This is a genomic window from Flavobacterium fluviale (genome assembly GCF_003312915.1).
Lineage (GTDB): Bacteria > Bacteroidota > Bacteroidia > Flavobacteriales > Flavobacteriaceae > Flavobacterium > Flavobacterium fluviale.
In genome coordinates, this window is record NZ_CP030261.1 from 634,385 (window position 1) to 692,055 (window position 57,671).

Annotated in this window: 48 protein-coding genes (2 of these 48 running past the window's edge); 18 read left to right on the top strand and 30 right to left on the bottom strand. The window is 33.7% G+C overall.

Annotated elements, in window-relative coordinates:
• Positions 1-504 carry the end of a D-TA family PLP-dependent enzyme gene (locus HYN86_RS03065; RefSeq protein ID WP_113676714.1) on the top strand. The gene continues 588 nt to the left of window position 1, outside the view, so the window shows 504 of its 1,092 coding nt (coding positions 589-1,092); the start codon falls outside the window, past its left edge; it ends in the stop codon at positions 502-504.
• A gap of 12 nt (positions 505-516) precedes the next feature.
• Positions 517-1,587 (top strand): dipeptidase, encoded by a 1,071-nt coding sequence (locus HYN86_RS03070; RefSeq protein WP_113676715.1) that lies wholly within the window; start codon positions 517-519, stop codon positions 1,585-1,587.
• Here the strand turns inward: HYN86_RS03070 and HYN86_RS03075 are convergent.
• A complete protein-coding gene (locus tag HYN86_RS03075; protein ID WP_113676716.1) occupies positions 1,584-2,360 on the bottom strand; it encodes a DeoR/GlpR family DNA-binding transcription regulator in 777 nt (258 codons plus the stop codon). The two genes, HYN86_RS03070 and HYN86_RS03075, sit on opposite strands and share 4 nt — an antisense overlap.
• 158 nt (positions 2,361-2,518) lie before the next feature.
• On the opposite strand from HYN86_RS03075, the gene HYN86_RS03080 reads away from it, so the two are divergent.
• Positions 2,519-4,810 carry a family 20 glycosylhydrolase gene (locus HYN86_RS03080; protein ID WP_113676717.1) on the top strand — a complete coding sequence of 764 codons (2,292 nt, stop codon included), beginning with the start codon at positions 2,519-2,521 and terminating at the stop codon, positions 4,808-4,810.
• Positions 4,811-4,886: 76 nt separating this feature from the next.
• Here the strand turns inward: HYN86_RS03080 and HYN86_RS03085 are convergent, their stop codons facing one another.
• From HYN86_RS03085 to HYN86_RS03100, 4 genes are all read right to left on the bottom strand, one after another.
• Positions 4,887-7,319, bottom strand: coding sequence for a hypothetical protein (locus HYN86_RS03085; RefSeq protein WP_113676718.1), 2,433 nt, complete (start codon positions 7,317-7,319; stop codon positions 4,887-4,889).
• A 306-nt stretch (positions 7,320-7,625) separates the two neighbouring features.
• On the bottom strand, positions 7,626-8,372 hold the full coding sequence (locus HYN86_RS03090) for a succinate dehydrogenase/fumarate reductase iron-sulfur subunit (RefSeq protein ID WP_113676719.1): 747 nt from the start codon (positions 8,370-8,372) through the stop codon (positions 7,626-7,628).
• Between the two features lie 52 nt (positions 8,373-8,424).
• Positions 8,425-10,425, bottom strand: a complete 2,001-nt coding sequence (locus tag HYN86_RS03095) for a fumarate reductase/succinate dehydrogenase flavoprotein subunit (RefSeq protein ID WP_113676720.1) — start codon at positions 10,423-10,425, stop codon at positions 8,425-8,427.
• An 11-nt stretch (positions 10,426-10,436) separates the two neighbouring features.
• Entirely contained in the window at positions 10,437-11,102 is a 666-nt protein-coding gene (locus HYN86_RS03100; RefSeq protein WP_113676721.1) for a succinate dehydrogenase cytochrome b subunit, read from the bottom strand.
• Positions 11,103-11,458: 356 nt separating this feature from the next.
• Between HYN86_RS03100 and HYN86_RS03105 the strand changes: the two genes are divergently transcribed.
• A complete protein-coding gene (locus HYN86_RS03105; RefSeq protein ID WP_113676722.1) occupies positions 11,459-12,820 on the top strand; it encodes a hydroxymethylglutaryl-CoA synthase family protein in 1,362 nt (453 codons plus the stop codon).
• Between the two features lie 547 nt (positions 12,821-13,367).
• On the opposite strand, the gene HYN86_RS03115 is transcribed toward HYN86_RS03105, so the two are convergent.
• From HYN86_RS03115 to HYN86_RS03145, 7 genes are all read right to left on the bottom strand, one after another.
• Positions 13,368-13,739 carry a hypothetical protein gene (locus HYN86_RS03115; protein ID WP_113676724.1) on the bottom strand — a complete coding sequence of 124 codons (372 nt, stop codon included), beginning with the start codon at positions 13,737-13,739 and terminating at the stop codon, positions 13,368-13,370.
• Between the two features lie 38 nt (positions 13,740-13,777).
• Positions 13,778-14,338 (bottom strand): hypothetical protein, encoded by a 561-nt coding sequence (locus HYN86_RS03120; protein WP_113676725.1) that lies wholly within the window; start codon positions 14,336-14,338, stop codon positions 13,778-13,780.
• 19 nt (positions 14,339-14,357) lie between these two features.
• Positions 14,358-14,798: a GNAT family N-acetyltransferase gene (locus tag HYN86_RS03125; RefSeq protein ID WP_113676726.1), complete on the bottom strand. Its 441-nt coding sequence runs from the start codon at positions 14,796-14,798 to the stop codon at positions 14,358-14,360.
• A gap of 4 nt (positions 14,799-14,802) precedes the next feature.
• Entirely contained in the window at positions 14,803-15,180 is a 378-nt protein-coding gene (locus HYN86_RS03130; protein WP_113676727.1) for a nuclear transport factor 2 family protein, read from the bottom strand.
• Between the two features lie 33 nt (positions 15,181-15,213).
• Positions 15,214-15,807 carry a hypothetical protein gene (locus tag HYN86_RS03135; protein ID WP_113676728.1) on the bottom strand — a complete coding sequence of 198 codons (594 nt, stop codon included), beginning with the start codon at positions 15,805-15,807 and terminating at the stop codon, positions 15,214-15,216.
• Positions 15,804-17,144: a polymer-forming cytoskeletal protein gene (locus tag HYN86_RS03140; RefSeq protein ID WP_113679834.1), complete on the bottom strand. Its 1,341-nt coding sequence runs from the start codon at positions 17,142-17,144 to the stop codon at positions 15,804-15,806. Before HYN86_RS03140 ends, HYN86_RS03135 begins: the two co-directional genes overlap by 4 nt.
• Positions 17,145-17,452: 308 nt before the next feature.
• Positions 17,453-18,796, bottom strand: coding sequence for a bactofilin family protein (locus HYN86_RS03145; protein ID WP_113676729.1), 1,344 nt, complete (start codon positions 18,794-18,796; stop codon positions 17,453-17,455).
• 708 nt (positions 18,797-19,504) lie between these two features.
• Here HYN86_RS03145 and HYN86_RS03155 point away from each other — a divergent pair.
• The gene (locus HYN86_RS03155; RefSeq protein ID WP_113676730.1) at positions 19,505-20,797 is read left to right on the top strand and encodes an aminopeptidase P family protein; all 1,293 of its coding nucleotides are present in this window, start codon (positions 19,505-19,507) and stop codon (positions 20,795-20,797) included.
• 191 nt (positions 20,798-20,988) lie between these two features.
• Complete coding sequence (locus tag HYN86_RS03160; RefSeq protein WP_113676731.1) at positions 20,989-21,765, top strand: alpha/beta fold hydrolase; 777 nt, start codon at positions 20,989-20,991, stop codon at positions 21,763-21,765.
• A gap of 83 nt (positions 21,766-21,848) precedes the next feature.
• Here the strand turns inward: HYN86_RS03160 and HYN86_RS03165 are convergent, their stop codons facing one another.
• Positions 21,849-22,223: a hypothetical protein gene (locus HYN86_RS03165; protein ID WP_113676732.1), complete on the bottom strand. Its 375-nt coding sequence runs from the start codon at positions 22,221-22,223 to the stop codon at positions 21,849-21,851.
• Between the two features lie 22 nt (positions 22,224-22,245).
• A complete protein-coding gene (locus tag HYN86_RS03170) occupies positions 22,246-22,566 on the bottom strand; it encodes a roadblock/LC7 domain-containing protein (RefSeq protein WP_095928511.1) in 321 nt (106 codons plus the stop codon).
• Positions 22,567-22,854: 288 nt separating this feature from the next.
• On the opposite strand from HYN86_RS03170, the gene HYN86_RS20935 reads away from it, so the two are divergent.
• On the top strand, positions 22,855-22,998 hold the full coding sequence (locus tag HYN86_RS20935; protein WP_162789269.1) for a hypothetical protein: 144 nt from the start codon (positions 22,855-22,857) through the stop codon (positions 22,996-22,998).
• Positions 22,999-23,004: 6 nt separating this feature from the next.
• Here the strand turns inward: HYN86_RS20935 and HYN86_RS03175 are convergent, their stop codons facing one another.
• From HYN86_RS03175 to HYN86_RS03205, 7 genes are all read right to left on the bottom strand, one after another.
• Positions 23,005-23,679: an ATP-binding cassette domain-containing protein gene (locus HYN86_RS03175; protein ID WP_113676733.1), complete on the bottom strand. Its 675-nt coding sequence runs from the start codon at positions 23,677-23,679 to the stop codon at positions 23,005-23,007.
• Between the two features lie 297 nt (positions 23,680-23,976).
• Positions 23,977-26,739: a PD-(D/E)XK nuclease family protein gene (locus tag HYN86_RS03180; protein ID WP_113676734.1), complete on the bottom strand. Its 2,763-nt coding sequence runs from the start codon at positions 26,737-26,739 to the stop codon at positions 23,977-23,979.
• Positions 26,740-26,802: 63 nt separating this feature from the next.
• Positions 26,803-28,284 (bottom strand): OmpA family protein, encoded by a 1,482-nt coding sequence (locus HYN86_RS03185; protein ID WP_113676735.1) that lies wholly within the window; start codon positions 28,282-28,284, stop codon positions 26,803-26,805.
• 113 nt (positions 28,285-28,397) lie between these two features.
• A complete protein-coding gene (gene kbl, locus HYN86_RS03190; RefSeq protein WP_113676736.1) occupies positions 28,398-29,591 on the bottom strand; it encodes a glycine C-acetyltransferase in 1,194 nt (397 codons plus the stop codon).
• Between the two features lie 82 nt (positions 29,592-29,673).
• Positions 29,674-32,832, bottom strand: a complete 3,159-nt coding sequence (locus HYN86_RS03195; RefSeq protein WP_113679835.1) for a UvrD-helicase domain-containing protein — start codon at positions 32,830-32,832, stop codon at positions 29,674-29,676.
• A gap of 143 nt (positions 32,833-32,975) precedes the next feature.
• Positions 32,976-33,572: a lipoprotein signal peptidase gene (locus tag HYN86_RS03200; protein WP_113676737.1), complete on the bottom strand. Its 597-nt coding sequence runs from the start codon at positions 33,570-33,572 to the stop codon at positions 32,976-32,978.
• A gap of 120 nt (positions 33,573-33,692) precedes the next feature.
• A complete protein-coding gene (locus HYN86_RS03205) occupies positions 33,693-33,908 on the bottom strand; it encodes a hypothetical protein (protein WP_113676738.1) in 216 nt (71 codons plus the stop codon).
• A gap of 181 nt (positions 33,909-34,089) precedes the next feature.
• Between HYN86_RS03205 and HYN86_RS03210 the strand changes: the two genes are divergently transcribed.
• A complete protein-coding gene (locus tag HYN86_RS03210; RefSeq protein ID WP_113676739.1) occupies positions 34,090-34,446 on the top strand; it encodes a roadblock/LC7 domain-containing protein in 357 nt (118 codons plus the stop codon).
• 33 nt (positions 34,447-34,479) lie between these two features.
• Positions 34,480-34,860 carry a hypothetical protein gene (locus HYN86_RS03215; RefSeq protein WP_113676740.1) on the top strand — a complete coding sequence of 127 codons (381 nt, stop codon included), beginning with the start codon at positions 34,480-34,482 and terminating at the stop codon, positions 34,858-34,860.
• A gap of 239 nt (positions 34,861-35,099) precedes the next feature.
• Here HYN86_RS03215 and HYN86_RS03220 read toward each other — a convergent pair whose 3' ends face one another.
• From HYN86_RS03220 to gdhA, 5 genes are all read right to left on the bottom strand, one after another.
• On the bottom strand, positions 35,100-35,480 hold the full coding sequence (locus tag HYN86_RS03220) for a TraR/DksA family transcriptional regulator (protein WP_057115206.1): 381 nt from the start codon (positions 35,478-35,480) through the stop codon (positions 35,100-35,102).
• A gap of 11 nt (positions 35,481-35,491) precedes the next feature.
• A complete protein-coding gene (gene ileS, locus HYN86_RS03225; protein ID WP_113676741.1) occupies positions 35,492-38,893 on the bottom strand; it encodes an isoleucine--tRNA ligase in 3,402 nt (1,133 codons plus the stop codon).
• 130 nt (positions 38,894-39,023) lie between these two features.
• Entirely contained in the window at positions 39,024-39,737 is a 714-nt protein-coding gene (gene recO, locus HYN86_RS03230) for a DNA repair protein RecO (RefSeq protein WP_113676742.1), read from the bottom strand.
• Positions 39,738-39,823: 86 nt separating this feature from the next.
• A complete protein-coding gene (porZ, locus tag HYN86_RS03235) occupies positions 39,824-42,106 on the bottom strand; it encodes a type IX secretion system anionic LPS delivery protein PorZ (RefSeq protein ID WP_113676743.1) in 2,283 nt (760 codons plus the stop codon).
• Positions 42,107-42,231: 125 nt separating this feature from the next.
• Positions 42,232-43,575: an NADP-specific glutamate dehydrogenase gene (gdhA, locus tag HYN86_RS03240; RefSeq protein ID WP_113676744.1), complete on the bottom strand. Its 1,344-nt coding sequence runs from the start codon at positions 43,573-43,575 to the stop codon at positions 42,232-42,234.
• 323 nt (positions 43,576-43,898) lie between these two features.
• Between gdhA and HYN86_RS03245 the strand changes: the two genes are divergently transcribed.
• On the top strand, positions 43,899-44,693 hold the full coding sequence (locus tag HYN86_RS03245) for a THC0290_0291 family protein (RefSeq protein ID WP_113676745.1): 795 nt from the start codon (positions 43,899-43,901) through the stop codon (positions 44,691-44,693).
• Between the two features lie 88 nt (positions 44,694-44,781).
• Here the strand turns inward: HYN86_RS03245 and HYN86_RS03250 are convergent, their stop codons facing one another.
• Positions 44,782-45,960, bottom strand: a complete 1,179-nt coding sequence (locus tag HYN86_RS03250; RefSeq protein WP_394336087.1) for a cystathionine gamma-synthase — start codon at positions 45,958-45,960, stop codon at positions 44,782-44,784.
• A 68-nt stretch (positions 45,961-46,028) separates the two neighbouring features.
• On the opposite strand from HYN86_RS03250, the gene HYN86_RS03255 reads away from it, so the two are divergent.
• Entirely contained in the window at positions 46,029-46,772 is a 744-nt protein-coding gene (locus HYN86_RS03255) for a DUF3298 and DUF4163 domain-containing protein (RefSeq protein WP_113676747.1), read from the top strand.
• A gap of 127 nt (positions 46,773-46,899) precedes the next feature.
• Here the strand turns inward: HYN86_RS03255 and HYN86_RS03260 are convergent, their stop codons facing one another.
• The 3 genes from HYN86_RS03260 to HYN86_RS03270 form a co-directional block, all read right to left on the bottom strand.
• Positions 46,900-48,045, bottom strand: a complete 1,146-nt coding sequence (locus HYN86_RS03260; RefSeq protein ID WP_113676748.1) for an ATP-binding protein — start codon at positions 48,043-48,045, stop codon at positions 46,900-46,902.
• A 108-nt stretch (positions 48,046-48,153) separates the two neighbouring features.
• Positions 48,154-48,909 carry an SDR family NAD(P)-dependent oxidoreductase gene (locus tag HYN86_RS03265; protein WP_113676749.1) on the bottom strand — a complete coding sequence of 252 codons (756 nt, stop codon included), beginning with the start codon at positions 48,907-48,909 and terminating at the stop codon, positions 48,154-48,156.
• Positions 48,910-49,100: 191 nt separating this feature from the next.
• Entirely contained in the window at positions 49,101-49,976 is an 876-nt protein-coding gene (locus tag HYN86_RS03270; protein ID WP_113676750.1) for an aldo/keto reductase, read from the bottom strand.
• Positions 49,977-50,189: 213 nt separating this feature from the next.
• On the opposite strand from HYN86_RS03270, the gene HYN86_RS03275 reads away from it, so the two are divergent.
• From HYN86_RS03275 to HYN86_RS03305, 7 genes are all read left to right on the top strand, one after another.
• Positions 50,190-51,194, top strand: coding sequence for an AAA family ATPase (locus tag HYN86_RS03275; protein WP_017497457.1), 1,005 nt, complete (start codon positions 50,190-50,192; stop codon positions 51,192-51,194).
• Between the two features lie 80 nt (positions 51,195-51,274).
• Entirely contained in the window at positions 51,275-52,138 is an 864-nt protein-coding gene (locus HYN86_RS03280) for a DUF58 domain-containing protein (protein WP_113676751.1), read from the top strand.
• Between the two features lie 64 nt (positions 52,139-52,202).
• Entirely contained in the window at positions 52,203-53,837 is a 1,635-nt protein-coding gene (locus HYN86_RS03285) for a hypothetical protein (RefSeq protein ID WP_113676752.1), read from the top strand.
• Positions 53,837-54,838: a vWA domain-containing protein gene (locus HYN86_RS03290; RefSeq protein ID WP_113676753.1), complete on the top strand. Its 1,002-nt coding sequence runs from the start codon at positions 53,837-53,839 to the stop codon at positions 54,836-54,838. The genes HYN86_RS03285 and HYN86_RS03290 overlap by 1 nt, the downstream gene beginning before the upstream one ends.
• 173 nt (positions 54,839-55,011) lie before the next feature.
• The gene (locus HYN86_RS03295; protein ID WP_113679836.1) at positions 55,012-56,046 is read left to right on the top strand and encodes a vWA domain-containing protein; all 1,035 of its coding nucleotides are present in this window, start codon (positions 55,012-55,014) and stop codon (positions 56,044-56,046) included.
• Between the two features lie 39 nt (positions 56,047-56,085).
• The gene (locus tag HYN86_RS03300; protein WP_113679837.1) at positions 56,086-56,853 is read left to right on the top strand and encodes a tetratricopeptide repeat protein; all 768 of its coding nucleotides are present in this window, start codon (positions 56,086-56,088) and stop codon (positions 56,851-56,853) included.
• 104 nt (positions 56,854-56,957) lie between these two features.
• Positions 56,958-57,671: the 5' portion of a BatD family protein gene (locus tag HYN86_RS03305; protein WP_113676754.1), read on the top strand. The gene runs 1,032 nt beyond the window's last position; the window shows 714 of its 1,746 coding nt (coding positions 1-714); it begins with the start codon at positions 56,958-56,960; the stop codon falls past the right edge of the window.

Consider the following 57,671-nt stretch of genomic DNA (forward strand, 5'->3'; position numbering starts at 1 on the left):
TCTTTTGAACAGATTATCAATAAAGCAGAAAACTTTAAAATTGTCGCTGGCGGTTCTAACACTTTTCCGTTTTATGCAGCGCAGGAAAATGTAGAGTGCAGTCCGGGAACTTTTGTTTTTTGGGATTCGAATTATCAAATTCATTTACCTGAACAAGATTTCAAACCTGCGTTAGTAATCGTTGGAACAATAATTTCTAAACCGACTAAAAATACATTTTGCGTAGATATTGGTTATAAAGCCGTTTCATCTGAAAATCCGATTGATAAAAGATTGTCCATTTTAAATGATGAAAACTTGATTCCAACCGCACATTCAGAAGAACATTTGATTCTTGAAAATAAAGGTCAAAACCAATATGAAATTGGCGATATTATTTATGCTGAACCTTATCATGTCTGCCCGACTGTTGCTTTGTACGATAATCTTCAGGCAGTAAACAAAAAACAGCAAATTTATGCGCAATGGCCAGTTGGTGCGCGAGTCCGAAAAAATACTATTTAAATTTTAAATGTTATGTTTATACTAGATGCCCACTTAGATCTCAGCATGAATGCGATGGAATGGAATCGAGATCTGAGAAACGATGTTCCGACTTTACGAAACTTAGAAAAAGGAATGACCGACAAACCAGATCGCGAACGTGCAACGGTTTCTTTTCCTGATCTCAGAAGAGGTAATATCGGAATTGTGGTCGCCACTCAAATTGCAAGATTTGTAAAACCTGATAGTATTATTCCAGGATGGAATTCTCCAGAACAAGCTTGGTCGCAAACGCAAGGTCAGCTTGCATGGTATAAAAGCATGGAAGAAGCTGGGCAAATGACACAGATTACAGATAAAAAATCGCTTTTAAATCATTTTAATTTATGGAATAACGGAACTCCAAATGATAATAAACCGATTGGATATATTTTGAGTTTGGAAGGAGCAGATTCTATAATCGATATTTCTTATTTAGAAAAAGCCTATAATTACGGATTGAGAGTTGTTGGCCCCGCACATTATGGTCCAGGCCGATATGCAAACGGAACTGATGCAACTGGAAAAATGAATCAAAATGGCATCGAATTATTGAAAGAAATGGAGCGTTTAAATATTATTCTCGATGCAACGCATTTGTGCGACGATGCTTTTTGGCAAGCCTTGGATCATTTTAATGGTGCGGTTTGGGCAAGTCACAACAATTGCAGAGCTTTGGTTGATCATAATAGGCAATACAGTGATGAAATGATCAAAGCTTTAATTTCAAAACGAGCAGTTATTGGCGGCGCTTTAGATGCTTGGATGATGGTTCCAAATTGGGAAAGAGGAATTTCTGATCCAAAAAAAATGAATTGCAGCTTAGAAACTGCTTTCAAACACATGGATCACATTTGCCAGCTTGCGGGAAATACAAATCATATCGGAATTGGTTCTGATTTGGATGGCGCTTTTGGAACAGAACAATGTCCGTATGATTTAGACACGATTGCTGATTTACAAAAACTGGTTTTAATTTTTAAAAATCACGGTTATTCCGATGAAGATTTAAAGAAAATTTTTCATCAAAATTGGATTGATTTTTTAGTAAAACATTGGGATTAGATCACAATAAGACTCGGAACGGCGCTTTTGTATTTCTGTAATTTTTCGTGATTGGGTTCTTCTTCGGTAATTACATAATTCAGTTCAGATAAATTAGCAATTTTCATTTTAAGAACTGTATTTAATTTTTCTGTAATAGTCAAAACTGCCGTTTTTTTAGAAGCTTGAATCATTGCTTTTTTTACCTGAACGGTTTCCCAATCAGAATCTGAATAACCGCCGTCTACGTCTAAAGCATTTGTTCCTAAAACCAAAAGATCTGCTTTTATATTGGCCAATTGATGAAAAGCTTCTCCGCTCACACACATCTGACTGTAAGAGGAAATGCTTCCGCCAATCATAATTGTTTTAATATTGGGTTTGTCTAAAAGCTGAACCGCTGTTAAAGCCGTAATCGTAAAAACAGTTAAATTAAGATCGTTTGGAATTAATCGGATGAATTCACGAATGGTAGTTCCTCCATCAACAATTAAAACCATTCCGTCATGAAGAAGTCCAACTGCTTTTTGAGCAATAACCTGTTTGGCTTCGACTGCATAAGTCTGGTTCGATGAAGAATAGTGATATCCTTTGGTCATGGCGCCACCTTTAACTTTAATTAAAAGTGCGTCAGCGTCAAGTTCATTAATATCACGGCGAACAGTATCTTCGGAAACACCAAGTTTAGCAGAAAGAGTTTCAAAACTCACACGTGTGTGCAAATTGATCTCTTTTAGAATATGATTTTTACGTTCTTCTTTACTGTAATTTAAAACTTCATTTTCAGTGCTCATGCCGATTGTTTTTTTCTAATTACAAAAATAAACATTTCATTAAATAATTCATCGAAACCAAAAGCCGTATTGACAATAAAAATTTTCAATAAATTAGTTTTAAAAGCATTTCGATGTATTTCAGACTGTTTTTAATCAAAATCTAAAGTTTTTCTACTATGAAAAAATTCCTTTTTTTATTTTTTGCTCTTTCTTTTTTAAATGGAAAAGCACAAAACTCCCAACAAAACATTTCTATTATTCCTGCTCCAAATTTGTACAAATTAACTGGAGACAGCATTTGGATAAATGGAAAAGTTCAAGTTAATTTTAAAAACAAAAATTATAGTGAAAAGGAATTAAAATCGGCTAAAATTTTAGAATCAGCATTGAATGCAAAAGCCAATTCGAAAAAATCGAATCTAAAAATTGAATTTGATTCCAGCAAAAATCTTTCGTCAAAAGAAGGATATAAAATTGAAATTACTTCGAATAAAATTACAATTACGGGTCAAGAAGAAGGACTTTTTTATGCCGTTCAATCTTTATTGCAGCTTCTTCCAAACAAAATTTCAAAAGAAATCAAACTTCCTTGTCTAATTATTGAAGATCAACCCCGATATTCTTACCGAGGCCTGCATTTAGACGTCTGCCGTCATTTTTTCTCTGTTGCTGTCATAAAAGATTTTATCAGACAAATGTCTAGCTATAAATTAAATAATTTTCATTGGCATTTAACTGACGATCAGGGATGGAGAATAGAAATAAAAAAATATCCAAAACTAACCGACATAGGTACAAAAAGAGCTCAGACTTTAGTTGGAAATAAATTCGAAAGAACTCCTTTTTTCTTTGACGGAAATCCATACGGAGGATTTTACACTCAGGAAGAAATTAAAGATGTTGTCAAATTTGCCCAAGAAAATTACGTAAATGTTATTCCAGAAATCGAAATGCCAGGACATGCTTCGGCGGCGGTTACAGCTTATCCAAATTTGGCTTGTTTCCCTGATCGCAATTATAAGGTTGTAGAATCTTGGGGCATTTTTGAAGATGTTTTCTGCGCAGGAAAAGAGGAAACTTTTACATTCTTAGAAGATGTTTTAACTGAAGTTATGGCATTATTTCCAAGTAAAAACATTCATGTTGGCGGAGATGAATGTCCAAAAACAAGATGGAAAATTTGTCCAAATTGTCAAAAACGAATCAAAGATTTAGGTTTAAAAGACGAGCATGAACTGCAAAGTTATTTCATTAAAAGAATTGAAAAATTCCTGAATGCTAATGGAAGACAGATTTTTGGCTGGGATGAAATTCTCGAAGGAGGATTGGCTCCAAACGCGGCGGTGATGTCTTGGAGAGGAGAATCTGGCGGAATTCATGCCGCAAAACTGAAACATCCTGTTGTGATGACTCCAGAAGGCACGGTTTATTTTGATTACAATCAAGGTTATTCACCAAACGAACCTCTTACAGTGGGAAGATTGAGTACTTTAGAAAAAGTATACAACTACAACCCAACTCCGGTTGACAGTTTAACGGTTGAAGAACAAAAATATATTATTGGAGTTCAGGCAAATCTTTGGTCAGAATATTTAACCAGTCCTGCGAAATTAAACTACATGCTTTACCCTAGAATTTTCGCTTTGGCTGAAATAGCATGGACAGAAACTCCAAATAAAAATTACAGTCATTTTATTCAAAATCAACTTCCGCATCATTTAGAAAAACTAGAATTAGAAAATCGATTATATAAAGTTCCGACGCCATTTGGCGCAGAAGAAACAGCTTTAATTGCATCAAAATATATTTTAGATTTAAAACCAACTATAAAAAACGGAAAGATCTTTTATACAATTGACGGTTATAATCCTGATGAAACGGCAGAATTGTATCAAAATCCAGTGACGATAAATATTCCAAAAGGAGAATATCGAATCATCAAAACGATTCAAATCAGCGAAAGCGGCAAAAGAAGTTCTATTAATAAAATCATAGTTCGAAATCCAGATTTGAAATCAGCCTTGGCCATTCAGCCTAAGAAAAATGGATTGCAATATGAATATTATACAGGAACATTTAAACAAGTGCTGGATTTGGAACTTTCAAAACCTGCAGCGACAGGAATTTTTGAAGGCAAAATCAGCGTTGAAAAATGGAAAACAAAATTAGAACGTTATATCGGCTTAAAATTTAACGGATACATGTTTATACCTGAAACTGGAAACTATACTTTTTCGACCCTTTCAGACGACGGATCAAAGCTTTTTATAGACAATGAATTAATTGTTGATAATGACGGCATTCATTGGGCAAATGAAGCTTACGGAGTGGTTAAACTAGAAAAAGGTTTTCATAAAATCAACATCAGTTATTTTGACTTAACCGGCGGTACAATTTTAAATTGTTTTATTCAAAAAGAAGGGAAAAACAAAGAAGAAATTACAGCATCGCAGTTATTTTATGAATAAATAAAAAACACTTAATTAACTAAAAAAGGAAAGGCTGTTATTATTAACAGCCTTTCCTTTTTTATATAGAACAGAATTATCTTCTACCTCTGAAACCACCGCCCCTAAAACCGCCGCCACCAAATTGGCCTCCGTTATTTCTAAAATTGCTGTTGTTTCTAAAGTTTTGGAAATTTTGATTTCTCACTTCACCCTCCGATCTGGAATTTTCAAAATGATCCAGATCTCTTGTTACATTTTGTTTACCCGCTTCACCTAACGGTTTCTCTGGTCTGCCCAATGTCTGATCGGCTTTTGGAAAATTATCTGCACGATCGCCAAGACGATTGTTCTCTCCTAAAGATTTATTAGCCAATCCCGGTTCTCTATCTTTTTTCGGTAAATTATTGAGATCTGGTTTATCAGCTTTACGCTGCGATCCGCCGAGAGTTCCGGCTTGAGTCCAGCCTCCATTTCCATTATTATAATGACTCCAATTGCCATTTTGGTCTCTTTTATAAATATGTCCGTCATGTCCTGCGTACATATTATTATTAGTATGAATAGTTGTTCCGCCGCCTCTTCTATGCGTGATAACACCTTTATTTCCACCAGAAGTTTCATACCCAACCGCGGTGCCTCGTCTTGTAGTGACATGTCCAGTTTGAACCCAATCACGTCCGTTTGTCGCAGCCGAATGACCCCATTGCGCATAAGCATTATGTCCCTGAATAGTTTGCCCGTAATTTCCTGTCCACGGATTATAAGTATTGGCCGCTGTCCTGCCTCCATACCAGCCTTGCACGCTTGCCGAACGCCCGTACCTGCCAGTGGCCGGATTATACCAAGCAGATGTTCCAGCAGCACCGTAAGGTCCGTAAACCCTTCTTCCGGCTGCCCAGCCACCTGTCCACGGATTATAAACGGCTCCCGCTCCATAGGTACATGGCCATGGTCGATAAATTGGATACAATCCTCCGTAGTAATAATAAGGCGGGTAGTAATATCCTGTACCATAAGTTAAAATTGCACCAACAGTTGCTCCTATTATAAAGGCTCCAAAATAACCTGCAGTTGTATTACTTTCTACAGTTGTATCGGTCACATTGGTTTGTGTAACATATGTTACATTATAAACAGGCGAAGTTGGCGGAATGGTATAAATTTCTTTAGGAACAGAATTTGTCACTTTCCAAGGTCCGTTTGGACTTGTAGACATAAACCAAACAGCTTGAAAACACAAATAATACATATCACCTACTCTTATGACTTTTTCCTGCGTATTGCTGGCATACTGCATTTTTGTCCCTTCGATTGGTTTAAATTGAGGCGTACCATCATAAACCACTTTTGCTTTTGCTTCTGCATCTGCTTTGTTTACAATTGCAGTTGTGGGTACCTGCGCTAACATTACGGCATCTTTTGCTTCCTGAGTTCCAGGAACAGAAGCCAAAACACTCGCTCTTGGAGAATCTTTTGGAATTTTGGCAAAATCTTCAGGAAGATTATTCCCTGCATAACTCCATGGTCCGTCCAAGCTCTTAGAACCAAACCATCTGCCTGATAAAAGCACATAATATTGCCCCTGCGCTTCATTGGCAAAAACATCATTTTCAGTATTATCAATATATAATAATTGGGTGCCTGGTATTTTTTCAAATTTTGGAGGACCGTTTACCAAGATTAATTCAGCAGGTACTTTGCTAAAGAAAACATTCGGCACAGTACCTGATTCCGGAGGCGGAATCATTTTTTTAACTTCGTCGAAATTTTGTCCCGACGGCAGATTTTTCAAGCCATCTGGAAGTTTTGTTGCTTTTGTCCATTTACCATCAAGTTTCTTAGAGCTCAGCCAAATATTCTCTGCAAGTAAATAATAATCACTTGTACTTTTATCAAAAAACAAATCCCAATTTGTATTTACCACATACTGAATCTCTGATTTTTCTACAGGAACCAAAACAGGTTCCCCCTGAACAATTAGCAATATTGCTGGACTTGAGCTGTAAAAAATTGGAGGCGGATTATTTTGCGCAGCAATTCCTTTCGCAGGACTTGTTGTTTTATCTAAATCAGCTAAAATACGATCCACAGAAACGGGATCACCTCCTTTCGGAAGTGTTTCTTTAAACAGCTTTTCCATTTCGGGAATCTTTTTTTCATCCAAAGCTGGAAAACGAACATCGGTCACTTTAATATCTTTCAAGAAAACACTTCGGCTGTCTTTATCTACTAAAGTTGACGCCTGTAAAGATGCAACGCCTAAAACTTGCTTTCCATCTTTGGGAGTTAATGAAAAGGCTAATCTTGCTTTAATTTCCTTGTGATCATCCCAGCTGTCAACCTGAGGCTGATAATAAACGAGTTTTGTCCCATTATTTGTTGTCTCTCGCGGCCAGCCATTATCAGCAATATCTGTAGAATCCTTTTGATCAGCCACAGCCATTTTTTGATCATCGACATCTTTCTCTTTTTTACAAGATAAAAGAATGTAGGTGAAGCAGGTAATTAGTATTAAAATCTTTTTCATAAATATTAGAATTAGATTACTTTATTATTGAAACTTTATCTTTTTTATTTCTCAAAACAACAAGTGGAAAAAAGTAAACCTTTTCCACTGTAAATCTGTTGGTTAAAATTAGACTTTGACTTATAAAAAATCAAAAATTGAGAATGCTAGTTGGTTTCAAATTATAAAATGCTACAAAAAAAACTGCACCATGATAAAAATTACTACTCTAAAATACTTGACCGAAAAAAGATTGACATTTAAATAGATCACAAAAAAAACGCATTCAAAATGAATGCGTTTTTTACTATAGTAATTGGATTTTTATTATCCTTTCAAACTTGCTGCTAAATACTCACGGTTCATACGTGCGATATTTTCAAGAGAAATTCCTTTTGGACATTCGATTTCACAAGCTCCTGTGTTAGTACAGTTACCAAAACCTTCGTGATCCATTTGGTGAACCATGTTTAAAACACGGTCAACTGCTTCAACTTTACCTTGTGGCAATAGTGCATATTGAGAAACTTTCGCAGCAACGAATAACATAGCCGATGAGTTTTTACAAGTTGCAACACATGCTCCACAACCAATACATGCTGCAGCATCGAATGATTTGTCTGCATCGTCTTTGTTAACCGGAATTGTATTTGCATCAATTGTATTTCCTGAAGTGTTTACCGAGATAAATCCTCCTGCGTGTTGAATTCTGTCAAAAGAACTTCTATCAACAACTAAATCTTTAATTACAGGGAAAGCTTTTGCTCTAAATGGCTCGATAAAAATTGTATCTCCATCTTTAAACATACGCATGTGTAATTGACAAGTTGTAACACCTCTGTCTGGTCCATGTGCTTCTCCATTAATGAATAATGAACACATTCCGCAGATTCCTTCACGACAATCGTGGTCAAATGCTACAGGCTCTTCTCCTCTATTGATCAATTGTTCGTTAAGAACATCAAGCATTTCAAGGAAAGACATATCTGGTTCGATTCCGTCGATTGGGTATTCAACGATTCCCCCTTTATCTTGGGCGTTTTTTTGACGCCATATTTTTAATGTAAGTTTCATTTTGTATAAGTATTAAGTATTAAGAAATAAGTATCAAGACTTTTTTCAAATACTATTTATAGCTTCTTTGAACTAATTTAATGTTTTCGTAATTAAGAGGTTCTTTGTGTAATACGGCGTCACTTGGTTTTCCTTTGTATTCCCAAGCGGCAACGTATGCAAAGTTTTCGTCGTCACGAAGTGCTTCTCCTTCTTCTGTTTGGTATTCCTCACGGAAATGACCTCCACAAGATTCGTTACGGTGTAAAGCATCTTTCGCGAACAATTCTCCTAATTCTAGGAAATCGGCAACACGAGTCGCTTTTTCTAATTCCTGATTAAATTCGTTAGCGCTTCCAGGAACTTTTACATCTCTATAAAACTCTTCACGTAAAGCAGCAATTTCTTCGATAGCTTCAGTTAAACCTTTAGCATTACGAGCCATACCTACTTTATCCCACATGATTTTTCCAAGTTTTTTATGGAAATAATCTACAGAATGTTTTCCGTTATTATTGATAAATCTGTCGATTTGATCTTTTACATTTTTCTCAGCTTCAACAAATTCTGGTAAGTCTGTAGAAATTTCTCCCATTTTAATATCTGGAGCTAAATAATCTCCGATAGTATATGGCAATACGAAATATCCATCAGCTAATCCCTGCATCAAAGCAGAAGCTCCAAGTCTGTTTGCTCCGTGGTCAGAGAAGTTAGACTCTCCAATTGAGAAACATCCAGGAATTGTAGTCATTAAGTTGTAATCAACCCAAGTTCCACCCATTGTGTAGTGAACCGCTGGGTAAATCATCATTGGTGTTACATAAGGATCTTCGTCAACAATTTTCAAGTACATTTGGAATAAGTTTCCGTATTTACTTTTTACAATTGCAGTTCCTAATTTAGTAACTAAAGCTGCATCATTAGCATCTAAACCTTTTACGTAAGCTTCTTCCGTTCCGTAACGTTTGATCGCTGCTGCGAAATCTAAGTAAACTGCTTCTCCAGTTTTGTTAACTCCAAAACCAGCATCACATCTTTCTTTAGCGGCACGAGACGCAACGTCACGAGGTACAAGGTTACCAAATGCAGGATATCTTCTTTCTAAGAAATAATCTCTCTCAGATTCAGATAAATCAGTCGCTTTTTTTCTTCCTTCACGAATTGCCTGAGCATCTTCTAATTTTGCAGGAACCCAAATACGACCGTCATTACGTAACGATTCAGACATCAAAGTCAATTTTGACTGGTGATCTCCAGAAACCGGGATACATGTTGGGTGAATTTGCGTGTAGCAAGGATTTGCGAAAAACGCTCCTTTTTTATGAATTTTCCAAGCTGCTGTTGCGTTACTTCCCATAGCATTTGTTGAAAGGAAAAATACGTTTCCGTATCCTCCAGAACCAATTACTACTGCGTGAGCAGAATGTCTTTCTATTTCTCCAGTGATTAAGTTACGAGCGATAATACCTCTCGCTTTTCCGTCAACAATTACTAAATCCAGCATTTCGTGACGATTGTACATTTTAATTTTTCCACGACCAATCTGACGGTTCATTGCAGAATAAGCTCCTAACAATAATTGCTGTCCAGTTTGTCCTTGTGCATAAAATGTACGAGAAACCAAAGTTCCTCCAAAAGAACGGTTATCTAAAAGTCCGCCATATTCACGAGCCAATGGCACCCCTTGAGCCACACACTGGTCAATAATATTAGCAGAAACTTCAGCCAAACGGTGAACGTTTGCCTCACGTGCACGGTAGTCACCTCCTTTTACAGTATCGTAGAACAATCTGTAAACCGAGTCACCATCACCTTTATAATTTTTTGCTGCGTTGATACCCCCTTGTGCTGCAATAGAGTGCGCACGACGTGGTGAATCTTGGAAGCAAAATGCTTTTACGTTATATCCTAACTCCGCTAGAGTAGCCGCAGCAGAACCTCCAGCCAAACCTGTACCAACTACGATAATATCTAAATTACGTTTGTTAGCAGGGTTTACTAAATTAATATGATCTTTATAATTTGTCCATTTGTCCGCTATAGGACCATTTGGAATTTTTGAATCTAATGCCATTATAATTGATATTAATTATTGAAATGATGAAATAATGCGATAATTACGAAAGCGGCAGGAACAACAACTGCGAACCAGTAACCTACTTTTGCTAAAAATCTTGAATATTTGTTGTGCATCCCCATTGATTGAAGAGAAGATGCGAACCCGTGCCATAAGTGGAATCCTAAAAGGACAAAAGACACGCAGTATAATCCTGTACGGATTGGATCGTGAAATTTATGAACTAACTCCCCATAATACCTTGTAGCGTTTGGTACTTCTCCTGCTATATATTTATAGTTAACTTCAGGAAACCAAAAATCATAAAAATGCAATCCTAAGAATGCCAAGATAACCAATCCAGAAATAATCATATTTCTAGAACTCCAAGAAGCATTTGCCGCTCCGTTGTATTTTGCATACGCAATTGGTCTTGCTGCGCTGTTTTGAGCTGTTAGAACAAATCCCATAACGAAATGGAAAATTACCCCGAAAGCCAAAACTGGCTGCATTACATATTGTATCAGCGGATTGTATCCCATAAAGTGAGAAGCTTCGTTAAAAACATCTTCACTAAGAATAGAAATAAAATTTAAGGAAACATGCAGCGCTAAAAACGTGATTAAGAATATTCCCGAAAGAGCCATAGCCACTTTCTTTAAGATGGAAGCATTCAACTGTGCAGATTGTGCCATAAGTGTTTAAGTAGTTTGTTTTAAAAAATTAAGCAAAAATAACTCAATTACAAAAGAACTACAACCATTTCGCTGTTATTTATAATGATTTTAAAATAGCATCGTTCTACGTATTTTTACGTATAAAAAATATACTGCTAAAAAATAATTCACTATAACAATTCTCAAATCACTGCTTTCTAAGCAATATGGAGAAAATTCAACTCTAAGTAGATTATCGAAAATTATCATATTGTTATTTTATTCAAAGTTTTGATTTGTTTTCTTTAAAAGTTTCACTCCGCATAAATTTTGTCTGAGTAAAAAATTGTCATTCCACAACATAGTTTTACCTTTAGCGGCTCAAAAAAATAAGAATGAAAACAGGAATTGATGCTATTTCTTTTGACGTAGCAAACATACATTTACCCATAAAAACTTTGGCCATTGCCAGAAATATTGAACCAGAAAAATTAGAAAAAGGTCTTGGATTACTGAAAATGACTTTCCCAGACGTACATCAGGATGCTGTTGTTTTTGGAGCAAACGCTTTAACTAAACTTATTACCGACAACAAAATTAACTTAAACGAAATAAGCAGAATCTATGTTGGTACCGAAAGCGGTATTGACAGTTCTAAACCAATTGCTTCTTATTTGATTAATTTAATGGAGCAGAAATTTGGCGAAGATTCATTAGCAGAATGCGATGTTGTCGATTTTACTTTTGCCTGTATTGGCGGTGTAGACGCATTACAAAACTGTATTGATTTTGTAAAATTAAACCCAGCTAAAAAAGCCATTGTAGTTACAACTGATTTTGCAAAATATGATTTAAACTCTGGCGGAGAATATACTCAAGGTGCTGGAGCCGTAGCGATGTTAGTAACTGCAAACCCAAGAATTATTGCTTTTGATGACAATTGGGCAACGAGTACAAAAGGTGTTTTTGACTTCTTTAAACCTTACAGAACTATTTCTAAAGAAGAAATTACTCAAAACACCAATAACGATTCTTGGTTTGATAATTTAGAAGCCGAAATCGAAATCCATAAAGACCAGCCCGTTTTTGACGGTCAATATTCTAACCAATGTTATATGGATCGCACGCGAAATGCGTATTTTTCATTCAAAAAATTAAAAAATACAACCGAAACTCTTTATAACACTTGGCATAGTATCGTGATGCACTTGCCGTATTCTTTCCAAGGAAGAAGAATGTTATCTGAAATTTATGCTTTAGACAGCACTGAAAAAATTATTGCTGATGATATTGCTCCTGCAGATTATCAGACAAAAATTAAAGAAGTGGCAAAATCTGATGATTACAGAAGTTTTGTAACTGAGAAATTACAACCCGCAGAATTGGCTTCATCGTTAATTGGAAATCTCTATACCGGTTCTATTTTCATGGGATTGTTGTCGACTTTGGCTCATTTTTACGACACCAATAAAGAAGTCGCCGGAACTAAATTTGGATTCCTGGCTTACGGAAGCGGATCGAAATCTAAAGTTTTTGAAGGAACAATTCAGCCAGAATGGAAATCAGCTTTGGCAAATGTGAAACTTTTTGAAAATTTAGCTGATAGCGTAGAAATTGATTTTAACACTTATGAAAGTCTTCACAAAAAAGAACAAAAACAAAGCATAAGAACTCCAAAACAAGAATGGATTTTAGACAGAATCGAAAAAGAAATTCCTGTTTTAATTGGGGCTCGTTATTATAGATGGGTGGAATAAATTTTTAAATTCCAATTTTTTATCCCGAGACTTCGGGACCAAATTCCAATAGAAAACCGAAGTATTTTACTTCGGCTTTTTTTATTTTATAGATATCGTTTGTCATTTCGACTGAAAGGAGAAATCACACTAGAAACTCTACAAAGATTGGCGATTTTGCATATCGAATCACTAGTGTGATTTCTCCTTTCAGTCGAAATGACAAGATTGAATAAAAAATCTTTGTCAAAGTTTAAAACTTTGACAAAGGTCGAAATAGAAAACATTCTCTAATTATCAAATTGACTAATTTTCTAATTAAAACCTCAATCCTTCTTATGCTGTTCGGTATAATTTTGATTTCCTTTAATTCGGGTATCTTCGGTATGCATTTCGTTTGCCATTCCTAGCATAAAGGCTGTAATTACTATTATAAATTTTCTTTTTATCCAATGAAGAAGTGGTCGCTTAGATTGCTCCAAGCGAGAATTTTTATTTTGTTTATACATTTTGAAAATGATAAATGATTAGACATTATTGTATCATCTGTGCTCAGAAATAAATTTCCTTAAGCGGTGTATAAACTTTTCCCGAAATGTTTTGAAATGATAATTTCATTTATAAAAACAGATTGATTTATAAATGAAATTAGTTTTTGATGAAGCAGATTTTGCAGTTTCTGCAGTTTTTTAATTTGAAAAGTAAAGGCATTTTTTGTTTTAAGAAAATTTAAAACAATTGAGAATCTCGTTTTATTCCAAGAAGCAACTTGTACGAACTTGTATAAACGAGAGCTTTTAAGATTTAATTCTCTTCTTAAAACTACAAATGAAGACTCGTAATATTCTGCCGATTTAGATTGAGAATATAAAGTACCATCGCCCGCAATCACAACAAAAGTCAGAAAGAGTACAATTAAGTATTTTATATGTTTTTTCAATCTTTTAAGTTTTAGATTTTAGAACGAAAATACGATATTTATTCATTCAGCACTTTTGGGGTTTCATTCTTATAGAGAAACAATCCCAATCCTAAAACAAAAACCAGACAGCTCAAAACCATCAAAATTCCATTTTTCAAGGCAAAAAAAGAAATTCCAACAGCGACAGAACCAACAATTACCATTAAAGATTTTAGAGTTTCGGTCTTCATATAAGCAAATGCATGCAAAGCCAAACCAAGAAAAAGCAAAGACGGACCAACGGCCACAAATGGATAAAAAATAAATGGTGAATTACTGATATGCTGGCTTAGCTGTTCTTTTGCAATTTCATTATTTCCGTAACTTGACATAATAAAATCGATTGTGCAAAGTCCGATATGAGCAATAACACCTAAAGTTGTCAGTGCAGAAGCGACAGAATTTATTTTATTTTTAGGAAATACGTCATTAAACGACAACAAAAAACAAGCTCCAATTAAATTAAACCAATGCGCAAAATCTATTGAGTCGCTAAAACTTGGCAAAAGTTTGGAAAAGAATAAATAACTGATTAGAAAAAACACTAATCCGATCAAGCAACGTTTTTTTGTATTCATAGTTTGTTTTCTCAACTTTTTATTGTTTATAAATCGTAAACTTATTATGACTCAAAGTAAAACCTAGATTTTCATAAATCGCAACGTTCTCTATTCGTTTTTTATTTGTTGTGACTTCAATACTTTTTAGATCATTTTGAACAGCAAAATTCTTGATTTCATTGATTAATAAATGTCCGACGCCTTGACCTCGGTATTTTTGATGAATGAAAAACTCCTGAATCTCACCAACCAATCCGCAATGATGGAGAAGATTTTGAGTATGAAAACTAATAAAACCTAAACCTTCATTTTCATTTTCAGCAATTAGATAAAGATTTTTTGGGTTTGAGATATTTTCATTGAAAATTTCTTCGAAAACCTTAAAATCTAAAACTTCATTTTCGAGTTCGCAAATTGCTTTGTAGACGAAGTCGAAGTCGTGATTTTCTACTTTTCTAATGTTTACTTTTAGATTCATAACTCTAACTAATATCAGTCAGTTTTACAATCTTATCGTCCAAGAATTGAAAAATCGATTTTCCCTTCATATTCAATTCCTGACCTGCTTTTAATCCGTTTGGAAAATCTATTGCAAGAACTGCATAATAATCAATATCGATTATTGCTGTAATTTCATCTTGTATTAGTGATGTAATGGTTTGTTTTCTTGCCGAAAAATATTCTTTCCCTTTTTCGGCCTGAGATGTAAATTCTTTTATTCCATTCAAAGTCAGGTTGACTTCGCCATTTTGAATGTTTTCAAAAATAACCGATTCATCAAAATCAGCAATCATTTTATTGATATCAAATTGATTATACCCTTCGATATAATTTTGGATTATTTTTTCTTTGTTGATCATGGTATTTTTTATTAAATGCTTTTAGAAATCAAATTATCTGCTATTGTCTTCCAAATCAATCAGCCACTCAATTCTAATGTATTGAGTACTAAATTTTTTCAAAAAATCACTTCTATCGGTTATTATAGCAGATCCAGTATTTCCAATTTCTTCCTTTACAATTTTTGCTGCGTGTTCCATTCCTTCCCAATCTTGTGCTATCAAATCAAAAATAATGTTATTTGTTTTTGATAACACAGAATATAATGAAATTAGCTTTCTAGGATTTCCTGGCAACCTGTTAACATTTGTTTTTTTATTAATCCAATCAATTTCATAAATCTTATTGACAAATTTACTTTTGGGATTAGCATTTTTCCTTAGATATTCTCCAACCGTGGTAGGAAAAAATCGATATCTAAATTCTGATTCTTTAAAATGTTTTACAAAAGTATGCGGTTTGTTGATAGTAACATTTTGATGTTTTTCTTTTCCAGCAAAAATTGCAATAAGTTTTTCTTCAACATCGCAAGATGCAATATGATTTTCAAGATGAATTAAAACAAAATCACCTTCTCTAACTTCAAAAGGCGGTATAAAATATTTATCTGTTTTTATTCCTTTACTTTCAATTAGTAGCTCTTTCATTTCTCAAGTCTTTCAAATTTATTTTTATATTTCTGAACATACTTAGCCCATTCCTCTTTATGCGTTTCATTATCATAAACAGAAGCTGCATAATCTGCCGTTTCTTGGCTAAAATGATTTCCAAAAATGGTATCCAGATATTCTATTCCAAAGTCGATTGCTTGTTTTAAAACCTCCAATTTATCAATTCCACTTGCTTTACAAGCTTTATCAAGCCATAAGCCTTTTCCAATTTTTACATAATCTTCTAAAAGACTTTTGGTGATAAATTTAGACGGAACATCATTAATATCAGGTTCATGTCTTCCGTTTTTAAAAACTAACAGAATCAATTCTTCAGAATAATATTCCTCTGGAATTAATCTCAACATTGTGCCATTTTCTGCAGCTTTAAAAGAAAGTTCTTTTGTAATAAATTCATCTGGAATAACCTGAATTGCAAAACCATCTTTACTGACTAATCTTTCGCAGAGTTCGTATCTTATTAAATCCTGATCAATAAATGGCAGAGCGTGAAAGGTTTTACTCAATGCCAAATTACAAAGTTCTTCGGTTTTAAATTCCTTCGGAACGAGTTTTAGATTTCTATAATTTTCTGAAACACGATTATGCCAATATTCGTAAGTTTTGACTGGCGGATTATTCTGTTTTAAAACCAATTCGCCTATTGCCAAATCTCTTTCCAATTCTTCAAAAGTTTCAATTAACGGATTATCGAGTAATTTTCGGAGTTCGTTTGACATAATTTCGTCTCCCGTCTCATCATCATATTCGCATTCATTTTTAGGATCAATTTCATCTCGATCATTATAATAAAACAGCTCATTTTTTCTTTCTTCAAATGTTGTATTGTGATCTGTTACAATAAAAACCGGAGCTTCAATTAAACCTGTACAATTAAAACTACCATGATTATAATAAGCCATTACCGCTTCCTTTGCTGTAATTTTCCCTTTTATTTCAACATTAGCACCACCAAGTAAAAGACTTTGACAATTTACATTTCCGTTAATAAAAACATACGGGCCATAATCGCCTTCTGCATTAATAATTGAACCGCCAACAGAAAAGTTTCCATCTATAAAAATGCCTTCAATTCTTATTTCTTCTATCTTTTTAGCTGGGAGATTTAGCAAATTTGCAAGCCATTTTTTCTCTTTCTCTTCATAAAGATCTAAATAAAAATTGCCATCAAAATTTACATCTTCGTCTGCAATGAGAAAAAAATCTTCATTTTCCCAATCTTCAAAATAATCGAATTTTTCATCTTCTGTTAAAAAAGGATATTTTGTTTTGATTTCGGCTATTGTGATTAATTTGAAATTGGAAGTTTGCATTTTATTGATATTAATCGAAGTTGATTTTTTGAATATCAAGATTACACAATTCTAAATTCAAAACCAATTCGATAGTCAGAAAAATTGTATTTTTATTCTTGAAGCTTTTGAAGAAAATAAAAAGCTTTATTAAAAATTAGTTGAAGCAGAAAAATAGAAAGCTGCTCTTTTGGAGAAGTTGCTGAGTGAGAAAAAACAATTTCTATGAATAATATATTTATAAAAAAACCGAAGTTTTTATTGGCTTCGGTTTTTTTGTGATTATTATTGAGTTTTAATGTTTAACTGCATAATCTACTTTACAGATTTTACAAATATTCATTCAACCCAAGTGGTTCAAATTTCTGTCTGTATTTTTGAACATATTTATTCCATTCCTTTTGATCTTTATAAACAGAAAAAGCATATTCAACCGTTTCTTTACTAAAATGATTTCCAAAAATGTTGTCCAAATATTGAATCCCCGAATCGATTACTGTTTTTAAAATTAATAATTTATCTATTTCTTTTATTTCACAGACTTTGTCAAATCGTAAACTTCCTCCAATTTTAATATATTCGACTAATAAATTTTTTGTAATAAATTGAGAATATACATCATTGAGATCCGGTTCATACTTACCATTTTTAAACACTAGCAAAATCATTTCTTCTGACCAAAATCTAATTGGAATACGTTTAAGCAGGAAACCATTCTGCGTCGCTATACAACAAATTTCTTTTGTAACAAATTTATCAGGTATTACGCAAATTGCATTTCCATTTTTTTTGACTAGACTTTCACAAAGCTCTGGTGTAATAAATTCTTTACTAACATAGTGCAATGCATTATAATTAATATTTAACGCCAACTCACACAATTTTTTCGTTTTATATTGAGAAGGAACAAATTTTAAATCTTCGTAGTTAGACAAAACCCTATTGTGCCAATAATCATCATTTTTAGCCGGAGAATTACTTGCCTTTAAAAGCAATTCGCCTTTTGTTAATTCAGAGCTTATTTCTTCAAAAGTTTCAATTAACGGATTATCTAGTAATTTTCGGAGTTCGTTCGACATAATTTCGTCTCCCGTCTCATCATCATATTCGCATTCATTTTTAGGATCAATTTCATCTCGATCATTATAATAAAACAGCTCATTTTTTCTTTCTGCAAATCTTGTATCATGATTGTCAACAATAAAAACAGGAGAATTAATCACCCCTAAACATCGTAAACTACCAAAATGATAATCCGTCATAACAATTTCTTTTGCTACAATATTTCCTTTTATCTTAACATGTCCCCCACCCAACAACATACTTTGGCAATTAACGTTTCCGCCAATAAAAACATATGAACCATATTCTCCATAAACATTAACTATACAGCCACTAACTGAAAAATCTCCACTTACAAAAACGCCTACTATATTTAAACCCTCTACCTTTTTAACCGCAAGTTTTAATGACTTTGCGAGCCATTTTTTTTCTTCGTTTTCATAAAGATCCAAACAAAAATTCCCTTCAAAATAAGCATTTCCGTCAGATACAAGAAAAAAATCTTCATCTCTCCAATCTTCAAAACAATCGAACTTTTCATCTTCAATTAAAAAAGGATATTTAGTTTTTATTTCGGCTATTGTTGCTAATATGAAATTTGAAGTCTGCATTTAATTAGTATTAATCAAAGTTGATTTTTTGAATATCAAGATTACGTAATTCTAAATTCAAAATCAAATAATAGTCAGAAAAGTTGTATTTTTTTATCCTTAAAGCTTTTGAAGAGAATAAAAAACTTTACCAACTGTTAATTCAAGCTAAAAAAGAGAAAGTGGCGTTTTTGGAAAACTTATTGGACAAGAAATAGAAATCTATTTATAAAAGAAAAAACCGAAGTTTTGAAATTTCAAAGCTTCGGTTTTTTTATGCTCATAGTTTTGTCATTCTGATGAGCGAAGACACGAGCGATAGTGAACTAGCGAAGCAATCACACTAGAAATTCCGCAATCAAAATCGCCAATCTTTGTAGAGTTACAAGTGTGATTCTTCGTTCCTCAGAATGACAAACTTTGTGTTTATCAATCTTTGTAGAGTTACTTGCGGAGATTTCTCGTTCCTCGAAATGACAAAATTGGGTAAATACTTTGCGTTGATCCTTCGACTTCGCTCAGGAAGACAAAACAGAACTTAAACTTTGTGTTCTTTCATTGCGTTCTTTGCGAAAAACCTTCGTTTACTTTGCGTTAAAAAAAACTTCACAACTTAGCATCTTCGTGGCAACCCCCTAAAACAAATAAGAAAACTTTAATAATTCAACTATATGTCACTTCTTCAAAAATCACTAATTTTGAAATTCGAAGTTCAAAAACGAAATAATTATGAAATATCATCAAATAAACAGCGCTCTTTTTGTAAAAAACCGCAGAAAATTTACGGCAGAAATGAAACCTAATTCGGTTGCCGTTTTCAACTCTAATGACATTTACCCAATTAGTGCCGACAGTACTTTACCGTTTGCACAACATAGAGATATTTTTTACCTGAGCGGTGTTGATCAGGAAGAAAGCGTTTTGCTTTTGTTTCCAGATGCGCCTTATGAGCACCAAAGAGAAATTCTTTTTTTAAGAGAAACCAACGATCATATTGCAGTTTGGGAAGGTGAAAAACTGACTAAGGAACGTGCTTTTCAGGTTTCTGGAATTAGAACAGTTTATTGGTTACAAGATTTTCATAAGGTTTTGAACGAAATGATGACGTACGCAGATACGATGTACATCAACACCAACGAACATTACCGCGCAACAGTTGAAACTGAAACTCGCGAAGCTCGTTTTGTAAAATGGTGGAAAGAGCGTTACCCTGCGCATAATGTTGCGAAAAGCAACCCAATTTTGCAGCGCATTCGTTCTGTAAAAGAAAGCGAAGAAATCGATTTGATTCAGCACGCCTGCGATATTACAGAAAAAGGTTTCCGCAGATTATTAGGGTTCGTGAAACCAAATGTTACTGAATATGAAATCGAAGCTGAATTAGCACACGAATTTATCCGTAACCGCTCTAAAGGTTTTGCTTATACGCCAATTATTGCTTCTGGAAATAATGCGAATGTTTTACATTACATCGAAAATAATCAGCAATGTAAAGCCGGCGATTTGATCTTACTAGACGTTGCTGCTGAATATGCAAACTATTCAAGCGATATGACGAGAACGATTCCAGTTTCTGGTAAATTTTCTGAAAGACAAAAAGCAGTTTACAATGCCGTTTTGAGAGTTAAAAACGAAGCTACAAAAATGTTGACTCCAGGAACACTTTGGAAACAATATCATATTGAAGTTGGCAAAATTATGACTTCTGAATTACTTGGTTTAGGCTTATTAGACAAAGCTGATGTTCAGAATGAAAATCCAGAATGGCCTGCTTATAAAAAATATTTCATGCACGGAACTTCTCACCACATGGGATTGGACACGCACGATTACGGATTGCTGCACGAGCCAATGAAAGCAAATATGGTCTTTACGGTTGAGCCGGGAATTTATATTCCTGCAGAAAAATTCGGAATTCGTTTGGAGGATAATGTCGTAGTTCAGGAAAAAGGAGAACCTTTTAACTTAATGAGAAACATTCCAGTGGAAGTTGACGAAATCGAAACTTTGATGAATTCTTAAAAGAGAAAAGAAAACAGATTATAGAATAAAGATAGACGGCTTTCAGAAATGAAGGCCGTTTTATTTACTAAGAAGTTTAGTTGATCCAAAACTAAACCGATTAAACATTATTTTTAACTCAAATGAACTTATAATTTCTTAGATGGTTGTACCTTTTTTATCTTTGTACTTTACACTTAAAAAACATTATTTTGGAAAATATTCTTTATAAAAACACTAAGATCTCTTTTACTGATTCAGGAAAGGGAAATACAATAGTTTTTCTTCACGGCTTTCTGGAAAACAAAAAAATGTGGACAGAATATGCTGCCTTTTTTTCAGAAAAATATCGTGTTGTAACCATCGATTTATTAGGTCACGGCGAATCTGATTCTTTGGGTTACGTTCACGAAATGGAAGAAAATGCCCAAGCAGTTAACGAAGTTTTAGAACATTTAAAAATTGAAAAAACTACAATTGTCGGACATTCGATGGGCGGTTATGTCGCTTTGGCTTTCGCCGAATTATATCCGCAGAAAATCCAAAAATTAGTTTTACAGAATTCATCTTCTAAAGAAGATAACGCTGAGAAAAAACTAAATAGAACCCGCGCCATAAAAGCGGTAAAACAGAATTATGTTAGTTTTGTTAGTTTAGCAATCGCTAATTTATTCAGTGAAAACAATAGAACTAGATTGTCTGAAGAAATTGAAAAAGTAAAAGCTGAAGCTTTACAAACTCCTTTACAAGGAATTGTCGCGTCGCTTGAAGGAATGAAAATACGAAAAGACAGAGAATGGCTTTTAAAAGAAAACCGTTTTCCTCTTTTATTAATTTTAGGAAAAAAAGATCCAGTTTTAAATTACGAAGAAAATCTTGCACAGATAGAAGACACCACAGCAGAACTGGTTTCTTTTGAAGATGGACACATGAGCCACATTGAAAATAAGGAAGCTTTGAAAACTGTTTTGATAGATTTCTTCGAATAATTTTAAACTTTACAAAATCAAAAAAGGCCATTTCCAACCGAGGTTGAAATTGCCTTTTTCTCATTTTTGGGGGCAAAATGTTTTTATAACTTTGAAGTAATATCTTTTTTGTATTTAGATAAAGTAGCTCTTGTTAAGCCAAGGTTTGCTTTAGTTGAGTCTACAGCTAAATAGATAAAATATCTTCCGTCTTCAGAAACGTCGATAATATGTATTTGATCTGAAAGCGTAATTAAAATATCATTGATTTTTTGGTCTAATCCTAAAGCTTTAATAGCGTTTAGCTTTGCTTTAACTACTTCTAAATTGTAAGCAGATGCTAATTCTGGATCAAAATCAGGATTTACAGTTAGTGAGCAGTAAGACATTCCTGTTTCAACTTCAGTTACCGAAACAGCAATAAATCCGTTAACATTCTCTTTTAAATCGTTTTGAAAATTTTGTAAAAAATCTGACATGTTTATAAATATTGGTTTTAAATTAATTATTAAAAATAGAGTCCATTTTTCGAAGTAATAGCCCCATTTTACTTAAATCTTTAGAAAGCAACGCGATACAATTATCATCTTGATTTTTGCTTGCAACTACAATTCCGTCATTATTCTTAATCATTACTTGTTTAAGATCTCCGTTGTTAACGTCTTCAGACATTTCGAGGCACATTTTCAAGATCATTCCGATCATCGCAGCAACATTCCCATCGTATTCTAAATTAACCGACTCGTTTAAGATTCCATCAATATTAAAACTCAATCCAGATTCTGCTCCAGTCTCTTCTACTAGTGTTTGTAAATCAATCATATTCTTTTATTTGTCATGTTTTGGAAGCGTCAAAGATATTTCAATATTAACAATTGGGCGATAAACACTTGTTAAAAAAAGAAGAGATATAAACTCCTGAATCACTTTTATTTATCGCCTAATTAATCGTCTTTTTTTGCATAAAATCTTTAAAAAAAATTAACATAAAAAACATATTATATCAAAATCGTAACATTTCATTTGATAAAACTCAATTCTAAAATTAACATTTAGAGATTGTTGTACTACCCCAAAGTTTTTACATAAATTTGCAGAAAATATATTCAAATGAAAACTGTTGACGAATTACGCTTTGACCTAAATGTAAAACTGGAGAAATTTAGAAGATTTCGTATTGAAAACGGAAACATCAATACTACAAACTCTGATGGCAAAACCAAAAAAGGCTTCTTCAAAAAAATATTTAGCTAATAGCTTTTAAAAAATAGCCGAATCTGTGAGATAACCATTCTCTACAAGTTCGGCTTTTTTATTGACTTTATGCAGCTTACCTTCTTTCAACAATAATAATCCCGTTGAAATTTTCATCACATTTTCATATTGATGATCAGTTATAATAATTCCTTTTTCTTGAGAATTTTCTTTAATTAACTGAACTATATTTTCAATCATTATGGGAGACAATCCGCTGAACGGTTCATCTAGAAGTATAAATTTTGACGAATTAAAAAGGACTAATTTTACTTGAAGATATCGCAATTCTCCATATGATAAGTTTTTAATTTTTTGTCTTAAAAGAGGTTTTACGAAATCATCTTTATAAAAAAGATCCCATTTTTGTTTAGCGACTGATAATTCAATTGTCTTTAATACGGATAAATGATTTGGAACAAATTGATCTTGACACATATAACTAATTTCATCGACCAACTCTGAAGAATTATTCTTTGAAACTCCATCGATAAAAACACTTTTATCCGAAGCAGATAAATTACAAGAGACAATTTTTAACAATGTTGACTTACCAGAACCATTATGCCCCAGCAGACCTATTATTTCACCTGTTTCAATTTTCAAATAAATATCTGAAAGTAAAAGTTTACCACTAAACTTTTTTTGAATACCGCTAATTTCTAAGATATGTTTTTTCAATATATTTTTTGAATAAAGATTACTCCAATTCCAAATAGAATAATGAAGAAAATATTCATTAGAAAACTATAAAAGATGAGTTTGTTTTTTGAAATTCCATTATTCGCATAAAATAAATACTCCCTTTTACGATATAGTTCCTTAAATCCAACACTAGATAAAAAACCAATTGTCGCAAGAATAAACAGAAAATAATTAACGCTTCCAAAAAGAACTGCAGGAATAGAAACAACTAAATTTATAATTAAAGTTGTTTTATAAAACTCAAATATGTTCGAGATTTTTCTGATAAGCCGTTTAAATTTTTTCTTCGAATGGAATATTTATATCAAAAATCTCACTTAACAAATTAGCAATTTCATCCAAATAATAATTCAGTATTTCTGATGTCACAACGGCTTTTAATTCTTTATCTTCTTTAAAACCAAAAGGCAGGAAACCAGATTTAAGATTTTTAAACGAAATAATTCCAACTTCAATTGGAAGAGCTCCAGCTTCTTTCTCAAACATAAATGCATATGCCAATACCTGAATAATTTTATCATTTTTAAGCTCCTGTGTCAATCCATTCCATGTTTTCAGGACAACATTCGATTTCTCAACTTTTCCAGTCTTATAATCGATAATTCTAATTTTCCCGTCGCGTCGTTCGATACGGTCCACATTACCTTTTATCAAAATAGGAAAAGGAAGTTTCGGATGAATAAATTCCCGTTCAAAAGTCTGCTCTAGTGCAATAATCTGAATCGCTTCATCATTTTTAATAGATTCTAATTCCATTCTTAAAAAATTAGAAACATTTCGTTTGGCGACCTCAAAAGCCAGAAGATTTCGTCCTTTCTTAATTTCTCCTTCTTTATATACCAGTTTAAACTGCTTAAGAACTTCATCGTCCAATAATTTAAAGCAATCTGAAATATCATTTTCTGAAATAAATTTACCAATAAATGGTTCATAGAGCGCCTTTAAAGTTTCATGAATGATAGTTCCTAAAGTATTCAAAGCTATATTTTCTTCCACTTCTTCGACTTCGCGAATTCTCAAGACTTTCTGAAAATAAAACTCAATTGGATTTCGAATATAACTCGTTAATGCCGATGGTGAAAAACCAGTTGTCGCTATTTCCCTTAAACGCTCCATTACAGATTCCGATTTAGCAACCGAAATAGGCTCGTATGCCGTATTAGGAAGAACTGGATTATAGATATCAAAAGTTACGTTATGATTTCGCTGTTTTTCAACTTCTAACTGCGTAATAAAACGACTTCTTTCGCCAGCATCTAATCCATCGTTTTCCGTATTGTAAATTAGATATATATTTTTTGCTCTTTGTAATAAATGATAAAAATGGTACGTGTAGATCGCATCTTTTTCTTTAAAAGTCGGCAGACCTAATTCTCGTTTTACATCATACGGAATAAATGAATTCTGAGATTTTCCTGCTGGAAATTTCCCTTCATTCATTGATGTTATAATAACCGTTTCAAAATCTAAAACACGACTTTCCAAAACTCCCATAATTTGCAATCCTCTTAACGGTTCGCCCTCAAAAGATACTTCCGCCAAATCTATAATCTGTTTATATATAGCATGAAGCGTATCAATATTATCAATATGGTGATGTTTGGAATAATAATTTATTAGCTTGTTTATGACTTTAAAAACTCCGTAAACAAAAGCTTTTGCAATTTTTTCCTGTTCATTATCATTATTAAAATGTTCTTTTATAACAATTAATAATGCCGAAATATTCTTTAAAACAGCAACAGAACCATTTTCCCATTTTTCGAACAACAGATTAAAAAAGTGAGAAGAAACCGGATGAAGCTCTAAAATTTTATGATGCGTAATAAAAGTATAATTGTTCTCTTTGATAATTTTTACCAACATTTGAGCATTTGCATAAGGCTCAACTAAAGGATGCGTCAAAACATCTAATACATCTTTGTAATAAAACACATAATTGCCGCCTTTACGCGAAAGCGCATTGGTATGCATTTTAAACAACTTGGCCACTAAAATTTGAGATGGATTATTTTTACCAGAATATCCCATTGTAATATTCAAATATCCAACAGAAGAAGGAAGTGAATATAAAACAGGAATCAATAAATTCTCCTCTCCAAGTACAACCGCAACTTTGTCTAAAGATGAGTTAGGATCATTGTTTATTAAATCTTCAATTATACTTCCCGTTAATTTTGCCTGCCCTATTGTTTTAGGAGTTCCAATTATCTGAATATTTTTTGACTGCGAAAAATCATCCACAATCCATTCAAAAATATTGGATTTATAATGCTTCCAACTCTCTTTAAAACGTCTTAAAAAAAGTCCCGCATCATGATATGGATCATTGAGAAAGGTTTGATCTGCATCCCAATAAATTTTGGCCTGATCTAAAGCTAACAAATGCTGTACAATTTTTTCCTCTGCAGCATTGAGAGCATTAAATCCTGCGAAAATAAAAATTCGATTACCAATAGTATTTGAAAAATGATTCAAATTGTTTACCGCTTCTCTATATACCAAACCTTGGTATCCTATAGATTTAAACAACAAATGACTATACAAAGAATCATAATACAAAGGAAGAAGTTTCCAGAAATCAATGTAATTTTCCAGAAGTTTAGTTTTTTGATCCACTTCTAATCCCCACTTTTTTATGTCCTCAATATCTTTCAGATAGGACAAAACATGTGAAGGATCCAAAAGATAACGATCAATTTCATTAAAATCCTGCAGAAGTGTTTTCGCCCAATTTGCAAATAACTCAAACGACTGCTGATTCTTTTTTTCAGTAATCGATAAATAAACCTCGTAAAATTCAAATAAAAGCTCAATTGAATCTATAGAACGTATTGAAGCAACATCTTGTACAAAATCTTCAATACTAGTAATTTCAGGAGCAATTATAGTTTTATCAGTTTCTTTTTTAAGCGCATCAATTAAAAAAACTTTAGCTCTTTTATTAGGAAGAATTATAGTAATTTGAGATAATTTCTCCGCATAATCTTGAATTACGACACCAGCAATTTTTTGAAGAAAAGAATTATTTATCATAGTATAAAAATAAAAAAAGCCATTCAATTAAGAATGGCTTTTCCTTTTTATTTAGAAAGTAAATTAGATTTTACCTTGGTATTTAGAACCAACGTGTCTAATTTCTGTTCTTCTGTTTTGAGCTTTACCTGCAGCAGTTTTGTTACTTGCAACTGGTTGAGAAGATCCAAATCCTTTAGCTTCTAAGTTTTCTGGATTAACTCCTCTTTCAACTAAAGCGTTTAATACCGCGTTAGCTCTATCTTGAGAAAGTTTATCATTGATTTTAGCAGAACCTGTACTATCTGTATGTCCTTCAATAGAGAATTTCGCGTTTGGATAGTTTTTAAGGATTTCTTTAATAGCATCTAATCTAGCTGGAGTTTCTTTGTCACCAGTTTTGAATGTAGCTTTTCCTGAGTTGAAGTAGATTGCTCTAGCTTGAACTTTAAGATCTTCTAATGCAGCAGAAGTTACTTCTGGACATCCTCTGTTACTTGCAGGACCTGGAACTGTAGGACAGTCATCGTCTTTATCAGCAACACCATCTTTGTCAGCATCTAAGAATGGGCAACCACCGTTTTCTTTAGGACCAGCAACTGTAGGACATTTGTCATCTTTATCAGCGATTCCGTCTCCGTCAGTATCAGGACAACCTTTTAAAGCAGCTAAACCAGCAACATCTGGACAAGCATCATCTTTATCAGCAATTCCGTCTCCGTCAGTATCAGGACATCCGTTTAATGCAGCTAAACCAAATACATCTGGACAAGCGTCAGAAGCATCAACGATTCCGTCTCCGTCAGTGTCAGGACATCCGTTGAATTGTTTTAAACCAGCAACATCTGGACAAGCATCATCTTTGTCGTAGATTCCGTCTCCGTCAGTATCTTTACCTCCGAATTTGAAAATCAAACCTGCAGTGTGTTGGAAATGAGATGGAGTATCAATTTCTCCATTGTAATCATTTCTTCCAGGATTATCTCCTGAACCTGCAGCAACAGCCCATTTATATCTTGTAGCAAGCTCAAGACCAATTGCATCTGTAAACCAGAAAGTAATTCCAGCACCTGGATTCACAGTTCCAAAACTATCATCTCCTAAGAAAGTATAACCTCCACCAACAGATAACGAAGGATCGATTACTTTAGATTTAATTAACTCTTGGAAGCTGTATTTGATAGTAGCATCAATTCCGTAGTACATTAAATCCCCTGGATTAGTTACAACATTACCTCTTCCATCATGCCCTGGAGCAGTTGGTCTGAAATAAACAGCTTTATCGATTTTGTTTACAGATCCTTGCAAACCAACAGAGAAACCACTACCTACATATCTATTTACACCAATGTAAGATAGAGATGGAAGAATATTCCAGTTGTCTTTTGCGTCGAATAGTTGAGAAAAGTGTTGGTCAAAGAAACCACTACCAGCTCCAGAACTAGTCCTAGTATCCACAGCATTAACCCCGAAAGAGATCGCCCATGGATTGTTACTGTCTTGCGCGTGAGCATTTAAACCCATCGCCATCAATACAGCAACTAAAAGTTTGTTAAGATGTTTCATACTTAATTTTTTTAATTACAATTTAGTTAATTACAAGCAAAAGTAACACCAAATTTTTTAAATACAAAATGAAATGTTAAAAAAAACCTACAAAAATTTGACCAAAGTGGTAATTATATAACTTTTAACATTTTACCGACAACTGTAAAGGCATTGATAGCTTTATCCAAGTGTTCTTTTTCATGCGCAGCAGACAATTGTACGCGTATTCTCGCCTTTTCTTTTGGCACTACAGGAAAGAAAAATCCAATCACATAAATTCCTTGTTTTAAAAGCTCATTTGCCATAGTCTGCGACAATTTCGCGTCGTATAACATTACTGGAACGATAGCAGAATCTCCATCTATAATATCAAAACCAGCCTTTTTCATACCTTCTTTAAAATAGTTGGTATTCCACTCCAGTTTATCTCTCAGCGTAGTATCTTTTTCTAATAATTCAAATACTTTTATGGAAGCTCCCACAATTGCCGGAGCTAGAGAATTTGAAAATAAATACGGTCTTGATCTTTGTCGTAATAATTCTATGATTTCTTTTTTAGCCGTAGTATAACCGCCCATTGCACCACCCAGGGCTTTTCCAAGAGTTCCTGTAATAATATCAACTCTTCCCATTACTCCTTTTGCTTCAAGTGTTCCTTTTCCAGTTGCACCAATGAAGCCAGCAGCATGGCACTCATCTACCATTACCATAGCGTCATATTTATCTGCTAAATCGCAAATTTTATCTAAAGGCGCAACTAAGCCATCCATAGAAAAAACGCCATCAGTTACTATAAGTTTAAAACGAGCTCCAGCTTCATTGGCTTTAATTAACTGCTGTTCTAAATCTTCCATATTGTTATTTTCATAACGGTAACGCGCTGCTTTACATAAACGAACTCCATCAATAATCGAAGCATGATTTAAACTATCCGAAATAATTGCATCGTTTTCACCAAGCAAAGGCTCAAAAACACCTCCGTTTGCATCGAATGCAGCCGCGTATAAAATAGTATCCTCTGTACCATAAAAATCAGCAATCTTTTTTTCTAAAGTCTTGTGAATATCTTGTGTCCCGCAGATAAAACGAACAGATGACATTCCGAAACCATGAGTATCCATTGCATCTTTGGCAGCCTGCACAACTTCTGGATGAGATGAAAGTCCCAAATAGTTATTAGCACAAAAATTCAAAACTGTTTCTCCTGTTGAAATTTTAATTTCAGCACTTTGAGGAGATGTAATAATTCTCTCCTTTTTAAAAATTCCATTTTCTTCGATTGCCTGCAGCTCGCTTTGCAGATGCTCTTTAATTTTACCGTACATTTTTTATATATTTAAAACGTTAAAAATTAACAACTTAACAAAATTAAAGCTTCGTTATTTCTTTAACATCTGATTAATTTTTTCACAAATTTACCACTTCAATTTCCGAACCGATATACACCAATGCCTTTTTTAACACTTTGTATCCTAAATCTTCAATTGCATCCTGATATTCTTGAATTTGGTTTTGATATTTCGTATTAACTGCGCCAGTTTTATAATCTAAAAGATAGGCTTCTTTATTTTCTAAAAATACAATTCGATCGGGCTTTAAAATTCTTCCTTCTTTTTGAACAATTGTCTGCTCATTCAAGACGGTTTGATTTCCATCAAAACAAATAGACAATTCTGGATGATTTACAATTTCTTTTAAAGTCTGCAATACTTGTTCGACTTGATCAAAAGTAATCAGACCATTTTCGAGTGATTTTGTTACGGCCAGATCAATATCTGATTTATCTTTAACAAAAGCCAAAATCTCATGGACAATATTTCCATACGAAATCGCCTCTTGTTGATGCGTTCCCCACATTAAAGCTTCACGCTGGGCAATTTTAATATTTTTAGGATTTAAAACTTCTTTTACAACTGGAATCGATTTTACTAAATCAACTGTTTTTGTACTTTTTGAAAGTCTTACTTTATCTCCAAATTCATAGTTTAGTTTCCCTTCGTCATAAACACCTTGATTAATTAAAAACTTAATAAAGAATGAGGCCATATTATTTGGATATTCTCCGTCATTTTTTGCTTGCAGCGATTGAGAAATTACATACAATTGTTCTTCAGCACGAGTTAACGCAACATACAAAACATTAATATTATCCAGTAATTCCTCTTGCTTTTTCAAATTGAAAACCGCAGAAGCACTTTCACCAAAGCTCTCCACAACACTACTATTATCAACTAGTGCTTTTGGAACACCAAGATCAATCTCTTCTGTATCGAGCCATAATTTATCTTTTGGTTTCCGATTATAATCTTCATCGGCAAAAGGCATAATTACCACTGGAAATTCCAAACCTTTCGATTTATGAATTGTCATAATACGAACCGCGTTATTTCCTTCCGGCGACGGAATACTAAATTTCTCGGCATTTTTATCCCAGAAAACTAAAAAATCTGCGACTCCAGATTGATTTCTAATATCGCGTTCTAAAACAATATCCAGAAAAAACTGAACATAAGCATTTCCTTCTGAAGGAAGAATAAATTTAGAAATGATAATTTCAACCGCCTCATAAAGAGATTTTTTTCGAACATCTTCAAAAGAAAAAGAAACATCAAAAGTTAAAAGCCATTCCTCAAATTCTTTCTCAGATCTATAACTCATTCCTTTAGCAATAAAATCATGAACGGGCATTGCCAAATCTTTTGTTGAAGCTAAGAAATGAAGAAAATTAGCTTTTGATTCTAAATTTGCACTGTTATTCAAATATCGAAGCAAATGAACTATCAATCGAACTTCTGCCGCATTTTGAATCATCAAGGTTTCTGAAGACAAAAGCGGAATGCCTTGTTCCGTTAAATAATTAGCAACCGCAATTCCCTGATCTCTTTTTCGGGTCAGAATTACAATATCTTTATATTCAAAACCTTGTTTTACCACTTCTTGAATGGTATTCAAAGTCGCTAAGACATACAAATCAGATTTCTCTACAACTTCTTCGTCATCAGCAAAATCATTTTTATCAACGATGGGAAGAAATGAAATATTGACGTAACCTCCGTTTTTCGAATTTACATTCTGGAAACTATGATTTTCGTATAAATCTTTATAATCTTCGTTTGAAAATTCAGCTGAAATCAATTTAAAAAATGCATTATTAAATTCAATGACTTCGCTGTAGCTTCGATAATTGGTATTTAAATGCTTAATTGCCTTATCTGGGTTATTAAACGGATTTACATCTTTACTCAATTCAATAAACTGCTCTGCTTTACCGCCGCGCCAGCGATAAATCGACTGTTTAGGATCGCCCACAATCATCAATGTTCCTTTATTTCCTAAATCGTCTAAACCAGAAAGAGAATTATCAATTAGCGGAATTAAATTTTGCCATTGCATTTCGGAAGTATCTTGAAATTCATCAATAAAGAAATGACGATAGCGTTCTCCTAAGCGTTCATAAATAAATGGCGCAGGCTGATTCTGAATTTCGCGGTGAATAATGGCATTGAATTCTGAAATAGACAAGATATTTTGCTCCGATTGAATCTTAGCCAATTCATTACTTACGGCATTTAGCAGCGAAAGCGGTGTAATATTTTTTAAAAAGGCTTTATAAAAATCTCTTTTCTCAAAGTTTTTATATACCTCCTTCAAAATTTGAAGTAACTCTGGAATAATATTTTCTATTAACGCTCTGTCTTTTGCAGTCTTATTAATCGCAATATCCTCAAACTCATGAAAAGTTTTATTTTTCGGATTGAATTTTCCGTCTCGAATACTTTCTAAATGATTCGGAAAAGTTCCTCTAGAAAATGATTTTGGATCAATTCCATTTTTATCTATTAATTCAATTGCTTTAGAGGCCAGTTCCGCATTTGCAGACCCTAATTCTTTGCAAAGCGCCTGCATTTTTTGTTTAATCTCAACAAATTCTCCAATTGTTTTGTCTTGAAAATGCAGAATCTCATTGCGATTATTTTCATTTAAAACCAATCTCCCAGTATCCAGAATTTCACGCGAAACATCCCAGCTTTTATCATCATCAGTTTTTTCCATTGTAAAATCGATGAGTAATTTGGTCAGCGTTTCATCTTCCCCAGCTTGAGCAATAATTGCATCAACAGCTTCTACCAATAAATTTTCAGTATCCAGTGTCACTTCAAAAGTCATTGGAAGATTTAAGTCATGCGCAAAAGCTCGAATAACTTTATGCGTAAATTTATCAATGGTAGAAATATCAAAAGCTGCATAATTATGAATTAAGTGCTTTATGATTTGCTGCGATTTGGTTTTGATTTTAATAATTGAAAGTCCAGTATCACGCGAAAGATCTTCCATTAAATCGGCTGCCTTTGGCGACGGCTCGTCTTTTGCAAACTCAGACAAACTGCCAACAATACGGCTTTTCATTTCATGAACCGCTTTATTAGTAAATGTTATCGCCAGGATATTTCGATATGCATCATTTTTTGGAGAAGAAAGAATAATTTTGAGATATTCCTTCACCAAAGTATAAGTCTTTCCAGATCCAGCAGAAGCATCATAAATGGAGAAAGACGGACTTTGCATAAGTTTGGTTTTTAGTAATGTAAAAATAGCACAATTAAATATTAAATCCCAATAATGAAAAATTCCAAATTCCAATTTTTGAAGCGCTAATTGCAAACAAATATTGGAATTTGGAATTTTTTATATTGTATTTTTAAAAATAATTAGTGTTTTGGAAAAGCTCTTTTATTAAAAACCAAAAGTATACCTACTCCTGTAGAAATTGCCATATCGGCAACATTAAAAATAGCATTAAAAAAAGCAAAATGTTTCCCGCCGAAAATTGGAAGCCAAGTTGGTAGATTTCCTTCCCAAATAGGGAAATAGAACATATCTACAACCAAACCATGAAACCAAGTTCCATATGGAGCTGGAGAAAAAATCGTTGCTAGATTATGAGTACTGTCATCAAAAATAACTCCGTAAAAAACAGAATCGATAATATTACCTGCTGCACCAGCAAAGATTAGTGCAATAGCAACTATCAAATAAGTCGAATGGCGTTTTTTTATGGCATCTGAAAGCCACCAGCCAATTCCGAAAACTGCAAAAATCCTAAAGACAGTTAAAATTAGTTTTCCGTATTCTCCAGGTATTTTTGTTCCCCAAGCCATCCCTTCATTTTCAATAAAATGAATTCTAAACCAATCAAAAATAACGAATTCTTCTCCAAGAACGAAATTTGTTTTGACATAGATTTTAGAAAGCTGATCAACGATTAAAACTAAAAATATAAGGAAATACGCTTTTCTTAATGACATTTTATGAATTTTTGATGGGCAAAAATAACAATTAAATCAAAAAAAACGCTCCCAATGGAGCGTTAATTCTTTTCGAAGAAACTAAACAAAGTTTATCTGCTAATCTAAACCTAATTAAGTTTACTTTTTTACAGGAGCTTTTGCTGGAGTTTTTGGACTGTCGGAGAAAAAATCAGAAATAGATTTGAATATTCCTTTGCTCTCTTTTCCGGCAGCAAGCTTTTTAGCTTCCCCTTTTTTTAAATCTGCTTTAAACTTGATACGCAGTTTTTCAAAATCTTTCATTCTGCGCTCCACGTCAGAGTTTACATCTTTGAATTTCAATACTTTACTCATAATGTAAGTTTTTTACAGTAAATAATTTAAATTATTAATGATTTGGTATTACAATGATACATAAATTAATTTATATTTGTTAAATAAAATTAACAGTTGTTTAGGATTATTCGCTATTAATTTATAAAAACAAATACCAAAATGAACTGAATTTAACATTCCTCCCAAAATCCTACAAATCATGAATGAAATCACAACTACTCTAAATGACTTTCTTGTCAGTACAAAATCGACTGCTGCATTAATCTTAAACGGAAAAGGAAAATTAATCACTTCCTTAAATTTAGACTATGGAGACAGCATTGCCGCAATGAGTGCCGCAATCTTATCTATGAGCGAAAAATTTTTAATTGATTTAGAAAAAGGCGCCCTAAAACAATTATATTTAAAAAGCTCAGAAGGCGTTATTGTCGGAAACAAAATAAGCGGATCCAATTTTATTGTTGCTTTTTCTAAAGAAGGAAGCAACCTTGCGTTATTAATGCGCTCAACAGAAGAAGTATCTGTTGAATTAAGTAAAAATTCCCTATTGAAATAACATAAATCTATTAACAAACAAACCCACTGAATTATGAGTAATGATTTTTTAAACGTGTTTTTAAATGAAATGAAAACCAACGTAAACGGCTTTATCGCTGTCGCTGTAACCGAAATTGAATCTGGATTAAGTTTTGGAAATTTAACAATCGACCCAAGTTTCGACCCTGAACTTGCGGCGGCTTATAATTTAGAAGTTGTAAAAGCTAAGTTAAACGCGGTAAAAGCTTTAAACCTCAACCAAGACATCGAAGATATTTTGATTACTTTATCGAATCAAATTCACATTATCGATATTTCTCCAAACAAAAAATTTATGATCTACCTAGCTGCAGATGCTTCAAAAGCAAACCTAGGTATGACTAGAGCTATTTTAAGAAAGCACAAAGCTGAAGTTGAAAAAAATCTAGCATAAATTATTACTCTACTTTAGAACTATCTCAAATCGAGATAGTTCTAATTTTCTTCTTGCAGCCCCAAATCGTCCGCCTCTTTTATTCTTACAAAAATAAAGCCTTCTTTTTTAAAAGCAGTCAGCTTAAAAATAATCCATTTCTTTCAAAAGACAAGCCGACACTTACTTAGACTGATTCTAAAAGATTAAACAAAAAAACGCCCCTAAAAGGAGCGCTTATTTTTTTATTTCGGTGAATTTTATCTTTGCAAGTTTTTAGCTTCGATACTCATTGTTGCATGAGGAACGATTTTAAGCCTTTCTTTGCTAATTAGTTTACCTGTTACTTTACAGATACCGTAAGTTTTGTTTTCTACACGGAAAAGCGCGTTTTTTAAATCACGGATAAACTTCTCTTGTCTAATAGCCAACTGAGAGTTTGCCTCTTTAGACATTGTTTCACTTCCTTCTTCAAAAGCTTTGAAAGTTGGAGATGTATCGTCTGTTCCGTTATTTAAGTCGTTCATATAAGCACTCTTAATTAAATCAAGATCTGCTTGCGCTTTTTGTATTTTTGCTTGAATTATCTCTTTGAACTCCGCCAAATCAGCGTCAGAGTATCTTGTAATTTCATCTATCATGGTATTTATAATTATTTTGAAATTAATATCATTGTTTTAATATCATCAAACTCAATTTCTGTGCCGTTTTCTAAAGCGTCTACAAAAACCAAGTCGTCTGTTAATGTTTCAGACTTAATATAACCTTCATTTTTTGAAACGGCTTCTTCTAAATTACCGTCTCTTTTTATTTGCACTTTAATCTTATCAGTAACTTCAAATCCTGAATCTTTACGGATATTCTGAATTCTGTTTACTAATTCTCTCGCGATACCTTCATTTTTTAATTCTTCAGATATGGTTATGTCAAGCGCAACTGTAATTCCGTTTGAATTAGCAACCAGCCATCCTTCAATATCCTGCGATGTTATTTCGACGTCTTCTAATGATAAAGTTACATTATTTCCAGAAATAACAATATCCAGCGTTCCCTGCTTGTCTAATTGGTTAATTTGATCGGCAGAAAAACCTTGTATTTCCTTAGAAATCAAGCCCATATCCTTTCCGAAACGTGGCCCAAGAGCTTTAAAATTTGGCTTAATCTGCTTCACTAAAATACCAGAAGCATCGTCTAAAAGTTCGATTTCTTTCACGTTTACCTCAGCTTTTACTAAGTCAGAAATTGCCTCGATTTCAGCACGCTGATTCTCGTCAAGCACTGGAATCATTACCTTTTGCAGAGGCTGGCGTACTTTTATCATCTCTTTTTTACGTAGTGATAACACCAAAGATGAGATGGTTTGCGCCTTCTGCATTTTGCTTTCCAACGTTTTATTAACAAAGTTTTCGACAAATTTTGGGAATTCAGCCAAGTGAACACTAGCAAAATCCTCAGTTCCCGTCGAAGCTGTTAAATCTCTGTACAATTTATCCATGAAAAAAGGAGCTACAGGAGCGCTTAATTTGCTGATTGTTAACAAGCAAGTATAAAGCGTTTGGTAAGCTGCAATTTTATCTTTAGCGTATTCTCCTTTCCAGAAACGACGACGGCATAAACGAACGTACCAGTTACTTAAGTTTTCCTGAACGAAATCAGAAATTGCTCTTGTAGCTTTTGTCGGCTCGTAATCTTCATAACATTCATCAACAAATTTGATTAAGGTATGCAATTCAGAAATAATCCACTGATCGATTTCCGGTCTTTCGTTTAACGGAATTTCCGCTTCAGCGTATTTAAAACCATCGATATTCGCATATAACGAAAAGAATGAATAGGTGTTGTATAATGTTCCAAAGAATTTACGACGAACCTCAGCAATTCCTTCAAGGTCAAACTTTAAGTTATCCCAAGGATTGGCATTCATAATCATGTACCAGCGTGTGGCATCAGGACCAAATTCTTCGATGGTTTTAAATGGGTCTATAGTATTTCCTTTACTCTTAGACATTTTGATTCCATTTTTATCTAAAACCAAACCATTTGAAACAACGTTTTTATAAGCTACTTTATCAAAAACCAAAGTTCCGATAGCATGTAACGTATAAAACCATCCACGAGTCTGATCTACTCCTTCTGCGATAAAATTCGCCGGAAAATCTTTATTCTCGTCAATTTTGTCTTTATTTTCAAAAGGATAATGCCATTGTGCATAAGGCATCGCTCCAGAATCGAACCAAACATCAATTAAATCGCTTTCGCGTTTCATTGGCTGGCCAGAAGCCGAAACCAAAGTAATTTGATCGACTACATTTTTGTGCAGATCGATTAAATCATAATTTGATTCAGACATGTTTCCAATTTCGAAACCTTTAAATGGGTTTTCTTTTTGAAAACCAGCTTCGATAGATTTCTCAATCGCATTGTACAATTCTTCAACAGAACCGATAATAACTTCTTCTTTTTTATCTTCTGTTCTCCAGATTGGCAACGGAATTCCCCAATATCTAGAACGAGATAAGTTCCAGTCGTTGGCATTTTTCAACCAATTTCCAAAACGTCCTTCACCAGTAGATTTAGGTTTCCAGTTGATAGTTTCGTTCAGGTCGAACATTCTATCTTTTACATCGGTTACTTTAATGAACCAAGAATCTAGTGGATAATATAATAACGGCTCATCTGTTCTCCAGCTGTGCGGATAACTGTGCACGTATTTTTCAACTTTAAAAGCTTTATTTTCTTCTTTTAATCGAATAGCGATTTCAACATCGACAGATTTCTCTGGAGCTTGTCCTGCATCGTAATATTCGTTCTTAACGTATTTACCAGCTAAGTCTCCTAAGTGTGAAGTGAATTTTCCTTGTAAATCTACTAACGGAACTGCATTTCCTTCTTCATCCAAAACCAACATTGGCGGTACTTCTGGTTTTGCTTCTTTTGCTACTTTAGCATCATCTGCACCAAAAGTCGGAGCCGTATGTACAATTCCTGTCCCGTCTTCTGTAGTAACGAAATCTCCAGAAATTACTCTAAATGCGTTTTCAGCATTTTGATATGGCAATACGTAAGGTAATAGTTGCTCATAACGGATTTCTACTAAATCTGCACCTTTTGCTTCGGTTAAGATTTTATATGGAAGTTTTTTATCTCCAGCTTTTACATTATCAAAATCAGCATCATCTTCACTTAAGAAAAATCCTTTACCGAATTGTTTCCCAACTAAGTTCTTAGCCAAAATAACATTGATTGGCTCAAAAGTATATTGATTGAAAGTTTTTACTAAAACGTAATCAATTTTTGGTCCAACGGTTAAAGCTGTATTTGATGGCAATGTCCAAGGAGTTGTCGTCCAAGCTAAAATGTGAACATCTCCAAAACCTTGTAAAAAGCTTGGCAATGTTTCTGGTAAAGTTTTGAATTGCGCTACAATCGTAGTATCTGTAACATCTCTGTAAGCTCCCGGCTGATTTACTTCGTGAGAAGATAATCCTGTTCCTGCTTTTGGAGAATACGGCTGAATTGTGTATCCTTTGTACAACAAACCTTTATCGTAGATTTGTTTCAAAAGCCACCAAACAGATTCCATGTATTTTGGTTTATAAGTAACATAGGGATCTTCCATATCTACCCAATAACCCATTTTTTCGGTCAAGTCATTCCATACGTCGGTATAACGCATAACGGTTTTTTTACACGCTTCGTTATATTCTTCGATAGAAATCGTTTTACCAATATCTTCTTTTGTAATCCCAAGTTCTTTTTCGGTACCCAATTCTACAGGTAAACCGTGAGTATCCCATCCGGCTTTTCTTTTTACCTGAAAACCTTTTTGAGTTTTATATCTGCAAAAAATATCTTTAATTGCACGCGCCATCACGTGGTGAATTCCTGGTAATCCGTTTGCTGAAGGCGGACCTTCAAAAAACACGAAAGGCTCAGCACCTTCGCGAGTTGTTACACTCTTTTCAAATATATTTTCTTTCTTCCAAAAATCAAGAACTTCTGACGCTGCAGCTGGCAAGTCAAGTCCTTTGTATTCAGTAAATTTTGTACTCATTTTATCCTTTTCTTAAACGAGGTGCGAAAGTAAGGAATTTTGAGGAAAATAGATAAAAGATGACAGAAAAAAGACTAATATCTGGAAATTTATGATGGATTTTTCAACAAATATTGGTCTTTTGAATGATTTAAGAGAAAACTTCTTTTAAAATCTCTAAAGATTTAGGTTTTTTAAATCCGTCTAAGTGCAGACTATAATAATCAATTAAAACTTTCAGCAGTATTTGTCTCTCTGTAACATTAAAGACTTTTTGATCATTATCGAATTTCAAATCGAGTAGTTTTTTAAACAAATTGGTTTCATGTTCAGACAGTACATTTCCTTTTTGAAAAAGGGTAAAAACTCCTTCATTCATTTCAAAAAAAGGCAGATCGATTTCTGAAACATCAGGATAAAAACCGAGGTATTTTGTAATTTCTAAAAGCATTATTAAATGAAAATTAGAAATTTCATCATGATGATCCAGCCATGTGAGCGCAGTTTCTAAAAAAACAAAAAGAGGTTCGTTTTTTTCTTCTTCCTGAATAGAGTAATGAAGCATTTCTGAAAGAAACATTACCATTGTACTTTTTACAATATCAGTATGAATACTATGAAAAGGAACGGCAGTTTTTATTTCTTTAAAACTCTCTAAAGTTCCTTTATTTTTATGAACGGCTTCAATTTCTAAAATAGAGAATGGCTGAAAGTAAGCAATCTTCTGACTTGCTTTTCTGCTCGAAAAAGCATCGCGCACAAAATAAGATTTCAGTCCGCTGGAAAGTGTAAAGCATTTCACTATCAAGCTTTTTTCCTGAAATTTTAAAGACGAAATTACTATGGCTTTGGTTTTGACGAGCAAAATTTTTGTTTTTTAGTTTTTTTTGTTTCAAGTTTCAAGTTTCAAGTTACACAACTCAGACTGAAAACTGGGACTGAGACTGAATATTATCGAATAATCATAACTTTCTTAACCTTCGTTTCACTGCCGTCTTGTGCTGATATAAAAACCATATAAACGCCAGAAGCTACTTTATATTTACCAAAAGCAGTTGTATCCCACTCTATTGTTCCTCCCGAAGATGTTATTTCAAAAACTAAATTTCCTTCTATATCTGTGATTTTAACATTGGCTTTATCTATTAAACCAGCTACTTTCACAGTTCCGGAGTACGCAGGACGAACTGGATTTGGATAAACGTAAACATTATTCAAATTGTCGTTAGCTCCGGTTGCAATTCCGTTAAAAGAAACCATGCCTTTATTGGTCGCAATAAAAACTTCTCCAGTTTTACTATTGATTTTAATGTCGTTTACATAATTACTCGGGAGCGGAGAATTATTTATTGTAAATTGATATTTGGTTTCCTGCCCGTTTGGAGAAACCATAAATACTCCAGAATCTGCCGTTCCTATCCATTTATTATTGGCTCCATCAACTGCTATAGAAGTAATAAACTGCTCATAAAGCAATTCTTGTGCTAAATCATCTTCCTCAATAATAATCGGATTTGCTTTTAACTGATTTTCGGATTGAAAATTCCCAACGTTCGATAAAACTCTTAGTCCTTTTGTAGTTCCAATCCAAAGCTGGTTTTTTGTATCTATGGCTATACTTCTAACATCCGCAATTGGCAGATTTCCAACATCGGTACCAAAAGTCATCTTTTTAAATGTATTTGTAGTTTCATTAAAACCAACTACTCCATCTCTATTCGTTCCTAGCCATTTTACATTATTTCGATCGACAGCTATACTTGAATAACTAATATTTTCAGCATTATCAAAAATTGATGTCATTGGATAACTCCCCCATTGGCCGTTTGTTTTTAAAACTTTCAAACCATTTTTGATTCGGCTGTTAGTGATCCAAAGATTTCCAGATTTATCAAAAGCATTTGCATTGATACGAACATCAATATAATTTGGTCCTTCTGTTGTAATAGATTCTAATCCGCTGTTTTCTTCATTATACAAGAAAATAGGAATATCATTTTCAACCTTTAACAACCCAGAAAAGAAAGAACTGGCATAAACTTGTTTTTCATTATTTGGATTAACAATAATTCGGCTAATTGATTTCGCATCAAAAACCTCCGAATACGGAATATTTAACCAGCCTGAAGCATTAAATCTGCTAATTCCATAGCTGTCTAAAGGATACGGATTATATGAAGTATCGTAATCTCCGTAAACCGCCCACAAAACGTTTGGAGTTGCATCTATACCAAAAATATTGTTTCGCAAAGGACCTGCAGGTGTTGTATTTTCAAAAGTTCCCGCACTATTAAGTGTAGAAACAAATAATCCTTTTTCTTTTGTTCCAATGAAAATCTGTTCTCCAACTGCGGTTGCGCAGCTAAAATTTAAAGTATTTTCTAAAACCTGAGTATTCGTAATCTGTCGGTTTAAAACCAATTGATTATTATACACATAAACTGTATTTCCAGTTGTAACAAACAAATTATGATTTTTTGACCTCACATCAACTGCAGCTTGAGGCAATTGGGAGAAACCTACAAATGTGTTTGAATTAAATCGATGGATAAAACCAGAATCATTTACTGCAACAAGTTCTGTATCTAGAGTTTCTACGCCAGACCAGCTTCCAGAATTCACAATTGTCCATTGGTTAAAATCTATTAAATTCGGATTTGTACTATCTGCACGTCGAATGCCGCTTGAAGTTGCGGCGTAAATAAATCCGTTAAAAACAGCAGTTTGCCTCACACTAATTTCGACTCCATTATCGCCAATAAAATAAGTATCGCCAAACTGAAAAGTACTTAAATTAAACTGCACAATTCCGAAATCGCAAGAAACATAAATCAAACCATTGTGTTCCATAAAATGGTTGACTTTTTTCAAATTTGCCGGCAGCTGTTTATTAATTATATCTACGATTTTTAATATGCTTCCGTCAGTTTCGTTGATTAAAATCAGTAAGCCGTTTTCATAGCCGACTATTGTTTTTTTGAATGTTTCACTGTAATAAACCGCAGAAATAGTCTGACCAGATAATCCGTCAACTGTAGTTGTTGTTTTCAAAATATTTGTTGTGGTATTTTTTGAAAACAATGCATTTTCCGAAGCAGCAAAAACAGCTGTTGAAGATTCTGAAAGATCTTTTATTTCATTAAACGAAAAATATCCCAGCCAAGACGATTTATTCTGTGCCTGACAAAACTGAATTAGTACTAAAAATAAAACGCAGAAAGCTATTTTCTTCATCATCATAATGTATTCGGATAGACAAATATACTACAAACGAGATTATTTAATTTTTGGCAGAATAAAAAATGCCTCCGAATATCTTTAAAAGACAATCGAAGGCATTTTAACATTGCAATTAAATTTTAAACTACACCTTGTGCAAGCATAGCATCAGCAACTTTTACGAATCCAGCAATGTTTGCTCCTTTTACGTAGTTTACATAACCGTCTTCTTCTGCACCGTATTTTTTACATTGATTGTGAATTCCAACCATGATATCTTTCAAACGCAAATCAACTTCTTCACTAGTCCAGTTTAAACGGATAGAGTTTTGAGTCATTTCTAATCCAGACGCAGCAACACCACCAGCATTCGCCGCTTTTCCTGGAGCAAATAATACTTTGTTATCTAAGAAAAGTTTAATTGCTTCTAATGTAGAAGGCATATTCGCAGCTTCCGTTACACATAAAACACCATTATCAATTAACTTTTGAGCATCATCTCCGTTTAACTCATTTTGTGTAGCACATGGAATTGCGATATCTACTTTTACTTCCCAAGGGCTTTTTCCTTTATGGAAAACAGCGTTTGGATATTTCTCTAAATATCTCTCTGCTCTATTGTCTCCAGTTGCTCTCATTTCAAGCATATGGTCAATTTTTTCTCCAGAGATTCCTTCTTCATCATAAATATAACCATCAGGGCCAGAAATAGTAACTACCTTCCCTCCTAATTCATTTACTTTTAAAGCTACTCCCCAAGCTACATTTCCGAATCCAGAAATCGCAACTTTCTTACCTTTAATTTCGTGGCCAATTGTACGTAACATTTGGTCTGTGAAGTAAACTACTCCATATCCAGTTGCTTCTGGTCTGATTAATGAACCGCCGTAAGCCAAACCTTTTCCAGTTAAAACTCCCGTAAATTCATTTCTAATTCTTTTATATTGTCCAAATAAGTAACCAATTTCTCTTGCTCCCACACCAATATCTCCAGCAGGAACGTCAAGATCTGGACCAATATGACGGCATAATTCTGTCATGAATGACTGGCAGAAACGCATAATTTCACCATCAGATTTTCCTTCTGGATCAAAGTCAGAACCTCCTTTTCCACCTCCCATAGGAAGCGTAGTCAAACTATTTTTGAATACTTGTTCGAAAGCCAAAAATTTCAAAACAGATAAGTTTACAGAATGATGAAATCTAATTCCTCCTTTATAAGGTCCAATTGCAGAGTTCATTTGAATTCTGAAACCTCTATTCACAATAATTTCACCTTTATCATCTACCCAAGGAACTCTAAAAATAATAGAACGTTCAGGCTCTGCAATTCTTAGAAGTATATTCTTACCATCATATTTTTTACGCTCAGATATAAAGGGAATTACAGTTTCTGCAAATTCTCTAACTGCTTGAAGAAATTCTGGTTCGTTTGGATTTTTTGACTCCACTAGAGCCATAAATTCATTTATTTTTTGTTCCATCTTTGAAATAAATTTTCAGATAATTTAGATTTAATTTTTCAGTTTTCCCACCAAAATTACAGTTTAAGAAAACGTTTTCGTTTTAACACACAAAGATATATCAAATTCTGATTCGAAGTTATATTTTTCACTTTTTTGAATCGATTTGTGTTTTTTTCAAGCATTCCAAATAAACTCATTTTACATGTAGGTGTTTACATGCAAATTACCTTTTAAAAGTTAGTAAATTAAGTATTTTGATAGTTATTTTTCAATAGACTGCTTTAATATTTTGAATCGATTAGGTTTTTTATATATTTGCCGAGATTTGTAAGCCCTACGAAATGTCTAAACACCTATTTATCACATTATTTGCCTTCTTTGGTATATCAACCGCGGCATCAGCACAATCAGACTTAGCCCAAGAGATTGGATTCTTTGCTGGACCAGTTACTTTACAGTCCGATTTTGGAGAAAGAAGCAACTTCGAAACCAACGTTGGAAACTCAGGTTTTGGTATCGGAATTATGCACTTTATCAACTTTTCTGCTGCTAATAACAGAGAAAGTTTTTTTACAGAACATTTTAAAGTGCGCTCTGAACTTGCTTTCAGCAGAACTAATTTGAAACATTACGGTCAGTGGGTGGAAAGAAAGCCTGACGGACTATTTGCTCAGCAGCTTAAAAATATGCACGCAAGTTCTACTACTTTAGGCCTTGGAGCACAATTAGAATTTTCTCCTTTTATGAAAATTCATGATTTCGAAAATACAATTGGTAGTTTCAGTCCGTATGGTAGTGTAGGTTTTCAAGTAAGCTATTATTCTACAAAAGTAGGTTCGCGTTTAGGAGACATTACTCTTCCAACTGTAACACCAGGAAAATATTTAGCGCCGTCTGATGGACGTGCACATGGATTTTCTACTGAAAGCGGTGTAGTATTATCTGCAACAGCAGCAGTTGGAGTACATTATAAATTAACTACAATGAGTGATTTAATGTTTGAGACTCGTTTTCAAATGTATAACTCAGATTGGATTGATGGATTAAATCCAAACAAAGACATTTACACTGAAAACAAATCTAACGACTGGCAGGTTTGGTTTAACTTCGGATATATTTATTACTTAGAATTCTAACAGAATTTTAATTCTCAAAATATAAAAAAATCCCAAATTCCAAAATAATTACAATTGGAATTTGGGATTTTTTATTTGGAATTTCTCTCTAAGATAAAGCTTGTTCTAAATCTGCAATTAAATCTTCTGCATCTTCAATACCAACACTTAATCGAACTAAATCATCCGTAATTCCTACTTCTGCTCTTTTATCAGCCGGAATTGATGCGTGTGTCATTAAAGCTGGATGATTGGCTAGAGATTCAACTCCTCCAAGAGATTCTGCCAAAGTGAATACTTTCAATTTCTCTAAAAATGAAATTGAATCTTCTTTTTTTCCTGATTTAAAATCAAAGGAAACCATTCCGCCAAATGCTTTCATTTGCTTTTTAGCAATTTCGTGAAAAGGATGACTTTTTAAACCTGGATAATAAACCGTTTTTATCTTAGGATGATTACTTAAATATTCAACTACTTTTTCACCATTTTCGCAATGTCTTTGTACTCTTAAAGCCAAAGTTTTGATTCCTCTTAAAACTAAAAAACTATCCATTGGTCCAAGTGTCGCGCCAGTTGCAAATTGCTGAAAATGCAATTGTTCACCAAGTTCTTTGTCTTTTACAATTAAAGCTCCTGCAATCACATCAGAATGTCCTCCTAAATATTTTGTTGCCGAATGCATAACAATATCTGCTCCCAAATCTAATGGTTTTTGCAAGTAAGGTGTTGCAAAAGTATTGTCAACCGCAAGAAGAATTTTCTTTTCTTGAGTAATTTTTGCTATTTCTTGAATATCAGCCAATTTCATCAATGGATTTGTCGGCGTTTCTACCCAGATCAATTTTGTGTTTTCGTTGATTAAACTTTTGAATTTTTCGATATTAGTCATATCCACAAAATGAAATTTAATGCCCGAATCTTTATAAATTCGAGAGAACATTCTATAAGTTCCACCATATAAATCATCCATTGCAATAATTTCGTCACCAGCCTTAAAAGATCTTAAAACGCAGTCTGTCGCTGCAAGACCAGACGAAAATGCTAATCCGCGAGTTCCGTTTTCGATACTTGCCAAAGCTTCTTCCAATGCAGTACGCGTAGGATTTGATGCTCTGCTGTATTCGTAATCTGCCAAAGGTTTTCCTGGACTTGTCTGGATAAAAGTAGATGTTTGATATACTGGCGGCATAACTGCTCCGGTAGATGGATCATGATGCTGTCCACCATGTATGACTTTTGTATTAAATTTCATATATTTATAAGTTTTAGATCTATAATTGTTGTACAAATTTACCGCTTAATTTATTTTATCGCGACACAACTTAGTACCTTTGTGCATAATTAACACTTTTTGATATGAAAAATTACATATTTATAATCTTTTTGTGTTTGATTTTTACAAGTTGCAAAAAAGAGCTTTCATTTGAAAATGAAACGTTTGAAGAAAAATCTACTATTCCGTGCAAGAATGAATGTCCGGAAATCACAATAGAAGTTCCAGTTGCCAAAAATATTAAAGTAATATCAGACAGCATAAATAAGAAAGTCTTCTCTGTAATAAAGGAGATTGTTTTTTTTGGCGAAGATTCAACAAAAGTCAATGACTACCAATCATTGTCCAAGTCTTTTATCGCATCGTATGAAGAAATGCGCGAAAAATTCCCAAACGATACTTTTGGCTGGGAAGCGAAAATTATTGGCAATGTCGAATTTCAATCTGATTCGATTTTAAATCTTAAAGTTGATCATTACACCTTTACCGGAGGCGCTCATGGTTATCAAGGTTATCGTTCGCTACTATTTAATGCAAAGACCGGCAAAGCAATTTTAAACAATCAATTATTTAAAAACGAAAAAGATTTTAAGGCTTTCGCCGAAAAAGCATTTCGAGCAAAATACAAAATACCAGCCGAAGCGAATATTAATGCAACAGGTTTAATGTTTGAAAATGATAAATTTCAGCTGCCGCAAAATATATTTTATACTTCAGAAGGTCTGCTTTTATATTACAACTCATACGAAGCCGCTTCATATGCAGATGGTCCAAAAGAAATTTTATTTTCTTATAATGAAGTCAATAAGTATTTGAATTTTCATTAAATATTTTAGATTAAATAAATTCATTATCTACACAATCTTTGTAGATATACTGGATGTAGACGCACTGCAGTGCGTCTCTACAGAAAACCTCAGAACCTAAGCATCTTAGTACCTTAGAACCTTTTCCCTACTGAACATCATACTTCATCTTACGCAAAACCCTCAAAGCTTCTTTAAAAGAAGAATAAACATTTTTATAAGGTTTTAAAAGCAATTTAGCATCGATAAGTTTTTGCCTTGCATCTTCAAAACCATTCAAATAACAAATCATAAAAGTAGAAGGCAGATTTTCGAGATCTTTCATTTCGCGGTCAGATAACGCAATCTCTTTTTGAAGTTTTGCCAGCAGAGCCATATTTGAATTATAAATATGATACAACATTTTGCGGTTGAATTCTGGCGGTTGAAAAAGCATTTGACGGTCTATTTTATAATATCCGTTATCAAAAAAATGAATAGTCTGCTCTTCCAGCGGATAATAACTCGTTTTATCATTCAATCCAAGCGGCACATATTCTGTAATGGTAAAACTATCGTCATCAAAAAAGATAGTGACTACATCCTGAGCCGAATAAAAAAGTTTAATTTGTTCATTAATTAATTCGATATCAACTCTTGATAAATACGTTTTATCACGTAATTTTTTGGGAACGCCAGCCCAGCATATTACAAACAATTCTTTAAAAACATGATATTTCGGCGACATGTCTTTATGCCTGAAATTCATAAAATCAATAACACCGTCTAAAGTATACTGAATGCTGTTTCGAGAACTATTTTCAATTCCGATTACGGTTTCTGTATTCTGATAGCTTTTTTCAACTTCTTCCCCATTATCCAGTGGAATCGAATTACTGCCGCGCCTTATAAAAACACTATTAGCAAGAATGGTATGGATTCCTTTTTTAAAATAAGAGACTTTGCTTTTGGGTTTTATAGTAACCAGACCAATCACTTTATCTTTTGGAAGATTTGGAAAAGGAACATTTTCGTATTGAATCTTAGGCGGGTTTTCTAAAAAAGCATTTACAAGGTTTTGAATTCTGCTGTCGTCAAAAAAGTCATCGCCGACAATTTCATTATCCTGATCTTCTACTCCAACAACGATATAAGAATTATTATTGGGATTTGAGTTTGATAATGCGCAAATATGCTTTAGAAACTTGCCTTTTCCTTCTCTGGAATGTAGGTTCAATTGCCTTTTTTTATCATAAAAACTGCTCTCATCATTGTGAGCTAGCAAATTCTTTATCAAAAGGCGTTTATTGATCATTATTCCCGATTATTAGACTGACTTAGATTTTTAGACTTCTTAGATTGATTTTCAGATTTCTAATTTAAACTAAAGATCTGATTTTCTAAGAAGTCTAATCATCTAGTTTTAAATATTCTTTTTAACAATCGTCGAAGACGCCTGCGCAGTGCTCATCACAACCAAATCCGCAATGTTTACATGATAAGGTCTTGAAACTACAAAGTGAATAATATCTGCAATATCTTCAGCCTGAAGCGGATCAAATCCCTTATAGACATTTGATGCTCTTTTGACATCTCCCTTAAAACGAACTTCACTGAATTCTGTTGCAACCATTCCCGGATGAATTCCTCCAACTCTAATTCCAAACGGATTCAAATCAATTCGCATTCCGGCAGTAATAGCGTCAACGGCATGTTTTGAGCCGCAATATACATTTCCGTTTGGATAAACTTCTTTGGCTGCGGTCGAACCAATATTAATAATATGTCCCGATTGTCTCTCGACCATTTGCGGAATTATCGCTTTTGAAACATACAAAAGTCCTTTTACATTAATATCAATCATGGCGTCCCAATCGTCTAAATCTCCATTTTGAATAGGATCCAAACCGTGGGCATTTCCAGCATTATTAATTAAAACGTCAATCGTAGAAAAATCGTTTGGCAAAGCACCTATTTTTTCTAAAACTTCCTCTTTATTACGAACATCAAATGCTAAAGAATGCACTTCTGTAAAAGCCGAAAGTTCTTTTTGAAGTTCTTCCAAACGGTCTTTACGTCTTCCGCAAAGCACCACTTTATAGTTGTTTTTTGCTAAAATCTGAGCGGCTGCTTTTCCTATTCCACTCGTAGCACCAGTAATTAAAACTGTTTTTTTCATTTTAAATATTTTGTTTTAACACATAGAGGCATAGGCATATTGTACTTTGAAAGGCATTTCATTTTCATAATTATGTGTATGTGAAATGCTAAGTTCTCTTTTCCAAAGCAATCATAAATCTATGTTTCTATGTGTTTATTTTTTTCTATTCAGATAAAACTGAATACTGTCACTGCGACTAAAAACTAAAATTAAGGCACATCGTCACCCATACTTTCTGTCCAGATCGCGAACCAATCTTCTGTATCCATATTCAATTCTATTGCTTTTGATAAAGATTGAATTCTCGCAACGTTAACAGTACCTGCAATTGGAATTATTTTTGCCGGATGTTTTAAAATCCATGATAACAAAAGTGTATCAGCACCTAAATGATATTTTTCTAATAAATTCGAAAATAGTTTTTTCAAACGACGAGTCTGCTTAGTATCTTCTCTAAAAACAGTTCCAAGCGGATTCCATGACAACGGACGAATTCCGTGTGTTTGCATATAATCTAGACTTCCGTCAAGCATTGGTTCATAATGCGTTGCCGAAAATTGTACCTGATTGTAACTTACTTCTGTTTTCTGACGAATTAATTCGGTTTGAGAACTGGTAAAATTCGAAAGTCCGAAATCAATAATTTTTCCTTCTCCTTTTAATTTTTCAACCGCTTCAGCGATTTCATCTGCCTGCATTAACGGACTTGGCCTATGTAATAAAAAAACATCAACATAATCTGTTTTCAGTTTTTTCAAAGATCCTTCAACCGACTTAATAATATAGTCTTTCGAATAATCGTAATGTTTGATTTTGTTTTCTGGGCGTTTTTCAGCGATCATCTGAATGCCGCACTTGGTAATCAATTGTAATTTTTCACGATCAATTTTACTGGCGTGAAAGGCTTTTCCAAAATCGGCTTCGGTCGTGTACGAACCGTAAATATCCGCGTGATCAAAAGTCGTAATTTTGTTTTCGATACTCACTTGTATCATGTTTTCCATTTCTTTGGTTGTAAGGTTTTTATCCCAAACTCCCCAATTCATAGTGCCTGAAATTATAGGCGATAAGACCGTTTTGCTCATAATAGTTATGCATTATTTTTGGTAATAAATATGCTTTATAAAAACATATTCATCAAAGTTCTTAAAAATATAAAAATAGATTCACAATTAGTCCTTAAAATTAGGTCATTGGTCGAAGTTTTAACCATTCTTTAACATCTTACTTCTTAAAAAATATTCAATTTGCACTCTCAAAAAACAGGCGTACAAATCAAGGTTTTTAAAAATATTTATATGGAAGAAAATACAACGACTTTAGACATTAGAGCGATAAATGAAAAAATTGAAAGAGAAAGTGCTTTTATAGACCTTCTTACAATGGAAATGAACAAAGTTATTGTGGGCCAGAAACATATGGTCGAGCGTTTATTAATCGGATTGCTTGGACAAGGACATATTTTACTGGAAGGAGTTCCAGGTCTTGCAAAAACTTTAGCCATAAATACATTATCACAAGCGGTTCAAGGTTCTTTCAGCCGTATCCAGTTTACGCCGGATTTATTACCTGCCGATGTTATCGGAACCATGATTTATAATATTAAAGCAAACGAATTCTCTATTAAAAAGGGACCTATTTTTGCCAATTTCGTACTTGCCGATGAGATTAACCGTGCGCCAGCAAAGGTTCAGTCAGCTTTATTAGAGGCGATGCAGGAAAAACAAGTTACTATTGGCGACACGACTTTTAAATTAGATCGTCCGTTTTTAGTACTTGCAACACAAAACCCAGTTGAGCAGGAAGGAACTTATCAGCTTCCAGAAGCACAAGTTGACCGTTTCATGTTGAAAACAGTTATTGACTACCCAAAAATTGATGAAGAGCGTTTTGTAATTCGTCAAAACCTAAAAGGATCTTACGAAAAAGTAAATCCGGTAGTTTCTGTTGAACAGATTTTACGTGCGCAAGAAGCAGTTCGTGAAGTTTATATGGACGAAAAAATTGAAAAATACATCCTAGATATTATTTTCGCAACGCGTTACCCTGAAAAATATAAATTAGCTGACTTAAAACCGCTTATTAGTTTTGGAGCTTCTCCTCGTGGAAGTATCAACTTGGCTAATGCTGCAAAATGTTACGCTTTTATCAAACGCCGCGGATATGTAATTCCAGAAGACGTTCGTGCTGTTGTTCACGATGTCTTACGTCACAGAGTTGGAATCACTTACGAAGCAGAAGCAGAAAATATAACTTCTGTAGACATTATCAACAAAATCGTTAACGAGATTGAAGTACCTTAAAAATTTGTTTCAAGTTTCAGGTTTCAAGTTGTTGCAAGACTAACTTGAAACTTCTAAACTTTAAACTTTAAACAAATAAAATGGATACAAAAGAGCTTTTAAAAAAAGTACGGAAAATAGAAATCAAGACCAAAAGACTGAGTAATCATATCTTTTCGGGAGAATACCACTCTTCATTTAAAGGACGAGGAATGACGTTTAGCGAGGTGCGTCAATACCAATACGGAGATGATATTCGTAACATCGATTGGAATGTGACCGCACGCTATAATGAAGCTCACGTTAAAGTATTTGAAGAAGAACGCGAATTGACCATGGTTTTAATGGTTGACATTTCGGGTTCGGAATCTTTTGGTTCTAAAAATCAATTTAAAAAAGACATCGTCACCGAAATTGCGGCAACGATGGCTTTTTCGGCTACACAGAATAATGACAAAATTGGTTTAATATTATTTTCTGACACTGTAGAACTATATATTCCACCAAAAAAAGGACGTTCGCACGTGCTTCGCATCATTCGCGAATTGATTGAATTTGAACCAAAAAGCAATAAAACAGACATTGCACAGGCTCTAAAGTTTTTATCTGGAACTCAAAAGAAGAAAGCCATTATTTTCATGATTTCAGATTTTATGTCTGATTCTTACGAGCATACTTTAAAAATTGCTTCCAAAAAACATGACATTACGGGCGTTCGAGTTTACGATATCCGCGAAGAAAGAATTCCAAATTTAGGAATGGTGCCAATGCTGGATGCTGAAACAGGAAAAATACAATTGGTTGATACAAGTTCGAAAGCAGTTCGTTTGAATTACGAGAAGCACTATCAGGAGAAACTAAATTATTTTAAAGATACATTCCGTAAATCTGGAGCAGGAATTGTCAACACCAGAGTAGACGAAAATTACGTTACTAAACTATTAGGCTATTTCAAATCACGATAAAAATCTGGCAATTTTGATTAACAAATCAAAAATCGTTAATCTAAAATCAACAATCGTTAATCAAATGAAATTTAAACTTTTTATATATTTATTGTTCTTTTCTACTATGATTTTTGCCCAGCAGAAACCAGTAGAAACAAGCATTGATACCACAAAAAACAAAATTGGTGCAGAGTTTAAACTGACACTTAAAACTGTTGTAAACTCAAAATCAAAAGTTGAATTTCCGAAACTTAAAAATATTGGTGCTTTAGAAGTAATTCAGTCTTATCCAGTTGATACTGTTAAGAAAGATGACACTTACGAGTTAATCAAAAAATATGGTTTAACGCAGTTTGATTCTGGTCGTTATACAATTCCAAGCATCAAAATTTTAATTGATAAAAAACCTTTCTTTACAGATTCTATTAAAGTTGAAGTTGCCAATGTAAAAGTCGATACTTTACAGCAGAAAATGTACGACATCAAAGATATTTCTGCTGTAGATGAAGGAATAGGAAATTGGTGGATTTACGTTTTAATTGTTCTAGTAATTATCGGAATTGGGGCTTTTGTTTATTGGTACGTTAAAAAACGCCAGCTGAAAAAAATTGAAGAGGAAGTTTATAAAACACCTATCGAAAAAGCGACAAGTTTATTAAACAACTTAGAGAAAAAAGAACTTGTTCAAAAAGGAGAAATCAAAGAATATTATAGTGAATTAACAGATATCGCCAGAAATTATATCGAGGAAGCAATTCATATTCCAGCAATGGAAAGCACAACTTCTGAATTGATTCAGGCAATTAGAGCAGCATCAACCCAAAAGAAAATGACGCTGACGCCGGAAACGGTTGAGAATTTAGAACGTGTTTTACGTCAAGCCGATTTGGTAAAATTTGCCAAATCTAAACCACTTGATTTTGAAATTACAGAAGATAGAAACAAAATTCAGAAAGTAATTTTAACGCTTGACAATGCAATCCCGACAGAAGTTCCAGAAGACATTGAAGATCAATTATTGAATGAAGCGCAAAGACAAAAACAAATTCAGGCACAGCTTCGTAAAAAACGAAATGCCAGAATTGGTTATGCAGTTGCTGCTGTTGTGTTTTTATTATTCGCAACTACAACTTACTTTGTGGTTACAAAAGGTTTCACTTACGTGAAAGACAATTTAATTGGTCATCCTTCTAAAGAATTATTAGAAGGCGAATGGGTAAAAAGCGCTTACGGAAATCCTGCGGTTCTTATTGAAACTCCAAAGGTTTTAAAGAGAATGGATACTGAAAAAGTACTTCCAAAGGAAACTATGGCATTAATTAAAGAAATGCAGCTTTTTGTATACGGAAGTATGATCGATAATTTCTATATCACCGTTTCTACTGCCAAGTTTAAACAGCCAACTGATATAGATTTGGCAAAAGCTCTCGAAGGATCTTTAAAAGTAATGGAAGCTCAAGGAGCGCAAAATATTATTGTAAAACAAGAAGATTTCCAAACAAATGAAGGTATTCAGGGAGTTAAAGGTTACGGGACAATGTCTATCCTAAATCCGGCAACTAAAACAAGTACAAAAGCATATTATGAATTGTTACTTTTCAAACAAGATCAAGGTTTACAGCAAATTATGATTTTACATGAAGAAGGTGATACATATGCTAATGAAATCACAACCCGAGTATTAAATTCTGTTGAACTTCAAAGAGCAAGCAACTAATGAGTAAGATCACTTTTTTAAATCCAGAATTTCTTTGGTTGTTTCTTTTAATTCCGATTGCTATAATTTGGTTTTTATTGAAACGCAACCAGCAGTTGGCTACTTTAAAAATGAGCTCGACAGCAGGTTTTCAAAACAACGAATCTTTATTGGTCAAATTGAGACCATGTTTATATGTTTTTAGAGTTTTAGCTTTAAGCTCATTAATCATTGCATTGGCACGACCAAGAACTGTAGACATCAGTAATCAAACCAAAACGACTAAAGGAATTGATATTGTAATGGCAATTGACGTTTCTGGATCTATGCTGGCAAAAGATTTAAAACCAAATCGTATGGAAGCTTTGAAAAGAGTTGCTGCAGATTTCGTTGAAGAAAGACCAAACGACAGAATAGGATTGGTTTTATATGCTTCTGAAGCTTATACTAAAACACCAGTTACAAGCGATAAAGCTATTATTCTTGAAGCCATAAAAGGCATTAAATACGATACGGTTTTACAAGACGGAACTGGAATTGGAATGGGATTAGCAACTGCTGTAAACCGTTTAAAAGACAGTAAAGCAAAGAGCCGTGTAATTATTTTACTTACCGATGGTGTTAATAATGCTGGATTTATCGAGCCGGAAACTGCTGCCGACATTGCCAAACAATACGGAATAAAAGTATATACAATTGGTCTTGGTACAAACGGAATGGCAGAATCTCCATACGCTTATGCACCAAACGGAGGTTTCTTATTCAAAATGCAAAAAGTTGAAATCGACGAAAGACTAATGAAAAGTATTGCCCGAAAAACAGATGGAACATACTTTAGAGCAACAAGCAACGATAAATTAGCTGAGATTTATAAGTCAATCAATAAATTGGAAACAACAGAAATTCAGGAATTGAAGTTCTACGATTATGACGAAAAATACAGGGTTTTTGTTTTATTTGCCGGATTGTTATTATTGCTGGAAGTGGGATTAAGAAATACGGTTTACAGAAGCTTTATTTAATTTTTTCAAGATCAAAAAATTCCAAATTTTAAAATTCCAAATTCCAAGTTGAAATTGAGAATCTAAAATTGGAGATTTAATAAAAGAAGCAAAAGTTAAAATTTGAAAAATTGAAATTTAAATAACTCCAAAGTTTGGAATTTGGATTTTCAGTATTGGAATTTAAAAAATTTATGGAATTAGACGAAAAAAAATATTTATATCTCTTATTATTACTCCCAATTGTGGTGTGTATTTTCCTTTTCAATATGTATTGGAAAAGAAGAAAACAACGCGAATTTGGTGACTTGGAAATGGTAAAAAGATTGAGTCCAGAGAAATCAGTTTTTAAACCTGTTTTAAAAATAGTGGTGATTCTTTTGGCGCTAACCTGCCTAATCATTGGTTTGGTAAACCCGAAGATTGGAACTAAAATGGAAACTGTAAAAAGAGAAGGTATTGATATCGTTTTTGCAGTCGATGTTTCTAAAAGTATGCTTGCCGAGGACGTTGCACCAAGTCGTTTGGATAAGAGTAAACAATTGGTCTCTCAAATTATTAACAACTTAGGAAGTGACAGAATTGGGATTGTGGCATATGCAGGAAGCGCATTTCCTGTTTTACCGATAACATCAGATTACAGCGTTGCCAAAATGTTCCTGCAGAGTATGAATCCTGATATGGTTTCGTCACAAGGAACATCTCTTGACGAAGCTATTCGCTTATCTGCAACTTATTTTGATGAAAAAAGCAAAACCAGCAAATTACTTATTCTAATTTCAGATGGAGAAGATCATTCTGAAGGCGCATCTGTTGCTGCAGAAGAAGCCAACAAATTAGGAATGAAAATTATAACCATTGGCGTTGGAACAGAACGAGGAGGAACAATTCCATTAAAAGAAAATGGTGTGGTTCGAAGCTACCAAAAAGATCAAAACGGACAAACTGTAACCACAAAACTAAATCAAGAAGGTTTAAAAACGATCGCAAAAGCCACAAAAGGCGGTTATGTTTACGGCGGCAGCACTAAAGAAGTTTTAGAGTATGTAAAAAATGCTTTGAACAACATTCAGAAAACAGAATTTGAAGCAACACAAATGGCCGAATTTCAATCGCAGTTTCAGTGGTTTATTGGGTTTGCACTTTTATTACTGTTCCTTGATATTTTCTTATTAGAAAGAAAAACAAGCTGGATCAAAGAATTGGATTTATTTAACGAAAAGAAATAAATGTTCGGAATAAAATTCAGAACAGAAAACAAAACAAGAATGAAAAATTTACTTCTTTATATTTTACTAACGGTTTCTCTGGCAGTTTCTGCCCAAGAGAAAGACAAATCATTGCCTGCTGCCAATGAAGAATATAAACAGAATAAATTTGTTGATGCTGAGGCAAACTATAGAATTTCGGAATCTAAATTTCCTAAAAGATCAACAGCGCCATATAATTTAGGAAATACTATTTATAGACAAAATCAAATTTCAGAGGCCAAGTTTGCTTACGCGAAAGCCATAAAAAATGCTAAAACCAGACCTGAAAAACACAAAGCTTTTCATAATCTTGGAAATGTTTTTATGAAAGAGAAAGATTATACACAGGCAGTTGAAGCTTACAAACAGGCGCTGCGTAATGATCCTACAGATGATGAAACGCGTTACAATTATGCTTACGCAAAACAAAAGCTAAAAGAGAATCCACCGAAAAACGATAAAAATAAAGACAAGAATAAGGACAAAGACAAGGATAAAAATAAAGATAAAGACAAGGATAAGAATAAGGATAACAAGGACAAAGACAAGGATAAGAAAGACGATAAGGGCGACAAAGATAAAGACAAAAAAGACGGCAAAAACGACCCTAAGAAAGACGACAAATCGGACAATCAGGGACAGCCGAAACCGCAGCCTGGAGGGATATCAAAAGAACGTGTCCAAAATTTATTAGATGCCGTTAACAATGAAGAAAAGAAAATTCAGGATAAAGTAAACGCGCAGAAGGTAAAAGGCAATCCTAAGAAAACAGAAAAAGACTGGTAAAATAAGTTTAATCGTTTAACCGTTAATTTGTTTATTTGATCAAGTAAAACGATTAAACAAATAACGATTAAACGATTTAACATAAAAAAAGATTAAACAATTAAATGAAAAGATATTTAATTCTATTTCTACTCACTTTTCAAGGACTTATGGCTCAAGTACAATTTGAAGCCAGAGTCAGCAAAAACACGCTTGGACTGAACGAAAGACTTCGTGTAGACTTCATCATGAATGTTGACGGAGATAATTTCGAACAGCCTTCTTTTGACGGTTTTAAACTTGTTGCAGGACCAAGCCAACAGATTAGTCAATCTTGGATTAATGGTCGAAGCTCTTTCCAGAAAATTTACTCTTATATTTTACAGCCTGAGAGAAAAGGTGCTGTAACTATCAAACAAGCCGCAATAGAATACAACGGACAGATTTACAAAACAAATCCAATTAAAGTTACAGTTACCAATGCTGTAGCTCAGGAAAGAGATCCAAGCGACAGACCTCCAGGATCTGGAAATGAATTATTGACTCTTGTTGCTGAAATTTCAAAAACTAATCCATACCTAAATGAACCAATTACAGTAGTTTACAAACTGTATTTCAACAACATTGGCGTAACGGGATTTAAAGAGCTGGCAAAACCTAAATACAATGATTTCTGGAATCAGAATATTGACATTAAGCAATTGGCTATTGAAGAAGGAAATTACCAAGGACAGAGATGTTACTACGTAATCCTGAAAAAAGCAATTTTATATCCTCAAAAAGCTGGAAAACTCACAATTGAACCTCTTTCACTAGATATTGGTGTACAATTACCAACA

Bases quoted from the DNA above. Each gene is read 5' to 3' on its own strand.
- ileS (WP_113676741.1), bottom strand. From the start codon at position 38,893: ATGAGTACAAAATTTACTGAATACAAAGGACTTGACTTGCCAGCTGCA.
- HYN86_RS03095 (WP_113676720.1), bottom strand. From the start codon at position 10,425: ATGGCATTAGATTCAAAAATTCCAAATGGTCCTATAGCGGACAAATGG.
- HYN86_RS03080 (WP_113676717.1), top strand. From the start codon at position 2,519: ATGAAAAAATTCCTTTTTTTATTTTTTGCTCTTTCTTTTTTAAATGGA.
- HYN86_RS03120 (WP_113676725.1), bottom strand. From the start codon at position 14,338: ATGAATACAAAAAAACGTTGCTTGATCGGATTAGTGTTTTTTCTAATC.
- HYN86_RS03155 (WP_113676730.1), top strand. From the start codon at position 19,505: ATGAAATATCATCAAATAAACAGCGCTCTTTTTGTAAAAAACCGCAGA.
- HYN86_RS03205 (WP_113676738.1), bottom strand. From the start codon at position 33,908: ATGAGTAAAGTATTGAAATTCAAAGATGTAAACTCTGACGTGGAGCGC.
- HYN86_RS03280 (WP_113676751.1), top strand. From the start codon at position 51,275: ATGGATACAAAAGAGCTTTTAAAAAAAGTACGGAAAATAGAAATCAAG.
- HYN86_RS03130 (WP_113676727.1), bottom strand. From the start codon at position 15,180: ATGATCAACAAAGAAAAAATAATCCAAAATTATATCGAAGGGTATAAT.
- HYN86_RS03260 (WP_113676748.1), bottom strand. From the start codon at position 48,045: ATGATCAATAAACGCCTTTTGATAAAGAATTTGCTAGCTCACAATGAT.
- HYN86_RS03105 (WP_113676722.1), top strand. From the start codon at position 11,459: ATGAAAACAGGAATTGATGCTATTTCTTTTGACGTAGCAAACATACAT.
- HYN86_RS03090 (WP_113676719.1), bottom strand. From the start codon at position 8,372: ATGAAACTTACATTAAAAATATGGCGTCAAAAAAACGCCCAAGATAAA.
- porZ (WP_113676743.1), bottom strand. From the start codon at position 42,106: ATGAAGAAAATAGCTTTCTGCGTTTTATTTTTAGTACTAATTCAGTTT.
- HYN86_RS03145 (WP_113676729.1), bottom strand. From the start codon at position 18,796: ATGCAGACTTCAAATTTCATATTAGCAACAATAGCCGAAATAAAAACT.
- HYN86_RS03140 (WP_113679834.1), bottom strand. From the start codon at position 17,144: ATGCAAACTTCCAATTTCAAATTAATCACAATAGCCGAAATCAAAACA.
- HYN86_RS03200 (WP_113676737.1), bottom strand. From the start codon at position 33,572: ATGTCATTAAGAAAAGCGTATTTCCTTATATTTTTAGTTTTAATCGTT.
- HYN86_RS03295 (WP_113679836.1), top strand. From the start codon at position 55,012: ATGGAATTAGACGAAAAAAAATATTTATATCTCTTATTATTACTCCCA.
- HYN86_RS03265 (WP_113676749.1), bottom strand. From the start codon at position 48,909: ATGAAAAAAACAGTTTTAATTACTGGTGCTACGAGTGGAATAGGAAAA.
- HYN86_RS03170 (WP_095928511.1), bottom strand. From the start codon at position 22,566: ATGATTGATTTACAAACACTAGTAGAAGAGACTGGAGCAGAATCTGGA.
- HYN86_RS03300 (WP_113679837.1), top strand. From the start codon at position 56,086: ATGAAAAATTTACTTCTTTATATTTTACTAACGGTTTCTCTGGCAGTT.
- HYN86_RS03290 (WP_113676753.1), top strand. From the start codon at position 53,837: ATGAGTAAGATCACTTTTTTAAATCCAGAATTTCTTTGGTTGTTTCTT.
- HYN86_RS20935 (WP_162789269.1), top strand. From the start codon at position 22,855: ATGAAAACTGTTGACGAATTACGCTTTGACCTAAATGTAAAACTGGAG.
- HYN86_RS03135 (WP_113676728.1), bottom strand. From the start codon at position 15,807: ATGAAAGAGCTACTAATTGAAAGTAAAGGAATAAAAACAGATAAATAT.
- HYN86_RS03085 (WP_113676718.1), bottom strand. From the start codon at position 7,319: ATGAAAAAGATTTTAATACTAATTACCTGCTTCACCTACATTCTTTTA.
- HYN86_RS03245 (WP_113676745.1), top strand. From the start codon at position 43,899: ATGTCTAAACACCTATTTATCACATTATTTGCCTTCTTTGGTATATCA.
- HYN86_RS03270 (WP_113676750.1), bottom strand. From the start codon at position 49,976: ATGAGCAAAACGGTCTTATCGCCTATAATTTCAGGCACTATGAATTGG.
- HYN86_RS03255 (WP_113676747.1), top strand. From the start codon at position 46,029: ATGAAAAATTACATATTTATAATCTTTTTGTGTTTGATTTTTACAAGT.
- HYN86_RS03125 (WP_113676726.1), bottom strand. From the start codon at position 14,798: ATGAATCTAAAAGTAAACATTAGAAAAGTAGAAAATCACGACTTCGAC.
- HYN86_RS03100 (WP_113676721.1), bottom strand. From the start codon at position 11,102: ATGGCACAATCTGCACAGTTGAATGCTTCCATCTTAAAGAAAGTGGCT.
- kbl (WP_113676736.1), bottom strand. From the start codon at position 29,591: ATGTACGGTAAAATTAAAGAGCATCTGCAAAGCGAGCTGCAGGCAATC.
- HYN86_RS03165 (WP_113676732.1), bottom strand. From the start codon at position 22,223: ATGTCAGATTTTTTACAAAATTTTCAAAACGATTTAAAAGAGAATGTT.
- HYN86_RS03075 (WP_113676716.1), bottom strand. From the start codon at position 2,360: ATGAGCACTGAAAATGAAGTTTTAAATTACAGTAAAGAAGAACGTAAA.
- HYN86_RS03215 (WP_113676740.1), top strand. From the start codon at position 34,480: ATGAGTAATGATTTTTTAAACGTGTTTTTAAATGAAATGAAAACCAAC.
- gdhA (WP_113676744.1), bottom strand. From the start codon at position 43,575: ATGGAACAAAAAATAAATGAATTTATGGCTCTAGTGGAGTCAAAAAAT.
- HYN86_RS03195 (WP_113679835.1), bottom strand. From the start codon at position 32,832: ATGCAAAGTCCGTCTTTCTCCATTTATGATGCTTCTGCTGGATCTGGA.
- HYN86_RS03285 (WP_113676752.1), top strand. From the start codon at position 52,203: ATGAAATTTAAACTTTTTATATATTTATTGTTCTTTTCTACTATGATT.
- HYN86_RS03275 (WP_017497457.1), top strand. From the start codon at position 50,190: ATGGAAGAAAATACAACGACTTTAGACATTAGAGCGATAAATGAAAAA.
- HYN86_RS03180 (WP_113676734.1), bottom strand. From the start codon at position 26,739: ATGATAAATAATTCTTTTCTTCAAAAAATTGCTGGTGTCGTAATTCAA.
- HYN86_RS03210 (WP_113676739.1), top strand. From the start codon at position 34,090: ATGAATGAAATCACAACTACTCTAAATGACTTTCTTGTCAGTACAAAA.
- HYN86_RS03185 (WP_113676735.1), bottom strand. From the start codon at position 28,284: ATGAAACATCTTAACAAACTTTTAGTTGCTGTATTGATGGCGATGGGT.
- HYN86_RS03220 (WP_057115206.1), bottom strand. From the start codon at position 35,480: ATGATAGATGAAATTACAAGATACTCTGACGCTGATTTGGCGGAGTTC.
- HYN86_RS03070 (WP_113676715.1), top strand. From the start codon at position 517: ATGTTTATACTAGATGCCCACTTAGATCTCAGCATGAATGCGATGGAA.